The sequence below is a fragment of the Streptomyces sp. RKAG337 genome (assembly GCF_023701715.1).
Taxonomy (GTDB): domain Bacteria; phylum Actinomycetota; class Actinomycetes; order Streptomycetales; family Streptomycetaceae; genus Actinacidiphila.
On record NZ_JAJOZA010000001.1, the window covers coordinates 4991194 to 5047747 of the forward strand.

51 protein-coding genes (2 of these 51 running past the window's edge) are annotated in these 56554 nt (G+C 70.7%); 25 read left to right on the top strand and 26 right to left on the bottom strand.

All coding sequences use genetic code 11. The features are described 5' to 3' along the window. Positions 1–197, top strand: the 3' end of a protein-coding gene (locus LNW73_RS22055) for an adenosine deaminase (protein WP_250991073.1). The gene continues 796 nt to the left of window position 1, outside the view; the window shows 197 of its 993 coding nt (coding positions 797–993); its start codon lies off the left edge, out of view; its stop codon occupies positions 195–197. 69 nt (positions 198–266) lie between these two features. Here LNW73_RS22055 and LNW73_RS22060 read toward each other — a convergent pair whose 3' ends face one another. The 4 genes from LNW73_RS22060 to LNW73_RS22075 all read right to left on the bottom strand — a co-directional run bounded on the left by LNW73_RS22060 (position 267) and on the right by LNW73_RS22075 (position 4539). Next, a complete protein-coding gene (locus LNW73_RS22060; RefSeq protein WP_250975851.1) occupies positions 267–1070 on the bottom strand; it encodes an HAD family acid phosphatase in 804 nt (267 codons plus the stop codon). A gap of 168 nt (positions 1071–1238) precedes the next feature. After that, positions 1239–2579: an ABC transporter substrate-binding protein gene (locus LNW73_RS22065; protein ID WP_250991074.1), complete on the bottom strand. Its 1341-nt coding sequence runs from the start codon at positions 2577–2579 to the stop codon at positions 1239–1241. Positions 2580–2701: 122 nt separating this feature from the next. Then, positions 2702–3658: a carbohydrate ABC transporter permease gene (locus LNW73_RS22070; RefSeq protein WP_374117254.1), complete on the bottom strand. Its 957-nt coding sequence runs from the start codon at positions 3656–3658 to the stop codon at positions 2702–2704. Then, positions 3655–4539, bottom strand: a complete 885-nt coding sequence (locus LNW73_RS22075; RefSeq protein WP_250975849.1) for a carbohydrate ABC transporter permease — start codon at positions 4537–4539, stop codon at positions 3655–3657. The genes LNW73_RS22070 and LNW73_RS22075 overlap by 4 nt, the downstream gene beginning before the upstream one ends. A 335-nt stretch (positions 4540–4874) precedes the next feature. Between LNW73_RS22075 and LNW73_RS22080 the strand changes: the two genes are divergently transcribed. From LNW73_RS22080 to LNW73_RS22090, 3 genes are all read left to right on the top strand, one after another. Further along, positions 4875–5864 (top strand): LacI family DNA-binding transcriptional regulator, encoded by a 990-nt coding sequence (locus tag LNW73_RS22080; protein WP_250980157.1) that lies wholly within the window; start codon positions 4875–4877, stop codon positions 5862–5864. A 162-nt stretch (positions 5865–6026) separates the two neighbouring features. Continuing rightward, positions 6027–8153 carry a beta-galactosidase gene (locus LNW73_RS22085; protein WP_250991075.1) on the top strand — a complete coding sequence of 709 codons (2127 nt, stop codon included), beginning with the start codon at positions 6027–6029 and terminating at the stop codon, positions 8151–8153. Then, the gene (locus LNW73_RS22090; protein ID WP_250991076.1) at positions 8153–10090 is read left to right on the top strand and encodes a glycoside hydrolase family 5 protein; all 1938 of its coding nucleotides are present in this window, start codon (positions 8153–8155) and stop codon (positions 10088–10090) included. Before LNW73_RS22085 ends, LNW73_RS22090 begins: the two co-directional genes overlap by 1 nt. Positions 10091–10187: 97 nt before the next feature. Here the strand turns inward: LNW73_RS22090 and LNW73_RS22095 are convergent, their stop codons facing one another. Then, positions 10188–11513, bottom strand: coding sequence for a family 4 glycosyl hydrolase (locus LNW73_RS22095; RefSeq protein ID WP_250991077.1), 1326 nt, complete (start codon positions 11511–11513; stop codon positions 10188–10190). A 46-nt stretch (positions 11514–11559) separates the two neighbouring features. Between LNW73_RS22095 and LNW73_RS22100 the strand changes: the two genes are divergently transcribed. The 4 genes from LNW73_RS22100 to LNW73_RS22115 all read left to right on the top strand — a co-directional run bounded on the left by LNW73_RS22100 (position 11560) and on the right by LNW73_RS22115 (position 15772). Continuing rightward, positions 11560–12675, top strand: coding sequence for a carbohydrate kinase family protein (locus tag LNW73_RS22100; RefSeq protein WP_250991078.1), 1116 nt, complete (start codon positions 11560–11562; stop codon positions 12673–12675). A 193-nt stretch (positions 12676–12868) separates the two neighbouring features. Next, on the top strand, positions 12869–13915 hold the full coding sequence (locus LNW73_RS22105; RefSeq protein ID WP_250975844.1) for a PhoH family protein: 1047 nt from the start codon (positions 12869–12871) through the stop codon (positions 13913–13915). Positions 13916–13937: 22 nt separating this feature from the next. After that, complete coding sequence (ybeY, locus tag LNW73_RS22110; protein ID WP_138353185.1) at positions 13938–14435, top strand: rRNA maturation RNase YbeY; 498 nt, start codon at positions 13938–13940, stop codon at positions 14433–14435. A gap of 5 nt (positions 14436–14440) precedes the next feature. Continuing rightward, positions 14441–15772 carry a hemolysin family protein gene (locus LNW73_RS22115; protein ID WP_250975843.1) on the top strand — a complete coding sequence of 444 codons (1332 nt, stop codon included), beginning with the start codon at positions 14441–14443 and terminating at the stop codon, positions 15770–15772. Positions 15773–15785: 13 nt separating this feature from the next. Here LNW73_RS22115 and LNW73_RS22120 read toward each other — a convergent pair whose 3' ends face one another. The 3 genes from LNW73_RS22120 to LNW73_RS22130 are packed head-to-tail and all read right to left on the bottom strand — an operon-like array spanning position 15786 to position 20234. Beyond that, positions 15786–19160: an NACHT domain-containing protein gene (locus tag LNW73_RS22120; protein WP_250991079.1), complete on the bottom strand. Its 3375-nt coding sequence runs from the start codon at positions 19158–19160 to the stop codon at positions 15786–15788. Between the two features lie 19 nt (positions 19161–19179). Next, complete coding sequence (locus LNW73_RS22125) at positions 19180–19425, bottom strand: DUF397 domain-containing protein (protein WP_250991080.1); 246 nt, start codon at positions 19423–19425, stop codon at positions 19180–19182. Further along, positions 19422–20234: a helix-turn-helix domain-containing protein gene (locus LNW73_RS22130; protein WP_250991081.1), complete on the bottom strand. Its 813-nt coding sequence runs from the start codon at positions 20232–20234 to the stop codon at positions 19422–19424. The genes LNW73_RS22125 and LNW73_RS22130 overlap by 4 nt, the downstream gene beginning before the upstream one ends. A gap of 127 nt (positions 20235–20361) precedes the next feature. Here LNW73_RS22130 and LNW73_RS22135 point away from each other — a divergent pair, with 127 nt between their 5' ends. Further along, entirely contained in the window at positions 20362–20799 is a 438-nt protein-coding gene (locus LNW73_RS22135) for a hypothetical protein (RefSeq protein ID WP_250991082.1), read from the top strand. Positions 20800–21240: 441 nt separating this feature from the next. Here LNW73_RS22135 and LNW73_RS22140 read toward each other — a convergent pair whose 3' ends face one another. Beyond that, positions 21241–22473: an esterase/lipase family protein gene (locus LNW73_RS22140; RefSeq protein ID WP_250991083.1), complete on the bottom strand. Its 1233-nt coding sequence runs from the start codon at positions 22471–22473 to the stop codon at positions 21241–21243. A 285-nt stretch (positions 22474–22758) separates the two neighbouring features. Between LNW73_RS22140 and LNW73_RS22145 the strand changes: the two genes are divergently transcribed. Then, positions 22759–23112: a cytidine deaminase gene (locus LNW73_RS22145; RefSeq protein WP_250991084.1), complete on the top strand. Its 354-nt coding sequence runs from the start codon at positions 22759–22761 to the stop codon at positions 23110–23112. 26 nt (positions 23113–23138) lie between these two features. Here LNW73_RS22145 and LNW73_RS22150 read toward each other — a convergent pair whose 3' ends face one another. Both LNW73_RS22150 and LNW73_RS22155 read right to left on the bottom strand, forming a co-directional pair. Then, positions 23139–23477: a P-II family nitrogen regulator gene (locus LNW73_RS22150; RefSeq protein ID WP_250991085.1), complete on the bottom strand. Its 339-nt coding sequence runs from the start codon at positions 23475–23477 to the stop codon at positions 23139–23141. Then, a complete protein-coding gene (locus LNW73_RS22155) occupies positions 23474–24802 on the bottom strand; it encodes an ammonium transporter (RefSeq protein WP_250991086.1) in 1329 nt (442 codons plus the stop codon). The genes LNW73_RS22150 and LNW73_RS22155 overlap by 4 nt, the downstream gene beginning before the upstream one ends. A gap of 200 nt (positions 24803–25002) precedes the next feature. On the opposite strand from LNW73_RS22155, the gene era reads away from it, so the two are divergent. Beyond that, the gene (gene era / locus LNW73_RS22160) at positions 25003–25953 is read left to right on the top strand and encodes a GTPase Era (protein ID WP_138353195.1); all 951 of its coding nucleotides are present in this window, start codon (positions 25003–25005) and stop codon (positions 25951–25953) included. A gap of 42 nt (positions 25954–25995) precedes the next feature. On the opposite strand, the gene LNW73_RS22165 is transcribed toward era, so the two are convergent. Then, positions 25996–26262 (bottom strand): protealysin inhibitor emfourin, encoded by a 267-nt coding sequence (locus LNW73_RS22165; RefSeq protein WP_250991087.1) that lies wholly within the window; start codon positions 26260–26262, stop codon positions 25996–25998. 8 nt (positions 26263–26270) lie between these two features. After that, a complete protein-coding gene (locus LNW73_RS22170; RefSeq protein WP_250991088.1) occupies positions 26271–27389 on the bottom strand; it encodes a M4 family metallopeptidase in 1119 nt (372 codons plus the stop codon). A 305-nt stretch (positions 27390–27694) separates the two neighbouring features. Here LNW73_RS22170 and leuA point away from each other — a divergent pair, with 305 nt between their 5' ends. The 6 genes from leuA (at position 27695) to LNW73_RS22200 (ending at position 33265) form a co-directional block, all read left to right on the top strand. Further along, the gene (leuA, locus tag LNW73_RS22175; protein WP_374117253.1) at positions 27695–29464 is read left to right on the top strand and encodes a 2-isopropylmalate synthase; all 1770 of its coding nucleotides are present in this window, start codon (positions 27695–27697) and stop codon (positions 29462–29464) included. A gap of 393 nt (positions 29465–29857) precedes the next feature. Then, a complete protein-coding gene (locus LNW73_RS22180; protein ID WP_374118153.1) occupies positions 29858–30625 on the top strand; it encodes a TerB family tellurite resistance protein in 768 nt (255 codons plus the stop codon). A gap of 148 nt (positions 30626–30773) precedes the next feature. Continuing rightward, a complete protein-coding gene (locus tag LNW73_RS22185) occupies positions 30774–31121 on the top strand; it encodes a hypothetical protein (RefSeq protein ID WP_250991090.1) in 348 nt (115 codons plus the stop codon). 111 nt (positions 31122–31232) lie between these two features. Further along, entirely contained in the window at positions 31233–31979 is a 747-nt protein-coding gene (gene recO / locus LNW73_RS22190; protein WP_138353201.1) for a DNA repair protein RecO, read from the top strand. A 63-nt stretch (positions 31980–32042) separates the two neighbouring features. Then, a complete protein-coding gene (locus LNW73_RS22195; RefSeq protein WP_250991091.1) occupies positions 32043–32873 on the top strand; it encodes an isoprenyl transferase in 831 nt (276 codons plus the stop codon). 5 nt (positions 32874–32878) lie between these two features. Continuing rightward, positions 32879–33265, top strand: coding sequence for a hypothetical protein (locus LNW73_RS22200; protein ID WP_250991092.1), 387 nt, complete (start codon positions 32879–32881; stop codon positions 33263–33265). A 4-nt stretch (positions 33266–33269) separates the two neighbouring features. On the opposite strand, the gene LNW73_RS22205 is transcribed toward LNW73_RS22200, so the two are convergent. From LNW73_RS22205 to LNW73_RS22220, 4 genes are all read right to left on the bottom strand, one after another. Beyond that, positions 33270–33686: a Fur family transcriptional regulator gene (locus LNW73_RS22205; RefSeq protein ID WP_250991093.1), complete on the bottom strand. Its 417-nt coding sequence runs from the start codon at positions 33684–33686 to the stop codon at positions 33270–33272. A 74-nt stretch (positions 33687–33760) separates the two neighbouring features. Next, the gene (locus LNW73_RS22210; RefSeq protein WP_250975827.1) at positions 33761–34654 is read right to left on the bottom strand and encodes a metal ABC transporter permease; all 894 of its coding nucleotides are present in this window, start codon (positions 34652–34654) and stop codon (positions 33761–33763) included. Beyond that, a complete protein-coding gene (locus LNW73_RS22215; RefSeq protein ID WP_250993002.1) occupies positions 34654–35439 on the bottom strand; it encodes a metal ABC transporter ATP-binding protein in 786 nt (261 codons plus the stop codon). Before LNW73_RS22215 ends, LNW73_RS22210 begins: the two co-directional genes overlap by 1 nt. 50 nt (positions 35440–35489) lie before the next feature. After that, positions 35490–36455, bottom strand: coding sequence for a metal ABC transporter substrate-binding protein (locus LNW73_RS22220; RefSeq protein WP_250991094.1), 966 nt, complete (start codon positions 36453–36455; stop codon positions 35490–35492). Between the two features lie 141 nt (positions 36456–36596). On the opposite strand from LNW73_RS22220, the gene LNW73_RS22225 reads away from it, so the two are divergent. Further along, complete coding sequence (locus LNW73_RS22225; RefSeq protein WP_250975825.1) at positions 36597–37979, top strand: glycine--tRNA ligase; 1383 nt, start codon at positions 36597–36599, stop codon at positions 37977–37979. 85 nt (positions 37980–38064) lie between these two features. On the opposite strand, the gene LNW73_RS22230 is transcribed toward LNW73_RS22225, so the two are convergent. Then, positions 38065–38556, bottom strand: coding sequence for a hypothetical protein (locus LNW73_RS22230; protein WP_250991095.1), 492 nt, complete (start codon positions 38554–38556; stop codon positions 38065–38067). A gap of 169 nt (positions 38557–38725) precedes the next feature. Here LNW73_RS22230 and LNW73_RS22235 point away from each other — a divergent pair, with 169 nt between their 5' ends. Genes LNW73_RS22235 through LNW73_RS22245 form a run of 3 tightly spaced genes read left to right on the top strand, consistent with a single transcriptional unit; the run spans position 38726 to position 41438 of the window. Then, entirely contained in the window at positions 38726–39970 is a 1245-nt protein-coding gene (locus tag LNW73_RS22235; RefSeq protein ID WP_250991096.1) for a sensor histidine kinase, read from the top strand. Further along, entirely contained in the window at positions 39958–40602 is a 645-nt protein-coding gene (locus LNW73_RS22240; RefSeq protein WP_250991097.1) for a response regulator, read from the top strand. Before LNW73_RS22235 ends, LNW73_RS22240 begins: the two co-directional genes overlap by 13 nt. Beyond that, positions 40599–41438 (top strand): DUF4097 family beta strand repeat-containing protein, encoded by an 840-nt coding sequence (locus LNW73_RS22245; RefSeq protein WP_250991098.1) that lies wholly within the window; start codon positions 40599–40601, stop codon positions 41436–41438. The genes LNW73_RS22240 and LNW73_RS22245 overlap by 4 nt, the downstream gene beginning before the upstream one ends. On the opposite strand, the gene LNW73_RS22250 is transcribed toward LNW73_RS22245, so the two are convergent. The 3 genes from LNW73_RS22250 to LNW73_RS22260 form a co-directional block, all read right to left on the bottom strand. Continuing rightward, entirely contained in the window at positions 41408–42025 is a 618-nt protein-coding gene (locus LNW73_RS22250; protein WP_250991099.1) for a TetR family transcriptional regulator, read from the bottom strand. The two genes, LNW73_RS22245 and LNW73_RS22250, sit on opposite strands and share 31 nt — an antisense overlap. 330 nt (positions 42026–42355) lie before the next feature. After that, complete coding sequence (locus tag LNW73_RS22255) at positions 42356–43366, bottom strand: aldo/keto reductase (RefSeq protein ID WP_250991100.1); 1011 nt, start codon at positions 43364–43366, stop codon at positions 42356–42358. 78 nt (positions 43367–43444) lie between these two features. After that, positions 43445–44926, bottom strand: a complete 1482-nt coding sequence (locus LNW73_RS22260) for an MFS transporter (RefSeq protein WP_250993003.1) — start codon at positions 44924–44926, stop codon at positions 43445–43447. 110 nt (positions 44927–45036) lie between these two features. Between LNW73_RS22260 and LNW73_RS22265 the strand changes: the two genes are divergently transcribed. Beyond that, on the top strand, positions 45037–45948 hold the full coding sequence (locus LNW73_RS22265) for a helix-turn-helix transcriptional regulator (protein ID WP_250991101.1): 912 nt from the start codon (positions 45037–45039) through the stop codon (positions 45946–45948). Here LNW73_RS22265 and LNW73_RS22270 read toward each other — a convergent pair whose 3' ends face one another. Continuing rightward, complete coding sequence (locus LNW73_RS22270) at positions 45949–47373, bottom strand: MFS transporter (protein ID WP_250991102.1); 1425 nt, start codon at positions 47371–47373, stop codon at positions 45949–45951. Between the two features lie 105 nt (positions 47374–47478). Here LNW73_RS22270 and dusB point away from each other — a divergent pair, with 105 nt between their 5' ends. The 3 genes from dusB (at position 47479) to LNW73_RS22285 (ending at position 52777) form a co-directional block, all read left to right on the top strand. Next, entirely contained in the window at positions 47479–48621 is a 1143-nt protein-coding gene (dusB, locus tag LNW73_RS22275; protein ID WP_250991103.1) for a tRNA dihydrouridine synthase DusB, read from the top strand. Between the two features lie 449 nt (positions 48622–49070). Beyond that, the gene (ppdK, locus tag LNW73_RS22280; RefSeq protein ID WP_250975815.1) at positions 49071–51782 is read left to right on the top strand and encodes a pyruvate, phosphate dikinase; all 2712 of its coding nucleotides are present in this window, start codon (positions 49071–49073) and stop codon (positions 51780–51782) included. A gap of 182 nt (positions 51783–51964) precedes the next feature. Then, positions 51965–52777, top strand: a complete 813-nt coding sequence (locus LNW73_RS22285) for an HAD family hydrolase (protein WP_250991104.1) — start codon at positions 51965–51967, stop codon at positions 52775–52777. A 34-nt stretch (positions 52778–52811) separates the two neighbouring features. On the opposite strand, the gene LNW73_RS22290 is transcribed toward LNW73_RS22285, so the two are convergent. The 4 genes from LNW73_RS22290 to LNW73_RS22305 form a co-directional block, all read right to left on the bottom strand. After that, a complete protein-coding gene (locus LNW73_RS22290; protein WP_250991105.1) occupies positions 52812–53726 on the bottom strand; it encodes an oxidoreductase in 915 nt (304 codons plus the stop codon). A 235-nt stretch (positions 53727–53961) separates the two neighbouring features. Beyond that, the gene (locus LNW73_RS22295) at positions 53962–54603 is read right to left on the bottom strand and encodes a PhzF family phenazine biosynthesis protein (protein ID WP_250991106.1); all 642 of its coding nucleotides are present in this window, start codon (positions 54601–54603) and stop codon (positions 53962–53964) included. Between the two features lie 8 nt (positions 54604–54611). After that, complete coding sequence (locus tag LNW73_RS22300; RefSeq protein WP_250975811.1) at positions 54612–55844, bottom strand: type III PLP-dependent enzyme; 1233 nt, start codon at positions 55842–55844, stop codon at positions 54612–54614. Then, positions 55841–56554, bottom strand: partial view of an IucA/IucC family protein gene (locus LNW73_RS22305; RefSeq protein WP_250991107.1) — the final stretch only. It continues 1080 nt past the right edge of the window; the window shows 714 of its 1794 coding nt (coding positions 1081–1794); its start codon lies off the right edge, out of view — the gene reads right to left on this strand; the stop codon is at positions 55841–55843. Before LNW73_RS22305 ends, LNW73_RS22300 begins: the two co-directional genes overlap by 4 nt.

Here is a 56554-nt window from a genome sequence, read left to right on the forward strand (position 1 = left end):
CCGTCAACTCCGACGACCCCGCGTACTTCGGCGGATACGCCGGCGACAACTACGACGCGGTCCGTGCCGCGCTCGGCCTGGACGACGAGACGCTGCGCGGGCTGGCCCGCAACTCCTTCGAGGCGGCGTTCCTCGACGGTGACGAGGCCCTGCGGGCCCGCTACCTCGCCGAGGTCGAGGCGTATGTCTTCGACTGACGACGCCGACCCGGCCGGCGGCCCCTTGGAGCCGCGGCCGGGCCGGACGGTGCGCCTAACTCAGGGCGCCTACGGCAGGAAGTACATGGGGTTGGGGAGCTTGAAGGTCTTGTCCCCGTATCCGCCCTCGAGGTCGCTGTACTGGTCGCCGAAGTTGGCGACGATGTCGTAGCCGAGCGACTCGATGTGCTTGCGGGTGCCCGCCTTGTACTCGACCGTCGTGCAGGTCGCGCCGCACGGCAGGTACGCCGGCGGGCTCGTCTTGTTCTTCAGGAAGAAGTGCGCGGCGTCGGCGGCCGGCTTGTAGCCCGCGACGGCGAGGTTCGCGGTGGACGGGTCGCGCTGCGCCTCGGGGCGGCCGGTCAGGAAGAAGACCGTGATGCCGTGGTCCGACGCCCAGTTGACGAGGTCCGGCATGCCGAAGACCGGCGCCATGTTCTTGGTGCGGATGTACGTGTCGTTGGTGGCGGGCGTGTAGTTGAAGCCCACCTCCAGCTCGTAGTTGTACGTGAGCAGCGTCGTGTCGTCGACGTCGAGGACGATCGCGGGCTTGGCACCGTGCCCGTTCCCGTAGCCGCTCCCGTTTCCGTGACCCTCGTGCCGCAGGGTGTCCTTGAGGTAGTCCTTCGCCTTGCTCTCGATGCCCGCGACCTGCTGCGCGTAGCTGCTCTGCGGCGACGCGTCGTGCTCACCGGCGGCGTCCACGGTGTCGCCGTAGTACGCCTTGATCTCCGTGACGACGTTGGTGAGGTTGGGGATCTGCTTGTCGCTGCGCGGCACCGAGTTGCCGGCGGAGGCACCGCCGATTCCGTAGAGGGTGGCGCCGACCGCAAGGGTCGCGGCGGTGAGCGCCAGGGCTCGGGTCCGGGGCATGGCGGTGCTCCTTCACGTCATGTGCACGTCGGGTGATCCCGTGAACCTAGACCCATGATCATGGCTGGTCAAGGATGGTCTACGCGCGAGGATCCGGCGGCTGCAGCACAGCACCGGTCGGGGCGTCCCGCGCGACGCCCCGACCGGTGCTGTCCGTGAGACGGGCCGTCACTTCATCGTGAAGCCCTGCTCCTTGCCGAACGTCGTGATCCGGTCCTGCCAGGCGGACAGCGCGGCGGGGAGGTCGCCGCCGGGCTTGAGGGCCTGGCCGACCGAGTCCTTGTAGACGCTGTTCGCGTAGACCTGGAACGGCAGGTACTGCCAGCCGGGGCGGACCGCCTGGGACATCTGCGCGAAGATCTCGTTCGGCTTGGACCCGGGGAAGTACGGAACGGTCGCGCTCCGGAACGCGGGGTCGTCGAGCAGCACCTTGGTGGCGGGGAACAGGCCCACGTCCTTGTTGAGCGAGGTGACGGCCTCCGGGTCGGAGTCCAGCCACTGCGCGAAGGCCACGGACGCCGCCTTGTTGGCGCTCTGCGCGGTGACCGCGACCGAGGAGCCGCCGTTCTCGGCACTCGCCGGGGTGCCCGCGGTGGTCTGCGGCATCGGGGCGACGTCCCACTGGCCCTTGCTCTGCGGCATGTTCTGCTCCATGACGGCGGGGGCCCAGGCGCCGGTCATCCAGATCGCGTACTTGCCCGCGGCCATCGACTTCCACCAGGCGTCGTTCCAGCTCGGGGTGGTGTCGAGCAGCTTGTCCTTGAGCAGCGCGCCGTAGGTGCCCGCCCACTTCTGTGCCCCCGGGTCGCCCTTGAGGTCGGCCGCCACCCCGGTGGTCCCGGTGACCTTGTACGGGAAGCCGCCGGACTGCCAGATCATGCTGTTGCCGGTCCCCGCGTCCCCGGGGTCGGTGTAGGTGATGTACTTGTCGGGGTCGGCCGCGTGGATCTTCTTGGCGAGGGCGTTGAACTCGTCCCAGGTCCTGGGCGGCGTCGCGCCGAGCCCGGCCAGGACGTCCTTGCGGTAGAACATCGCCATCGGCCCGGTGTCCTGCGGTATGCCGTACATCCCGCCCGCGACGTTCACCTGGGACCACGCGGACGGCGCGAACTTGTCCTTGAGCCCGGTCGCGCCGTAGCCGGCGAGGTCGACGAGCTGCTTGGTGATGGCGAACTGCGGCAGCGCGAAGTACTCGATCTGGGCGACGTCCGGGGCACCCTTGCCGGCCTTGAGCGCTGCCTGCAGCTTGGTGTACTGCGCCTCGGACTGACCGACGTTGACGACCTTGACGTGGATCTTCGGGTACTTCTTCTCGAAGAGCGCCACCGTCTTGTCGATGTTCGGGACCCAGGTCCAGAACGTGATGTCCGCGGGCTTGCCGAGGGCCTCCCGCACCGCGGCCGGATCGGCCTGGGAACTGCCGCCGGTGCCGGTCCCCGAACCGCCGCAGGCGGTGAGTCCGAGGGCGAGCACCGCGGCCGTGGCGGCGGTGAGCAGCGATCTGTTCATCTGTGGGCACTCCTGGGAAGGGCGTACACGAGGGTGGGAACGCGGAAGGGTGATGCCGTTGCCGCTTGATGCGGTTACTGCCTGGCGCCGTTGCTGGCTGACGCCGTTACTGCTGGACGTCGTTACTGCTTGACGCCGCCGGCGGCGAGACCGGACTGCCAGAACCGCTGGAGGAACAGGAACGCCACGATCAGCGGGACGATGGCCAGCAGGCTGCCGGTGAGCAGCAGCGGATACATCGGCTGGGTACCGCCGGAACCCCCGTTCGCCAGGGAGTTCCACTGGTTGAGGCCGACGGTCAGCGGGAACCACTTCGGGTCGTTGAGCAGGATCAGGGGCAGGAAGTAGTTGTTCCAGGTCGACACCAGCGCGAAGAGCAGCACCGTGACGAATCCGGGGGCGAGCAGCCGCAGCGAGATGGTGAAGAAGATGCGGGTCTCGCCCGCCCCGTCGATGCGCGCGGCCTCCAGCATCGCGTCGGGGACCGCGTCCGCCGCGTACACCCGCATCAGATAGAGGCCGAACGGGCTGACGAGCGAGGGCAGGATCACCGCCCAGGGGGTGTTGACGATGCCGGCGTCGCTGAACAGCAGATAGGTCGGGACGGCCAGTGCGGTGCCCGGGATGGAGATCGCACCGATCACCAGGGCGAAGAGCAGCCGGCGGCCGGCGAATTCGAACTTGGCGAGTGCGTAGCCGCCCATGGTCGCGAAGATCGCGGCGCCGCCCGCGCCGACCACCGAGTAGAGCACCGTGTTGCCGAACCAGCGCAGGTAGATGCCGTCGTTGTAGGTGAAGACGTCGTGGATGTTGCCGAACAGGTGGAAGCCGTTCGAGAACCAGAGCCCGGACGAGGAGAACAGGCCCTCGCTGTTCTTGGTCGAGCTGAGGAACAGCCAGACCAGGGGCAGCAGGGTGTATCCGAGCATCAGCGCCATCAGGACGGTGAGCACGGTGCTCCCGCGCCGCCGGCGGCGCGGCCGGCGGGTGAGGGGGCGCACCGGTTTGCGGGGCGGGGCGGGTGGCGGCGCGCTCTGCGGTGCCGCCGCCTGTGTGGTGCCGGGAGCCGAGGTCGTCACAGCATCCGCTCCCTTCGTGCGGTCAGCGTCTGGACGAGGTAGGCGACCACGACGGTGACCAGGCCGAGGACCACCGCGATGGCGGCCGAGTAGTTGAACTGCCGTCCGCTGAACGCGAGGTTGTAGGCGTACAGGTTGGGCGTGTAGTTGGTGGTGACGACGGCCGGGGCCAGGGTCTGCAGGATGCTCGGCTCGTTGAACAGCTGGAACGTGCCGATCACCGAGAACGTGGTGGCCATCAGCAGCGCGGGCCGGAGCGCGGGGAGCTTGATGCTCCAGGCCTTGCGGAAGGCGCCGGCGCCGTCCATCTCCGCGGCCTCGTACAGTTCCTCGGGGATGGAGCGCAGCGCCGCGTACAGGATCAGCATGTTGTAGCCGACGAACTCCCAGGTCACGATGTTGCCGATGGAGCCGAGCATCCATGGCGCGGACAGCAGGTCGGGCAGCCGGGTGCCCAGCGCGTCGCCGAGCTCGCCGGCCAGCCCGAACCGGTCCCCGTACATGTAGCCCCACATCAGCGCCGCGACCACGCCGGGCACGGCGTAGGGGACGAAGATGCCGATGCGGAACAGGGCCGGGAAGAGCAGCCGTCCGCTGTCGATCGCGAGGGCGGCGAGCAGGGCGAGGACCAGCATCAGCGGCACCTGGACGACGAAGAACGCCGACACCCGCAGCAGCCCCGCGGTGAACAGCTGGTCACTGAGGGCCTTCGTGTAGTTGTCGAGGCCGGTGAAGACCGTGCCGTCGACCATGCGCTCCTGGTAGAGGCTCAGCCGGATCGCGTAGAGGAGCGGCGCGGCCACGGCGATCACGAACACGGTCAGGAACGGGAGGAAGAACGCGTATCCGGTGACGTTGCGCCGCAGGGCGCCGCGCTTCACCGTGGGCCCCGGCGGCAGCACGGGGCCAGATCGACTCTCACGGGAGGTCCTTCGGGAGGGCTGCAGCTGATGTTTGCGCCAACATGACCGGCACGTTTCGGAAGTGTGCCGGTGACCAAATAACGTGTCAAGGGTTCTGTCGCACTCGCGTTTATGCGGCATATAAGGTGTTGGAGTGGATTTATCACCTGGCTTTCCCGGGCTGAGTACAGCCCATTGACGGCGACTCCGTGTTTACGCAAACATGATGCGCATCCGGCGCCCCTCCAGGGCATCTCCAGTGAGAGGATCAGGGCATGGCGAATCCACGGGCGGCACGCAGCCGTCCGCCGTCCATGGCCGATGTCGCCGCGATGGCCGGAGTGTCGAGCCAGACCGTGTCGCGGGTGGCGAACAGCCGCAGCAACGTCGACGAGGCCACCCGGGAGCGGGTGCTCTCCGCCATGCGGATGCTCGGCTACCGCCCCAACACCGCGGCCCGCGCGCTGGCCACCGGCCGGTTCCGGATGCTCGGTGTGATCAGCTTCGGCCTCAACGCCTACGGCAACGCCCGCACGCTGGAGGCCATCGTGGCGGCCGCCCAGGACGCCGACTACTCGGTCAACGTGGTCAGCGTCCGGGCGCAGACCGAGAGCGCGGTCCGGGCGGCCTTCGAGCGGCTGACCCTGCAGGCGGTCGACGGCATCATCCTGAACGAGGCCCAGATCCTGGACACCCCGACCCTCCGGCTGCCGTCCGGGCTGCCCGTCGTGGTCGTGGACGGGGAGGAGGGCCGCCGTCAGCCCGGCGTCGACACCAACCAGGCGGAGGGCGCGCGGCTGGCCACCCGGCATCTGCTCGACCTCGGCCACCGCAGCGTGTGGCACCTGGCCGGGCCGCAGGACTCCTTCGCCGCCCGCCGCCGCGCCGAGGCCTGGCACGGCACGCTGAAGGCGGCAGGAGCCGCCACGCCACCGGTGCTGTACGGCGACTGGAGCGCCGACAGCGGATACGCCGCCGGGCGCGAACTCGCCGCGAAACCCGAGGTGACGGCGGTGTTCGCCGCCAACGACCAGATGGCGCTCGGCGTCGTCAGGGCGCTCTCCGAGGCCGGCCGGAAGGTGCCGGACGAGGTGAGCATCGTCGGATTCGACGACCTCGCGGAAGCGTCCTGCTTCCTGCCCCCGCTCACCACCGTCCACCAGGACTTCGAAGAGGTCGGCAGGCAGTGCGTCAGCCGCCTGCTCGACCAGATCCACACCGGCGAGGCGGGCACTGGAGGCGTCAGCTCCGTGGCGCCGCGCCTGGTGATCCGGGCCAGCACCGCCGGACCGCCTGCCTCCTGACGGTTCGTCAATAGCGCGCCTGGGCAGTCTTCGCCCGGCCGGTCAGTACCTCACCCCTCCGACGACGCCGTCGGTCCCTTCGTCCTATCCGTCCTCTCCCGCAACGCCGAAGGAGAACTGGCGCGAGCCGTCGGGCCTGCCCCGCCGCGCCACAACACACCGATGACAGACACCACACCCCCCTCCCTCGACGTGCCCGATGCCGACGTGCCCGACCCTGCCGCGACCGACGCCGCCGCCAGGACCGCCCGCCTTCGCGGCCGGCTCGGCGGCCTCGGTTTCGGAGCCGACTACAACCCCGAGCAGTGGCCCGAGAGCACCCGCGCCCAGGACCTGAAGCTGATGTCCGAGGCCGGGGTCACCATGGTCAACCTCGGGATCTTCGGCTGGGCCCGGGTCGAACCGGAGCGCGACGCCTACGACTTCTCCTACTTCGACCGCGTCATGGACGATCTGGCGGGCCACGGCATCACCGTCGACCTGGCGACCATGACCGCGTCACCCGCGCCGTGGCTGGTCACCCAGCACCCGGAGATCCTGCCCGTGACCGCCGACGGCACCGTGCTGGCCCCGGGCGGGCGCCAGCACTTCTGCCCGTCGAGCCCGGTCTTCCGCGACCGGGCCGGCCGGCTGGTCGAAGCGCTCGCGACGCACTACCGCGACCACCCGGCGCTGGGCCTGTGGCATGTCGGCAACGAGTACGGAATCCATGTCGCCGAGTGCTTCTGCCCGGCCTCGGAGAACGACTTCCGGAGCTGGCTCGTCGGCCGCTACGGCGACATCGAGGCGCTCAACGACGCCTGGTCGACCGACTTCTGGTCCCAGCGCTACGCCTCGTTCGACCAGATCCTGCCCCCGCGCACGGCGCCCACCTACCCCAACCCCTCGCAGCAGCTGGACTTCAAGCGCTTCAGCAGCGACGCCCTGCGCGCCTGCTTCGAGCTGGAGGCGCGCATCCTGCGCCGCGTGACCCCCGACATCCCGGTCACGACGAACTTCCTGGCGGGGCACAAGACCGTCGACATGTACGACTGGGCGCCCGCCATGGACGTCCTCGCCTTCGACAGCTACCCGGACCCGAACTGGGACCGGGCGCATGTCGGTGCCGCGCTGTCCTACGACGGAATCCGGGGCGCGGGCGGCGGCGACCCCTGGCTGCTGACCGAGCAGGCGCCGTCCTCCGTCAACTGGCGGCAGCGCAACGCGCCCAAGCTGCCCGGCCAGATGCGGCTGTGGAGCTGGCAGGCGGTCGCGCAGGGCGCGGACGCGGTCATGTACTTCCAGTGGCGGCAGTCCCGGGGCGGTGCGGAGAAGTTCCACTCGGGGATGATTCCGCACGCCGGTCCCGACAGCCGGGTCTTCCGGGAGGTGGCGGCGCTCGGGCAGGAACTGGCGGCGGTGCCCGAGATCGCGGGCACCCGGCTGCGCAACGAGGTCGCGGTGCTCTTCGACTGGAACAGCTGGTGGGCCGTCGAGCTCGACTCGCACCCGTCGAACGGCATTCAGCACCTGGACCGCACCCTCGACCACTACGGACCGCTCTTCGACCTCGGGGTCGGCGTCGACGTGGTCCACCCCTCGGCCGAGCTGTCCGGGTACCGCCTGGTGGTCGTCCCCGGGCTCTACCTCCTCTCGGCGGAGCACGCCGAACGGCTGACCCGCTTCGTCGCGGACGGCGGCTCACTGGTCGTCTCGTTCTTCAGCGGCATCGTCGACGAGCACGACCGGGTCCACCTGGGCGGCTACCCGGCGCCGCTGCGCGACGTACTCGGCCTGTACGTCGAGGAGTTCTGGCCCGCCGACGAGGGCGCGACCTTCCCCCTGCGGGAGGCGGCCGACAGTGAGGCCCCCGGCGGCGGACGGAGCAGCGCCGACCTGTGGCGCGAGGACGTGGTCCTGACCGGGGCCGCCCCCGAGCTGCTCTTCGCCGGCCCCGGCTGGGACGGCCGCCCGGCGGCGACGGTCCACGGGTACGGAGCCGGAACGGCCCGCTACATCGCCACCCGCCCGGACGAGGCGACGATGCGCGCCGTCCTGGAGCGCGCCCTCGCCGACGCGGGGGTCACCCCGGTGCTGCCGGGGCTGCCGGCCGGGGTGCAGGCCTCGGTGCGCGCCGGGGACGGATACGACATCCTCTTCCTGCTCAATCACACCGACGGCACCCACGTCGTGGAACTTCCCGGCGAACGCCGGGATCTGCTGCACCAGGACCGTGACCCCCAGCGCCGGATCACCCTCGAACCGTTCGGCGTCGCGGTCCTCGGCAACCCAGCTGAAGGCAGGCATTGATGCACAGAATCCTGGCTCGTTCCACCCTGGTCCTGGCCACGGTGGCCGGGCTCCTGGCAGGCCCCGCGATACCGGCCTCCCAGGCCGCGCCGGACCTCCCCGACGCGACCGCCCAGCCCACCGGGGCTCAACTCACCGCCGCCCAACTCGCCGGCTCCTGGACCGGACCGCTGTCCGCCCGGGGCCGCTACATCGTCGACGCGAACGGCGACCGGTTCAAGCTCAAGTCCGCCAACTGGGGTGGTGCGCAGGGCAGCTGGACCGGAAGCGGTGACATCGACGACCCGGCCAACCACCACGCGGGCGAGGACTCGTACAACATGCCCGTCGGGCTGGACCGGGCGAGTCTGCCCGCCCTGCTGGGCAGCTACCACCAGCTCGGGATCAACAGCATCCGGCTGCCGTTCTCCAACGAGATGATCCACAACACGACGCCCGTTCCGGACGCCGCCGTCGCCGCCAACCCGCAGCTGCGCGGGAAGACACCGCTGCAGGTGTACGACGCCGTCATCACGGCCCTGACCGGTGACGGCTTCGCGGTCGTCCTGAACAACCACACCAACACCTCACGCTTCTGCTGCGGCCTGGACGGCAACGAGCGCTGGAACACCTCCCAGTCGACCGCCCAGTGGGAGGACGACTGGGTCTTCATGGCCCGCCGCTACAAGGACAACAAGCGCGTCGTGGGCGCCGACCTCTACAACGAGGTGCGGCGCACCATCCTCGACGACCCCAACTGGGGGAGCGGTGACGGCCATGACTGGTTCAGCGCCGCGCAGGAGGCCGGCGACCGGATCCTCACCGAGGCCGACCCGGACCTGCTGATCATCGTCGAGGGCATCAACTGGACCGGCATCCCGGCCGACGGCCTCCCGCACGGCCGCCCCACCCTGGAACCGGCCCGCACCCTCTCCCACACCCTCCTGCGGTCCGGGAAGCTCGTGTACTCCGCGCACTTCTACGGATACACCGGCCCGAACCACACCGGCGCCTACGGCACCGGCGAGACGCACGACCCGCGCTACCAGGACATGACCCGCGACCAGCTGTTCGCGGTCCTGCAGCAGCAGGCGTTCTTCATCACCACCGAGGGGCAGCACTTCACGGCGCCGCTGTGGGTGAGCGAGTTCGGCACCGGCACCGAGGAGAACGACCCCAAGGCGCGCGCCTGGTTCGCCAACTTCACCGACTTCCTCGCGGCCAACGACACCGACTTCTCCTACTGGCCGGTGGTCGGCTGGAGCGGGAACGGCCAGGGCGACGCCTACGCGCTCGTGCGCTATGACGCGGCCGGGCACCGCACGGGCATCCTCGACGGCCCCGACTGGCGGTCCGCCGCGTGGAACCACCTGATCACCGCCCCCTCCAGGACCGGACAGGTGGCGGTACCGGCCCGCTGGAACATGCTCGACCTGGACAACGCCGACGCCGTCCGGTCCCTGCGGATGCGCGGCGGGCCCGACTGGGACTCCGGAGCGCGCAAGGCCACCTGCCCCGACGGGCAGCGGCTGATCGGCCTTGCGCACACCGGGAACCGCGGTCTGTGCACCGACTCCGGCGCCGGTGACCTGCGGTCGGCGGCCCCCGAGTACACCGTCGTCCGCGACGAGAGCTACGTCAGGAGCGGTGACTGGGCGGGCGGCTACACCAAGCTGGAATGCCCGGCGGGACAGTTCCTCGACGGCTACAGCGTCCGCGGCGCCGCCGTCTCCGCGGCCCTCTGCGTCCCGGCCCGTGCCGCGCTGGGCACCGCCGGCCGTACGGTCTGGTTCGACCGGGGCGACAACCGCCCGGCCGGTGGTCCCGGCGGCGAGTTCGCGTCCGGGAACTACAAGGGGCAGTGCGCCACCGACGAGTACGCGGCCGGTATCGCCTACACCGGCCGCGTCGGCTCCCGCCGGACCCCGGACGCCCTGCTCTGCCGCAAGCTGGCCTGACCCACGGGCCGGCACGCACAGCACTGCGGCCTGACGCACCGGCCGGCCCGACCCACGGGCCGGCCGGAGCACGTCGCACCGAGTACCGCCGCCCGGGTTACCGCGGCAGCGCGGCGTCCAGGATGCGGCCCGCGACCGCCACCGAGTCCACCAGCGGATGCAGTGCCAGCGCCCGCAGGGCCGCCGCCCGGGAGCCCGAGGCGGCGGCCTCGATCGCCGACCGCTCGACGGCCTTGAGGGTGAGCATCAGTCCTGCCTGGTGCTCGGTGGGCGCCGCCACCGGCAGTGGCCGGGCACCGAAGGCGCCCACCTCGCAGGGCACTTCGATGATCGCCTCCGCATCGAGCGCGGGGACGGTCGTCCCGTTCGGCACGTTGAGGATCAACGTGGTCCGCTCGTCGCGCGCGATGGCCCGCATCAGAGCCAGCGCGACCCGGTCGTAGCCGCCGCCGTCCAGGTCGTGGGGATCGCGCTGCCAGCCGCCGGTGGCGGCGCGGTTCTCCGCCATGTACGTCTCCTCGCGCTCCAGCCGGGTCCGGTCCCAGAGCGTGTACGCGTCGGCCGGCCGGCCCGCGGCGGAGGAGAAGAACGCGCCCTGCTGCCGGTCCAGGAACTCCCCGCGGGTCGCCTCGGCCGAGCGCACCGCGGCCAGCGCCTCCCGCTCGAAGTAGTAGTAGTGCAGATACTCGTTGGGCAGCGCTCCCAGCGCGGCCAGCCACGGCGCGCCGAAGAGCTTGCCCTCCTCGAACGATTCCAGCGCCTTCGGATCGGCGAGCAGACCCGGCAGCAGGTCCGGGCCGCCGTCCGACATCCCGCGCAGCCACCCCAGGTGGTTGAGGCCCACGTAGTCGTAGCGGAACGCGGGGGAGTCCGGGTCGGCGCCCGCGGCGCGCGCGGCACGGCGTACGAGCCCGACCGGGGAGTCACAGATGCCGATCACCCGCTCGCCCAGCACCCGTGCCATGGCCTCGGTGACCATGCCGGCCGGGTTGGTGAAGTTGATGACCCAGGCGTCAGGGGCGAGCGCCTTCACCCGTTCCGCGATGGCGACCGCGACCGGCAGCGTCCGCAGCCCGTACAGCACCCCGCCCGCACCGACGGTCTCCTGCCCGAGCACGCCCTCCGCGAGCGGCACCCGCTCGTCGCACACCCGGCCGGCCGTGCCGCCGACCCGGATGGCGGAGAAGACGAAGTCGGCGCCGCGCAGCGCGTCGTCCAGGTCCTGGGCGATCCGGACCGCCGGAGCGCCCGGCACCCCGGCCGCCTGGGCGGCCAGCACGGACGCGACGACCCGCAGCCGCACCGGATCCGTGTCGTGCAGCACCAGCTCACGGCAGGCGCCGGGGGCGCCCGTGTCCGCGAGCAGCGCCCGGTACACCAGGGGCACGCGGAAACCGCCGCCACCGAGAATCACGAGTCTCATGCGTCTGTGACCTCCACTGTCAGTCTCATCGGGCAGAGTGTTGTTCATGGACGACCAGCCCGTATTTGATCCGCTGGCCGGGGTCCGCTCTCCCGGCGACCCGGCATCCGATGTGTATCTGACCGGGACCGTCTTCCTGGACATCATCTTCACCGGTCTGGACAGCGCGCCGGTGCGGGGCACGGAGTCGTGGGCGCGCGGTATGGGCTCCAGCCCCGGCGGCATCGCCAACATGGCCACCGCCCTGGCCCGGCTCGGTCTGCGCACCAAGCTCGCCGCGGCCTTCGGCGACGACATGTACGGCGACTACTGCTGGGACAGCCTGGCGGTGGGGGAGGGCATCGATCTCACGCTGTCCCGCCGGATCCCCGGCTGGCACTCGCCGGTCACGGTCTCCATGGCCTACGAGGGCGAGCGCACGATGGTCTCGCACGGCCACGAGGCGCCGCCGCCCGAGGAACCCGCCCCCGAGTGCCCGCCCGCGGCCCTCGCCTGCGTGGCCTCCCTGGAGCCCGGCGGCCCCGGCCAGGAGTGGATCGGGCACGCGGCCCGGCACGGCAGCCGGATCTTCGCCGACGTGGGCTGGGACGACTCCGGCCGCTGGGACCCGGCCGACCTCGCGGACCTGGAGCACTGCGCGGCCTTCCTGCCGAACGCCACCGAGGCCATGCACTACACCCGCACCGAGTGCCCGCGCGCCGCCGCCCGCAAGCTCGCCGAGCGGGTGCCGCTGGCCGTCGTCACGCTCGGCGCCGAGGGCGCGTACGCAGTGGACTCCGCGACCGGCGAGACCGCCGAGGTCCCGGCCCTGCTGATCGAGGCGCTGGACCCGACGGGCGCGGGCGATGTCTTCGTCGCCGCCTTCGTCACCGGCTCCCTCGCCGGCTGGCCGCTCACCGACCGGCTCGCCTTCGCCTGCCTGTCGGCGTCCCTGTCCGTCCAGGAATTCGGCGGCTCGCTGTCGGCCCCCGGCTGGATCGAGATCGCCGCCTGGTGGCAGCACGCCAGGTCCTTCGACGACCAGGACCAGGACGTGATGCGCCGGTACGCGTTCCTCGACGCGCTGCTGCCGTCCGGCACTCGGCCCGGCCCGTTGCCCCGGGCCGTACCCACCATCGGCTTCCGCCGCCCGGCGGGACCCGCGGGGAAGGGCAGGCGCTGAGCCTCGGACGGACCCCACCCGCGTAAACCCCACCCGTCACGGAACCAGTCATTGCGGTGGTCGTGGAACCGGTCGCGAAACCCGGCGTAAAACCCCTCGGGCCAGAAGGGTCACCGACGTACCCTTGGTGTTCCAAGGCCCTCACCGGGCATGTCGTCATCAGAAGGTGGGTTTCCCAGGCTCCGGCCGGCCCATGACTCAGACACCGACACAGCACCAGCCGCAGGCACGCGCCCACTTCGTCGTTCCGGCCAAGCACCCCATGGTGACGGTCCTGGGATCGGGAGACGCCCTCCTCCGTGTGATCGAAACGGCCTTCCCGGCCGTCGACATCCACGTCCGGGGAAACGAGATCAGCGCGACCGGGAAATCCAAGGACGTCGCCCTCATCCAGCGGCTCTTCGACGAGATGTTGCTGGTGCTCCGCACCGGCCAGCCGATGACGGAAGACGGAGTGGAGAGGTCCATCGCGATGCTGCGCACCAACGGCAACGCGGCCGACCCGGAGGGGGAGACCCCGGCACAGGTGCTCACGCAGAGCATCCTGTCCAACCGCGGCCGCACCATCCGCCCCATGACGCTCAACCAGAAGCGTTACGTCGACGCCATCGACAAGAACACCATCGTCTTCGGCATCGGCCCCGCGGGCACCGGCAAGACCTATCTGGCCATGGCCAAGGCCATCCAGGCCCTGCAGGCCAAGCAGGTCAGCCGGATCATCCTCACCCGCCCGGCCGTCGAGGCCGGTGAGCGCCTCGGCTTCCTGCCGGGCACGCTCTTCGAGAAGATCGACCCGTATCTGCGCCCGCTGGTCGACGCACTGCACGACATGATCGACCCCGACACCATCCCGCGCCTGATGGCCGCCGGGACGATCGAGGTCGCCCCGCTGGCGTACATGCGCGGCCGCACCCTGAACGACGCGTTCATCATCCTCGACGAGGCGCAGAACACCAGCGCCGAGCAGATGAAGATGTTCCTGACCCGGCTCGGCTTCGAATCGAAGATGGTCATCACGGGCGACGTCACCCAGGTCGACCTGCCGAACGGCACGAAGAGCGGTCTGCGACAGGTGCAGGACATTCTGGAGGGCGTCGAGGACGTCCACTTCTCGCGCCTGACGAGCACCGACGTCGTGCGTCATAAGCTGGTGGGGCGCATCGTCGATGCGTACGAGCGTTTCGACGACGGGAACGCCGGGCGAAGTGCCGCAAACGGCGGCAAAGCCCGTACCCCCTAACCGAGAGTAGTCGCACCGCACCATGGCGATCGACGTCAACAACGAGTCAGGCTGGGAGATGGACGAGCAGGCGGTCCTCGACATCGCCCGCTACGCCCTCCAGCGCATGCGGATCCACCCGCTCGCCGAACTGTCGGTGATCGTCGTGGACGCGGCCGCCATGGAGCAGCTGCACATCCAGTGGATGGACCTCCCCGGTCCGACCGACGTCATGTCCTTCCCGATGGACGAGCTGCGCCCCGGGAAGGACGACGAGGAGCCCCCGCAGGGCCTCCTCGGCGACATCGTGCTCTGCCCCGAAGTGGCGAAGAAGCAGGGCGAGGAAGCGGAGACGCAGCACTCCATGGACGAGGAGCTCCAGCTCCTCACCGTCCACGGAGTGCTGCACCTGCTCGGATACGACCACGAGGAAGCCGACCAGAAGGCCGAGATGTTCGGCCTCCAGAAGGCCATCCTCGACGGCTGGCGCACCGAGCGCGGCATCGAGGGCCCCTCCCCGGCCCCGACCACCACCCACTGACGGCGATGGTCCTCTCCGCCGTACTGCTCGTCGTCGTCGCCTGGCTCGCCGCCTGCGCCGAAGCCGGTATCGCCCGCACCTCGCGCTTCCGCGCCGAGGAGTCCGTCCGCACCGGCCGGCGCGGCGCCGACAAGCTCATGGCCGTCGCCTCCGACCCCACCCGCTACCTCAACGTGGCGCTGCTCGTCCGGGTCGGCTGCGAGATGGCCGCGGCCGTCATGGTGACGGTCGTCTGCGACCGGCACTTCGACCAGACGTGGCAGGTCCTCGGCGTCGCCATCGGCATCATGGTGCTCGTCAGCTACGTCGCGGTCGGCGTCTCCCCGCGCACCATCGGCCGCCAGCACCCGCTCAACACGGCCACGGCGGCCTCCTACGTCCTGCTGCCGCTCGCCCGCATCATGGGCCCCATCCCCGGCCTGCTCATCCTCCTCGGCAACGCCCTCACCCCCGGCAAGGGCTTCAAGCGCGGCCCGTTCGCTAGTGAGGCCGAACTGCGCGCGATGGTCGACCTCGCCGAGTCCGAGTCCCTCATCGAGGACGACGAGCGCCGCATGGTGCACTCCGTCTTCGAACTCGGCGACACCATCGTCCGCGAGGTCATGGTGCCCCGCACCGACCTGGTGATGATCGAGCGCTTCAAGACCATCCGCCAGGCCATGACGCTCGCGCTGCGCAGCGGCTTCTCCCGCATCCCGGTCACCGGCGAGAGCGAGGACGACATCGTCGGCGTCGTCTACCTCAAGGACCTCGCCCGCCGGGTGCACATCAACCGCGACGCCGAGAACGACCTCGTCTCCTCCGTCATGCGGCCCGCCACCTTCGTCCCCGACACCAAGAACGCGGGCGACCTGCTGCGCGAGATGCAGCAGGAGCGCAACCACGTCGCCGTCGCCATCGACGAATACGGCGGCACGGCCGGCATCGTCACCATCGAGGACATCCTCGAGGAGATCGTCGGTGAGATCACCGACGAGTACGACCGCGAGGTCCCGCCCGTCGAGGACCTCGGCGGCGGCTCCTACCGCGTCACCGCCCGCCTCGACATCGGCGACCTCGGCGACCTCTACGGCGTCGAACTCGACGACGACGACGTCGAAACCGTCGGCGGCCTCCTCGCCAAGTCCCTCGGCCGCGTCCCGATCCCCGGCGCCTCCGCCTTCGTCGAACTCCCCCAGGACGGCGCCTACACCCCGGCCCAGCCCACCGCCCTCCGCCTCACCGCAGAAACCCAGGCCGGCCGCCGCAACCGCATCGGCACGGTGCTGGTCGAGCCGATCGGCGCTACAGCGGGGTCGAACGGCGGCCCGGCGGCCGCGGTGAACGGCAGCGAATAGCGCTGCGGCGCGGCTACTCGGACGTGATCGGGACGACGGTCCCGTCCTTGAGCACGCGCACGCGGGCGCGGCGGCTGACCACATAGAGGGCCCGGTGCAGGCCGTGATACGTCTCGTTCGCCCCGTTACCCTGATCGACGAAGTGCGGAAGGCTCCCGAACAGGTCGACCAGCGACAGGAGTCCGACGACGGTGTCCGAGTCGTCGCCGACCTCGGAGATCGCGCTCATGAGCCGGCTGGTCGCGGGGTCGCGGATGGTGTCCGGCTGGGAGCGGAGAGCGCGGATCCCCGCCAAGGCCCCGGGCACGCGCGAACGGGGCAGCTCCCACGGCGCGTAAACCGCCAGCGGGTCGTACCCCGGGTCGTTGAGCCATCGGAGATAGCGGTCGGAGGCCGCCTCCGGGTCGAACTCCGTATTCCAGCGGGCTTTGGACGACAACTGGAGCTCGTCCTCGGGCACCGCCCTGGCGAGCCGGCGGGAGAATGCGGGATCGTGGTAGGCCGTCAGGGTCCTTACCACGCGATCGATGATGGACCGGCTCCAGAAGCCGCCCGGGAGCGGGAACGAGGCCATGACGGTTGTCAGGTCGTGCTCAAGGATCGCCTCCTGGACCAGGGGGAGATGATCCGGTGCTCCCCACGCTGCCAGCGTGATCGCCGCGGAAACCGCGACGTACCGGTCGGAATGGGAGATCAGCGAAACGAGATCTTCCGGGTTCCCCGGCAGATGTTCCAGACACTCCATGCTGAGCCAGCGGACCTGCCAGGAGCGGGAGTCATCGCGGGCCAGGATCAGCAGATCGTCCCGCGCGTCCCGGCCGTGTCCCCTCGTGACGAAGTCCGTCAGGTTGCCCATGATGAGGGCTGCGTCCGACTCGGAAAACGAACCAGTGAGGACAGTATCGAGGAGCGACCGGAAGCCCGGTTCTCCGACGATCTCCAAGTAGGTTCCGGCCAGGGTCGCACCGGAGCCCAGATTCCATCCGCCCCTCCGCTCCGCGTGGCGCAGGATGAGGTCGGGCACGGCGGGATCATCGAGTTGCACCAAGGCGCGTCCCACAGCCTGGACCAGAGAGCTGTACCTCGATCCGACCTCCTGGTCCAGGAGCAGAAGGAGCGTGTCGGCAGGGCCACCGGTGGCACCCAGCGCCTCCACGACCGTCCGTAGGCCCTGGGCTCTCCTGGGGCCGGTCGCGGACGTGTCCGGACGGGCGACCTGGACCGCCAGCTCCTTCAGGAGCGCGGGTACCGCGCCGGCGACCCGCAGTCTCCCCACCGCCCACACGATCTGCTGCCGCAGTTCCACGGACAGGTCCGGCCGCAGTACGAGCAGCCCGAGCAGCCTGTCGCCGACCCCTCGGCCACCGAGCGTACCCAGCGTGGTGACCAGGGACATCCGCGTCGCTTCGGAGTTCCGGTCATCAGCGATGTAGTTGATGATCTCGGGTAGTTGGCGTCCCGATCCGAGCAGTGCCACCAGTACCTGTGCGGCCCGTTCCCGCTCGTTCCAGTACGGGGTGGTCTCGCACAACCGCCAGAGAGAGCGCACGATCTGCTGCCGCAGCCGGGTGTCGGTGATGCGGGGGCTGCCGGTCAGGCAGCTCGCCGCCATGAGCAGGTCCGTGTGGAACAGATCGTCGTCCGGCAGATCGAGGACGTCGCCCTCCCGGCCGGATCCGTCGACCGGCAGCTGCAGCAGTCCGAGCAGCAGGGGAGTGGCGTCCGGCAGCGATCCCGCGAGCAGCAGGATGACCTCCTCCCACCACGGGTCGTAGCGCTTCGCCGTCGCCAGTTCGATCCCTTCGGGACCGCGCTCCCACAGAGCGGTGGCGGCGAAGTGCTCCTGGAGCGTCAGATGCAGAAACCCGTACCAGCCGTGCGCCTGAGCCTTGAGCAGGCCGTACTGGGCGGCGATCTCGTCGAGGATGGCGCGGTTGTCGCCCGGCGGGAGATCGATCGTCGGCAGATAGTCCGCGATGAGCGTCAGCAGATCGTCCTCGGCGAAATAGCGCTGACCCAGCCGGTGGTAGTGCCAGGCGATCTGCTTGAGAAGGTCCTGCTTGTTGTCCGTGGTGAAGCGGCTGTACCGGGAGATCTGCCGGTGGGCGTCCCACTCACGCAACATCACCTCCACACATCGGCGGTACAACGCCGCCCGCCGCTCAGGAAGTTCGAGATCCCGCTCGTAGACGATGGCGATCAGGCTGAGCAGCAGGGGGTTCGCGGCCAGCGTCTGCAGCCGGGAATTCCCGGACAGCGCGTGCATCAGCGCGCCGGTACGCCCGTCCTTCGCGCCGAACCAGTTCGCGATGAACGTCTTGATCTGCGGCCACTCGAAGTCGAGCGCCTCCATCACCTGAAACGGCTGCAGCCCACCGCGCCAGCCGTGCCGCCGGCAGGTGACGGCGATGGGCGCCCTCGGAAACCGGGCCGCCAGCCGGTTCACCTCCCGCACGACGTTGTTGTACGCCGCCGTCGCCTCCTCGGTGGATCCGCCGCCCAGCACCTCATCCAGGCCGTCGAGCAGAAGGGCGGCCGTCCCGTCGGTGAGCTTCGCCTCCAGATGGGCCCGCGAGCCCGCGAACCCGTACCGGTCGGCCCAGAACTCGGCGAGGTAGTCGAGCAGGTCGGTGTGTTCGCTCGCCATGAAGTGGTTCAGCTCGACGTACGCGGGCAGATCGGGTGTCCCGGCCGTCCCGCGTCGCGAGGCCATGACGAACGCCAGATGCCGCAGCATCGTGGTCTTGCCGGCGCCGGGATCCCCCACAACGACGATGCGCTGATGCCGTTGCAGCGCCTCCATGGGCGCGAGAGTGACGGGAGCGGTCCGAACCGGCCTGCGGGCCGCCCCGGCGGAGTCGTCGAAGACGCCCTGAACGACCTCGGGCAGCAAATCCGGGAAGAGGGCCTTCACCTCAGCCTCGTTCAGGAACCTCATGTGCTCCTGCTCCTGCACCCGGACCTGGACGTACAGCTTCTTCAGGTCCAGCGGCCGTGACAGGTCGAGGATGCGCAGCATCGACAGCTCGTGCGCCAGCTTCTCGCAGTACTCGGCCGCACCGAGCTCCAGATCACGATGGACCGTCGCCTCCAACTGCGCGGCCCTCTCCCGCTCCCGCTCAGCCTCCGCCTCGGCCCGCCGGCGCTCCCGCTCGGCCGTCTCCTGCTCGTGGTTCCACGTCCGGCGCTTCACCTCCAGATCGACATCGAGCTGGTGCTGCACCTTCTGCGCTTCCAGCTCGGCCGCCCACGTGGCCTTGTCCCGCTCCAGCGCCCGCGTACGGCGTATCTGATAGAGCAGCCCGGCCCCCGCGATGAGCGCCGCCGTGATGGCGCCGAACATCGTGAAGAGCGTCGTGTAGTTCGCGGCAGCCGACTGGAGTAACACGAGACCCCCGAGGCTCAGGTCAGCTGGGCTGAGAGGCGGCGAAGGCGACGAAGGCGGCCCAGGAGTAGGCGGGAACGGCGAGGGCCGGTCCCTGCGGGTCCTTGGAGTCGCGGATGTGCACGGTGGTGGGGTGGATAGCCACCTCGACGCACTCGCCACCCTCGCCGCCACTGTGGGTGGACTTGCGCCAGTCGTAAGCGACTTCGACGCACTCGCCGCCGCTGGAGCCGCTGTAGCTGGACTTGAACCACATCAGGTCGCTCATAGCTGTGACGCCAACTCCTTGATCAGGGCCACGGATTCCTCAAGTCCCAGGGCCTGAGTTCGGATCATCGCATACCGCTGGGAGAAGCGGGCCACCTCATCGGCGGGCGCAAGGATCTGACTGTTGCCCTGTACTTCGAGGTAGACCAACTGCTTGTGTCCCGGGGTTTCGATCAGAGTCATGGGGCCGTCCAGCCCGGCGTGATTTCCACGAGCCAGTGGCATCACCTGGATGGTGACGTTGCGCATGCTTGCGCAACTAAGCAGGTGCTCGCACTGGGCGTACATCATGTCGCGCTCGCCCACCTGGCGCCGCAGGACGGACTCCTCGATGACGAAGCTGAGCAACGCGGTGGGCTTGCGGACGAACAGTCCCTTGCGCGCTCCGCGTGCGTCTACCAGCCGGTTGATCTCCTCTTCATCCAGCGGCGGGAACTCGCTGCTGATCACAGCCTCGGCGTACTCCTCGATCTGCAGCAATCCGTGGAGCACGTGGGTGCTGTACGAGGAGATGCTCATCGCCTCCGCTTCCAGCTTGGCGAAGTCCTTGAAGTAGGCCGGGTACCGGTCGTGAGCCAAGTGCTCAGTAGCGATCGCCAGAAGTCCACCCGCCTCCAGCGCCTCATCAGCCGCCGCGATGAACTCAGGCGACGGGATGCGCTCGCACGTCTCGACGGCGCTGACGTACGAGTCGGAGACATGAACCAGCTCGCCCAGCTGGGCCTGCGTGAGGCCGCGCGACTTGCGGAACGTACGCAATAGCTCGGCGAAGTACCGTGCGGTCCCCGAGGATCCAGCGCTCTGACCCATTCTCGCCACCCCACACCCGTCAGCTCGATTCCACACGTCTCCACGGGAGTTCGACCCGAACCCCCACCCGGCCTCTGTCGAGGCTCCGGTCCTGTTCAGGCTAGCTGTGCGTGCCGACAGTGGACGTATGAATACAGAAAGTAACCGAGCGAACGTCCTGCACCCCTGGCTGCCGGTCTCCGGGCACCGGCTCCGCAAGGCGGGCGTCTTCTTCGACGCCGTCCGGGTCACGGAAGGGGTCGGCGAGGAACTGGCGAGGCGGCTCGAAGCTCTCACGAACGGTGAGCCGGGGCCGGTGATCGGGGAGTCGGCGGGGTGCCGGTGGATGTACTTCCTCGTTGCGCCCGGGAGTTCAGCAGGGCGCAGCTGGCCACCGGGTACCACCCGTCTGGGGTCGGGCGGCCGTGACGCCTACGTCGGCATCCCCGCCCTCACCGGCCTCACCTGGCCCCTGAACTGGCGCTGCGCGCCCCGGCAGGACCGCCGGCTCGTCGACCCCGACCTCCTGCACGGAACGCTCTGCGCTCAACTCGGCTGGGAACCGCGCCCGTTGGAGTGCGGCTGAGGTTGCGGCTGGGGCTGGGGCTGGGGCTGGGGCTGAGGCTGGGGGTTGTCGGGGATGGGCCCTGCAGGGCCGGAGGCTTTCCCGGTGCCGGCCACATCGCGGCAGCTGTCGCCCCCCGCCAGCCATCCGGCGGCCTGCGGTGCCGCGTATGGTGCGCGGGGTTGGCGGCGGCGGTACGGCGGCTCGCCCAATACTGCGTCGGCGGCGGTCGATCGCGCCGGCGTGCCCCCTCCCTCGCCCTGCCGGCCGTTCTACGCGCGCCAGGCCGAGAGATGCACCCGGAGTGCGGCTGGCCACCTAGGCCGCTCAGCGTGGCCGCCCCACCGCTATTCCGCAGACGGTTGCCGGCGGAGGCTGAAAGGACGCCCGCCCTGAACGGGACGAGGCCCGCCCTCCCGGGCGGGCCTCCCCTACTCCTACCCCACCCCTCCCCCCGGAGGGCTACTTGTTGAGTTCCAGCTGGTCGATGATCCAGCCGCCCAGCTCTTCCGTCATGAGGGTGTGTTCCTCGTTCTGGGAGGCGCACAGGAACGCGTCGAGTTCGCTTTCCTGGGACGGGATCGCGCTGATGTCGGCGTAGAGGTCCTCGTGGGTGTCGATGTCACGGATGGCGACCGCGCTGACGGCCGGGACGAAGGCGATCGAGCGGTAGTGGGCGGTGGCGGGCTGGCCGGCGCCGTTGAGTTCGTCGGCGGCGATGCCGAAGGATTCGAGGGTTCCGCCGGGGGCGCCGTCGAGTTCGGGCAGGCTCGGGGTGCGGACCTCCTTGGCGGGCTGGAGGAGCGCCTTGAGGTAGGCGACGAGCTGGTTCTCGGTGTCGTCCTGGAGGTAGAGGTCGGTGTTGTTGAAGAGGCCGCCGGTGATCTCCAGCGCAAGCTCTCCGGCCGGGACACCGTTGGGTTCGCCGGTGCCGGAGCCGTTGGCGACGCCGATCTTGCGGATCCCGTTCGGGTTGAGGGGGCCGGTCGGCCACCAGCCGTACTCCCGCAGCTTCGCGAGGAAGATCCTGCGGTTCTCGTGCTCGACCGCCGGCGCGGCGATGCTCTCCTTGTGCCGCCACATGAGTTCGGTGGCGGCCTCGCTGTTGATCATGTTCTTCATGCCGTCGCTGATCGGCGCGAGGAAGTGCGCCAGCCCCTGGAGGCTCAGCGGGATCCAGGCGCCCCGGTGCGGGCTGTCGTAGGAGATGTAGGTGCCGACCTCGTGGTTGCTGCCCTCGTGCTCCATCTTGGCGAGGGCGTACCGGGTGACGAGCCCGCCCATGCTGAACCCGCCGACCGCCATGAGGTCGCTCTTGTCCGCGCGCTGGTCCTTCGCGCGGTTGATACAGGAGATCGCGACCTCCGCGTTCTTCAGGATCGACGCGGACCGCTCGGCGTAGCCGAGGATGATCAAGTCATAGCCGCGGGAGCCCAGTTCGCGGACGAACGGGTACTCGCCGTGTTCCAGCCCTTCCCAGAACAGGAAGAGATTGCTCGGTCCCATCGAGAAGCCGTCGCTCAGGATGACGGGCTTCACCAGTTCGGTGTGGCCCTCGGCGTAGAACACCCAGGCGGTGCCGCCCTCGAACTCCCAGGTCTCGTCGACCACGGGCCCGACGTGCGGGTCGCCTGTCGCGCGTGCGGTGGTGGCTCCCAGCGAGCCGAACGGTTGAACAGCAGGTCCGGTGGTCATAGGTCGGTCCCCTCCTATGTGCCCATGGGCCCGTGGGCCCTTCGTGCTGCGGTGGCCGCCGGCGGTGTCCTCGGCGGCCACCGGGAACGTATCGCCGGGAGCGGAAGAAGTAATCCGAACATGACCGAACATCAGCAATAAGGCTAAAAGACGCTTATAGCGTGATCAGGTGGCCCATTAGGCCGTCTTGCGTTACCGGTCTGCGCACCGAGTTGGACCGCCGCCTCGGACACCTTGGACCACCGCCTCGGACACCGCCCTCGCGGGCGCTTTATGCTCGCCGGTATGAGCGATGCGACCCCGCTGGGGCCCGAGGACCTGAAGATCATCACCCTGGCGCGGTCCGCCCGCGCCCGCAACGGCGTGCCCGAGGGCGCGGCCGTACGCGACGAGACCGGCCGTACGTACGTCGCCGGCACCGTCGCGCTGGACTCGCTGAAGCTCAGCGCCCTGCAGACCGCCGTCGCCATGGCGGTCGCCAGCGGCGCGCAGTCCCTGGAGGCGGCGGCCGTCGTCACCGCCGCCGAGGCCCCGGCCGACGCCGACCGGGCCGCCGTCCGCGACCTCGGCGGCCCGGAGACCCCGGTGTACCTGGCGGGCCCCGACGGGACGCTGCGCGTCACTGTCCAGGCCGGCTGAGAGAAGCCCTCAAGCCGAGCGAACGCTCAGAGCGCGTCAGGTCCGCGCTCGCCCGTGCGGACCCGTACCGCCGTCTCCACCGGCACCGACCAGACCTTGCCGTCGCCGATCTTGCCGGTGCGGGCGGCGTTCACGACCGCCTCGATGACGGCCTCGGCGTCGGCGTCCTCCACCAGAACCTCGAGCCGGACCTTCGGCACCAGGTCGACGCGGTACTCGGCGCCCCGGTAGACCTCGGTGTGGCCGCGCTGGCGCCCGTAGCCGCTGGCCTCGGTGACGGTGAGGCCGTGGACGCCGAGCTCCAGGAGCGCCGTCTTCACCTCGTCCAGCTTGAACGGCTTGATGACGCCGGTGACCATCTTCATTCGGCGGAGCTCCTGTTCTTGGCGTGGGCAAGGGCCTGGGCGAGAGCCGAGGCGTGCACGTGCGGGGCGCCCTGCGAGACGACGCCGTGATCGTATGCGGACTCCGCGTGCACGGTCAGGTCGAGGCCGGTGAGTTCGTCCTCCGCGGAGACCCGGAAGCCCATCAGCCGGTCGATGACCTTCCCGATCCCGTACGTGACGGTGAACGCGTACCCCCCGACGGCCGCCACCGCGACGGCCTGCTTGCCGAGCTGGCCGAGACCGCCGCCGTAGAACAGCCCCTCGGGGCCGCCGGTCATGGTGGCGGTCGCGAGGAAGCCGATGAGCAGGGTCCCGACGATGCCGCCGATGAGGTGCACCCCGACCACGTCGAGGGAGTCGTCGTAGCCGAGCCGGAACTTCCAGCTGACCGCGAACGAGCAGAGCACCCCGGCGGCCAGGCCCACGACCAGCGCCCCCATCAGGTCCACCGAGCCGCAGGCCGGGGTGATCGCGACCAGACCGGCCACCGCGCCGGACGCGGCGCCCAGCGTCGTGGCGTGGCCGTCGCGGCGCTTCTCCACGATCAGCCAGCCGAGCAGGCCCGCGCAGCCCGCGACCTGGGTGTTGAGGAACGCGGCCGCGGCCAGCCCGTTCGCGCCGAGCGCCGAGCCCGCGTTGAAGCCGAACCAGCCGAACCAGAGCAGCCCCGCGCCGAGCACCACCAGCGGGATGTTGTGCGGGCGCATGGCCTCCTTGCGGAAGCCGAGCCGCGGGCCGAGGACCAGCGCCAGCGCCAGTCCCGAAGCGCCGGAGCAGACCTCGACGACGGTGCCGCCCGCGAAGTCCAGAGCGCCCAGTTTCGCCACGATCCAGCCACCGGTGCCGAAGACCCAGTGGGCCACCGGGACGTATACGAGAAGCGTCCAGACGAGAACGAAGGCCACCCAGGCGCCGAACTTCGCGCGGTCGGCGATGGCGCCGCTGATCAGTGCGGCGGTGACGACGGCGAAGGTCAGCTGGAACGTGGCGAACAGCAGCGTCGGGACATGGCCCGTGACGCTCGTCGGGCCGATGTCGTGCATGCCCAGATGGTCCAGGCCGCCGATCAGCCCGAGGCCGCCGGCGTCCGGTCCGAAGGCGAGCGAATAGCCCGCGACCAGCCAGACCACCGTCACCAGCGCGATCGACACGAAGCTCATCATGAGCATGTTGAGGACGCTCTTCGTGCGGACCATGCCGCCGTAGAAGAGGGCCAGGCCCGGTGTCATCAACAGGACGAGCGCGGTGGCGGCGAGCAGCCAGGCGGTGTCTCCGGAGTCGATTCCGGCCGACAGGTACGGCACGAGGACTTCCCTTCCCGGGGCGGCGGGGGGTGGTGCACGGCGGTGGATGGACACGAGCCTCACGGTCGGCGGTTTCCGGATGTGGGCAGACGTGTTTCCGCCGTGTTTCGTGTTGCGGAGGAGTTTCCGGCCGCTCACATCCGGCCGCCGCCCGGGTTCACGGGTGCCGGTGTGACCCGGGCTCGCCGCGATCGGGGAGAATGGGCCGCATGAGCGCCAGTCCCCAGTCCTCCGAGGCCGTCCACCGGTCCGGCTTCGCATGCTTCGTCGGCCGCCCCAACGCGGGCAAGTCGACCCTCACGAACGCTCTCGTCGGCATCAAGGTCGCCATCACCTCAAGCCGGCCGCAGACCACCCGGCACACGGTGCGCGGCATCGTGCACCGCCCTGACGCGCAGTTGATCCTCGTCGACACCCCTGGTCTGCACAAGCCGCGCACGTTGCTGGGCGAGCGGCTCAACGACGTGGTCCGCTCGACCTGGGCCGAGGTCGACGTGATCGGTTTCTGTGTCCCGGCCGACCAGAAGCTCGGCCCCGGTGACAAGTACATCGCCAAGGAGCTCGCGGGGGTCCGCAAGACCCCCAAGATCGCGATCGTCACCAAGACGGACCTGGTCGACGACAAGGTGCTGCGCGAGCAGCTGCTCGCGATCGCGGAGCTCGGCCGCGAGCTGGGCATCGAGTGGGCGGAGATCATCCCCGTCTCGGCCGTCGCGGACGTCCAGGTCGGGCTGCTCGCCGACCTGATCATCCCGCTGCTCCCGGAGGGCCCGCAGCTCTACGCGGACGGCGACCTCACCGACGAGCCCGAGCAGATCATGGTCGCGGAACTGATCCGCGAGGCCGCGCTCGAAGGCGTACGGGACGAGCTGCCGCACTCCATCGCGGTCGTCGTCGAGGAGATGATCCCGCGCGAGGACCGGCCGAAGGACAAGCCGCTGCTCGACATCCACGCCAACATTTACATCGAGCGGTCCAGCCAGAAGGGCATCATCATCGGCCCCAAGGGCGCCCGCCTCAAGGACGTCGGCACCAAGTCGCGCAAGCACATCGAGGCGCTGCTCGGCACGCCGGTCTTCCTTGATCTGCATGTGAAGATCGCCAAGGACTGGCAGCGCGACCCGAAGCAACTGCGCAAGCTGGGGTTCTGACGGGTGCGGCCTCAAGCGCCGTCCAGCGCCTGAGGCCGCCCGTCACGCGCCTTCCTTCAGCACCGTCTGGATCAGATCGCGCTGCGCGTCGGTCAGATGCGGGTCCGCGCAGTGGACGGTGCGGCCGTCGACGGTGATCTCGTAGTGGAAACCGTCCGGCACCCCGTGCGCGGGCGCGGAACCGCCCTGCTCGACGGTCGCACGCGCCACCCCGTGCAGATGCGCGGCATCGGGCCGGCCGGTGGTGTCCAGCACGGCCCGACGCTCGATTCCGGCGAAGCCGCCGGACCGGATCACTTCTATGCGCACGCTGCTCCTCAGCCCTGCTGGCCCGACGCACCTTCCGGCTGTCCGGCCTGACGCGGGAGGTCCGCGCCATTGCCCGCCGACGTCGGGACGCCGACCTGCGACCACGCCTTCAGTACGGCCTGGTGCGCCTCGCCCTCCCCGTACCGCTCCTGTGCGGCCGAGACGGTCAGCCGGGCGAACTCGGCGAACGACGCCTGCGGGGAGATCCGCCCGCCCGTGAGCACGTCGTACCAGATCTGCCCGGCCTGCTCCCATGCATACCCGCCGAGGGACTCGGCCACCAGATAGAAGGCGTGGTTCGGGATGCCGGAGTTGAGGTGCACGCCGCCGTTGTCGCGGCCGGTCGTCACGAAGCCGTCCATGCTGCCCGGCTGCGGGTCCTTGCCGAGCTTCGGGTCGTCGTAGGCCGTGCCCGGTGCCTTCATCGAGCGCAGCGCGTCACCGTGGATGGTGGGGCCGAGCAGTCCGGCGCCGATCAGCCAGTCCGCGGTGTCGGCGGTCTGCTGCAGCGCGTACTGCTTGATGAGCGAGCCGAACACATCGGACATCGACTCGTTGAGCGCGCCCGGCTGACCGAAGTACGTCAGGTTCGCCGTGTACTGGGTCACGCCGTGCGTCAGCTCGTGGCCGATCACGTCCACGGGCAGGGTGAAGTCGAGGAAGATGTCGCCGTCACCGTCCCCGAACACCATCTGCTCGCCGTTCCAGAAGGCGTTGTTGTACCCCCGGCTGTAGTGCACGGTCGCGTTCAGCGGCAGACCCTGGCCGTCGATCGAATGCCGCTGGTACGCCTTCAGATACAGCTCGAAGGTGGCGCCGAGACCCGCGTACGCGCGGTTGACGGTCTGGTCCTTGCTGTCCTTGTCGCCCTCGCCGCGGGACTTGCGGCCCGGGAGCGCCGTCTGGTGCTTGGCGTCGTAGATCGTCCGCTTCGGCTGGTCGGAGTCGACCGCACCGGCGACGGATGGCGCGCCGATGACCGTCGTCATCCGGCGATGGGTGCGCTCGAAGGCGTCCCGCTCCAGCGTGGCGCGGGCGAGATCGGAGAGCGCGCGGTCCTCGGACGTGGCCATCTTGTCGAGGACATGCGGAGGAATGATCGTGCAGAAAGTGGGTGTCGCGTCCATGGCCGCAATGTGGCACGCGGCGACGGGGCTGTCACTGCTTGCGACGATGATTACTGAAAAGGGACGGAAGATCATGGTTTTACTGGACAAAACCACTCGTCTTGCATACTGAGAGGGAGCGCGCTTCGGGTGCGATTTCCGAGCGGGCTCGGCTATGGTCGTCCACATCATGCGTTTCGGGCTGCTTCTCCTTAGCTGCCGCGGCGAGGGCCTGTAGTCGTAGGCCGACCCCCTCCCCGCGGAGTTCTGGCGTGCGCATCGCCGTCGGCCGTACTGGAGCCGGACCCATGAGGAGCCCACCGCAGATGTCCCAGAACCCCGTGAATTCCGTAGGCCGCCCCACGCCCATCACGGCGGCGAGCGTGCGCCAGCGCCCCACTGCGATGCCGATCCACAAGTACGCGCCCTACGACGCCGTCGACATCGCCGACCGCAGCTGGCCGAACGCGCGGATCACCAAGGCGCCGCGCTGGCTGTCCACGGACCTGCGGGACGGCAACCAGGCCCTGATCGACCCGATGTCCCCGGCGCGCAAGCGGGCGATGTTCGATCTGCTGGTGAAGATGGGCTACAAGGAGATCGAGGTCGGTTTCCCGTCGTCCGGCGAGACCGACTTCGCCTTCGTGCGCTCCATCATCGAAGAGGGCGCGATCCCCGAGGACGTGACGATCTCCGTCCTGACGCAGGCCCGCGAGGAGCTGATCGAGCGGACCGTCGAGTCGCTGGTCGGCGCCCGCCAGGCCACCGTGCACCTGTACAACGCGACCGCGCCGGTCTTCCGCCGGGTGGTCTTCCGCGGCACCAAGGAGCAGGTCAAGGCCATCGCCGTGGACGGCACGCGGCTGGTCATGGAGTACGCGGAGAAGATCCTGGGCTCCGACACGGTCTTCGGCTACCAGTACAGCCCGGAGATCTTCACCGACACCGAGCTGGACTTCGCCCTGGAGGTCTGCGAGGGCGTCATGGACGTCTGGCAGCCGGAGGCCGGCCGCGAGATCATCCTGAACCTGCCGGCGACCGTCGAGCGCTCCGCCGCCAGCACGCACGCCGACCGTTTCGAGTGGATGTCGCGCAACCTGTCGCGCCGCGAGAACGTGTGCCTGTCGGTGCACCCGCACAACGACCGGGGCACCGCGGTGGCCGCCGCCGAGCTGGCGATCATGGCGGGTGCGGACCGGATCGAGGGCTGCCTGTTCGGGCAGGGCGAGCGCACCGGCAACGTCGACCTGGTCACCCTGGGCATGAACCTGTTCAGCCAGGGCGTGGACCCGGAGATCGACTTCTCGCAGATCGACGAGATCCGCCGCACCACCGAGTACTGCAACCAGATGGAGGTCCACCCGCGCCACCCGTACGCGGGCGACCTGGTCTACACGTCCTTCTCCGGCTCCCACCAGGACGCCATCAAGAAGGGCTTCGAGGCGATGGAGGCCGACGCGGCCGCCGCCGGCAAGACCGTCGACGAGATCCCGTGGGCCGTCCCGTACCTGCCGATCGACCCGAAGGACGTCGGCCGCTCCTACGAGGCCGTCATCCGGGTCAACTCGCAGTCCGGCAAGGGCGGTATCGCGTACGTCCTGAAGAACGACCACAAGCTGGACCTGCCGCGCCGGATGCAGATCGAGTTCTCCAAGATCATTCAAACCAGGACCGACGACGTGGGCGGCGAGATCACGCCGGCCGAGATCTGGGCGTCCTTCCGCGACGAGTACCTGCCGACGACGGAGAACGCCTGGGGCCGCATCGAACTGCGCTCCGCCCAGGCCGAGACCACGACCGACGGCGGCGACGCGCTGACCGTGGAGGCCGTCGTGGACGGTGTCGCGACGGTGCTGACCGGTCGCGGCAACGGTCCGATCTCCGCGTTCTTCGACGCGCTGTCCTCGGTCGGCATCGACGCGCGGCTGCTGGACTACACCGAGCACACGCTGAGCGAGGGCGCGAGCGCCCGGGCGGCGTCGTACATCGAGTGCGCGATCGACGGCAAGGTGCTGTGGGGCATCGGCATCGACCCCAACACCACGCGCGCCTCCCTGAAGGCGGTCGTCTCGGCCGTCAACCGGGCGGCCCGCTGAGTGACGCCTTCGGGTGAGTACATCCGTTCCTGAGCCCTTCCGGATCCGTTCCTGAGTCCGGCCGGCTCGCGGACGAACTCCGGCGGCAACGGCTGCGGCGGCCTTCACCGGCCCGCCGCGGCCGTTGGCGCGTCCGGGGACCCGGGCGGAACGGGCCCCGGAAGGTGTCCGGTCCGTCCGGAAACCCCTGTCCTGCGCCCATCGGGCGCCGGGTGCCGGCCAACAGCGAGATCGCGTCAATCCTCTTCCCGGGCCGACCCGCTGTGACCTGCTACGACGCGGTGCGGAGCCGGCCGATCCGGAAATCCCCCCTTACGCGGTACTGACTGCGCGTCACTGGTGTGGCTAACATCACGGCAGCAGTAACGGCACCGTTGCCGAGGCGTTACGCACATGTGCGTGCCGGATCGGTGCGTACCGGGACGAAACGCCGGAGGGTGCAACGTGGTTCAGCTGCGAGGGCTGTGCTTCTGGGGTGTGCGCACCGCATGGCACACCGAGGACGACGGCGAGTTCTTCTGCCCCGACTGCGGTGGCGACCGTGCCTATCACCGGCGCAGCGGCACGCGGCGCCTCACCGTGCTCAACGTTCCCCTGCTGACGCGGGGGCCGGCCGGTGTCGTCATCGAATGCAGCGGCTGCCACGGGCACTTCGGTGCCGAGACGCTCGACCACCCCACGACGGCCCGGTTCTCCGCGATGCTGCGCGACGCCGTCCACACCGTCGCACTCGCCGTGCTGACGGCGGGCGGGGCCGCCGGCCGGCCGGCCCGGGAAGAGGCCGTCCGCGCGGTGCGCGCCGCCGGCTTCACCGACTGCACGGAGGACCAGCTCCTCGGACTGCTGGCGGCGATCGTCGCCGACGCGGGACGGTTCCCCGGCGCCGCCGACGCCCTCGGCCCCGACTCCTTCGCCGACGCCCTCGACGGCTGCGGCAGTTGGCTCTCCATCGAGCTCCACGAGGCCCTGGAGCCGCTCTCCGCGCACCTCGTGCCCCAGGGGCGCGAACGGATCCTGCTGCAGGGCGCGCGGATCGCCCTCGCCGACGGTCCCTACCTTCCCGCCGAGCGGGAGGCGCTGGTCGCGGTCGGCCGCTGTCTGTCGCTGCCCGCGGGGGACACCGACCGGCTGCTTGCCGAGGCCGCGGGCGCGCCGTCCTGACACGTCCCCCCGATGCCGGACGGCGCGTCTCCGGGCGCGGCCGTCCGGGTGACAGCGAATCGTTTCCGCAGGCCGGTGAGGTGCAACGCCGGCGCATCGGCGGAAGGGCTCAGGCGTCCAGTACGCCTTCTCACAGGAGCCTGTCCCCATGCGCATTCGTCATTCGGTCGCCGCGTCCCTCGGTGCCCTCGCCCTCGTCCTGACCCTGTCCGCCCCGGCGGACGCGGCCACCGGGACCTTCGTCTACACGTACTCCGGCCTGGACGGCAGTGCGCAGACGGCCACGCTGGAGAACCCGCCGAGCCACGAGTGCATCACCCTCCCGGAGGTCGCCGACCCGTCGTCGAGCTCGCCCGCGCACACCCCGCTGAACCGCACCGACGCCACCGCCGTCGTCTTCACCGACCCGGGCTGCGAGGGCGACGCCTTCCGGCTGCGGCCCATCGGCGGCCACGGCTCCGAGCGGCTGAAGCTGCGCTCGGTGCTGTTCGTCTGACCGTCCCGCCGTGCCCCGGTACGAGCTGCTCGGAGCCCGGACCGGGGCACAGCTGTAGCTCCACGGGCCGGCGGGCCCGGCGGCCCCCTCCCGTACGGGACAATGGGCCGTATGAGTCTGTTCCGCGACGACGGCATCGTGCTGCGCACCCAGAAGCTGGGTGAGGCGGACCGGATCATCACGCTGCTCACCCGCCGGCACGGGCGGGTGCGGGCGGTGGCCAGGGGAGTCCGCCGCACGAAATCGAAGTTCGGGGCGCGGCTGGAGCCGTTCAGCCACGTCGACGTGCAGCTGTTCGCGCGGGGCGGGGAACTGGTCGGGCGCGGACTGCCGTTGTGCACCCAGGGTGAGACGATCGCTCCGTACGGTAGTGCCATCGCGGCCGACTACGACCGCTACACCGCCGGCACGGCGATGCTGGAGACGGCGGAACGGTTCACCGACCACGAGGGCGAACCGGCCGTCCAGCAGTACCTGCTCCTCGTCGGCGCGCTGCGCACCCTGGCCGCCGGTGAGCACCAGCCGCGGCTGATCCTCGACGCCTTCCTGCTGCGCTCGCTGGCCGTGAACGGCTACGCGCCGAGCTTCGACAACTGTGCCAAATGCGGTATGGACGGGCCGAATCGGTTCTTTTCGGTAGGAGCGGGAGGAGTCGTCTGCGCCGAGTGCCGTGTGCCGGGAAGCGTCGTACCCTCACGGGAGTCCCTGGAACTGCTGGGCGCGCTGCTGGGCGGTGACTGGGAGACGGCGGACGCCTGCGAGCCGCACTTCTGCCGGGAGGGCAGTGGGCTGGTCGCGGCGTATCTGCAGTGGCACCTGGAGCGTGGGCTGCGGTCGCTGAAGTTCGTCGAGAAGTAGCGCGCGGCAGCGCGCGGTGGACCTGGCAGTACGCAGTACCGAGATGTAGGAGAGGCAACGCGCATGGCACGTCGCGGGATTCTGGGCCGTTCCCGACCGGAGTACCGGACTCCGGACCCACACCCGTCGGGCGCGGTGCCCCCGAAGATCCCCGGGGAGCTGGTGCCGCAGCACGTCGCCATCGTCATGGACGGCAACGGCCGCTGGGCGAAGGAGCGCGGCCTCCCGCGCACCGAGGGCCACAAGGTCGGCGAGTCCGTCGTCCTCGACGTCCTCAAGGGCAGCATCGAGCTGGGCGTCAAGAACCTCTCCCTGTACGCCTTCTCCACCGAGAACTGGAAGCGCTCGCCCGACGAGGTGCGCTTCCTCATGAACTTCAACCGGGACGTCATCCGCCGCCGCCGCGACGAGATGGACGAGCTCGGCATCCGCATCCGCTGGGTGGGCCGGATGCCCAAGCTGTGGAAGTCCGTCGTCCAGGAGCTCCAGGTCGCCCAGGAGCAGACGAAGGACAACGACGCCATGACGCTCTACTTCTGCGTCAACTACGGCGGCCGCGCCGAGGTCGCGGACGCGGCCGCCGCCATGGCCGCGGACGTGAAGGCCGGCAAGCTCGACCCCTCGAAGGTCAACGAGAAGACCTTCGCGAAGTACCTGTACTACCCGGACATGCCGGACGTGGACCTCTTCATCCGCCCCTCCGGCGAGCAGCGCACCTCCAACTTCCTGCTCTGGCAGACCGCCTACGCCGAGATGGTCTTCCAGGACGTCCTGTGGCCCGACTTCGACCGCCGCGACCTCTGGCGCGCCTGCCACGAATACGCCTCCCGTGACCGCCGCTTCGGCGGCGCCCTCCCGAACGACCTCATCCCGGACGCGGACAAGCGCGCCTGAAGCGCGTGAGCGCGGATGCTGATGAGCGGGTGCTCGCCGTGGCACGCGGGCTGGGGGCGCTGGGGCTGCTGGTGGTGGCCGCGGCTCTGATCGTGGCCGCTGGGGCGGGGACGACCGAGGCGGCGGATCCGGGGGCGTTCCCGGGGATCAGGGCGAACCACGCGTGGTCCGTGCTGGTGCTGCTGGTTCTCGGGCTCGCCGCGCTGCTGTGCGCCGGCCTGGTCGCCCGCCGGACCGGACGGGTGGCGCGCGTCGTGCTGGCCGTCGCGGTCGCGGGTCTGGTGCTGCTGGGCGGGCGGGTGGCCTGGGAGGTGGCGCCGATGCTGGGGTGCGGCGGGGCCGACGGGCTGGCGCGGCAGGCCGACGGCTCGTACGCCTGTTACGACCGCTGAGCCGTCAGGCCTTATCCGCGGTCGCGCACTCGGCGCAGGTGCCGAAGATCTCCACGGTGTGGGCGACGTTGACGAAGCCGTGGTCGGTGGCGATGGCCTCGGCCCACTTCTCGACGGCCGGGCCCTCGACCTCGACGGCCTTGCCGCACATGCGGCAGACGAGGTGGTGGTGGTGGCCGTCGGAGCAGCGGCGGTAGACGGACTCGCCGTCGTCCGTGCGCAGCACGTCGACCTCGCCGGCGTCGGCGAGGGACTGCAGCGTGCGGTAGACGGTGGTGAGGCCGACGGAGTCGCCGCGGTGCTTGAGGAGGTCGTGGAGGTCCTGGGCGCTGCGGAATTCCTCGACCTCGTCGAGCGCGGCGGCGACGGCAGCGCGCTGCCGGGTCGATCGGCCCTGCACGGGGGGCTTGGTGGTCGTCACCGACGCCTCCTTCTCGGTCGTAACCGTCACCGTCCAGATGTCCGGTCGGTCGTCATTGTGTCAGGCCACCGGGCCTAAACCCGAACGTCGTCCTGGGGGACGCGCGCGGCGGGTACCTCCAGGGTGCACCGTTCCGCGGTGGCAGCGGAACCTCGGGCCCGTTTTCTTGCCAGCGGACCGGCGAGCAGCGCCAGGGCGATGAAGATGGCGATGGCCAGCAGAACGATCGTCGGTCCGGACGGTACGTCCACGTAGAACGACGTGACGGCGCCGGAGAGCGAGACCGTGACGCCGATGAGGACGGCCAGCGCGAACGTCATCGCGAAGCTGCGGGACAGCTGCTGGGCGGCGGCGACCGGGACGACCATGAGGGCGCTGACGAGCAGCAGGCCGACGACGCGCATCGCGACGGTGACGGTGACGGCGGCGGTGACCGCCACCAGCAGGTTCAGCAGCCGGACCGGCAGACCCGTGACGCGGGCGAACTCCTCGTCCTGGCAGATCGCGAAGAGCTGCCGGCGCAGTCCGACTGTGACGAGCACCACAAACGCGGCGAGCACGCAGATGGTCGTGACGTCCTGCGGCGAGACGGTGTTGAGCGAGCCGAAGAGGTACGTGACGAGGTTCGCGTTGGAACCCGTGTCGGACATGCTCATCAGCATCACGCCGCCGGCCATGCCGCCGTAGAAGAGCATCGCGAGCGCGATGTCACCGTGCGTCTTGCCGTACCAGCGGATCAGCTCGATGGCGACGGAGCCGACGACGGCCACGGCGGTGGCCATCCAGATCGGGCTGGCGTTGAGCAGGAAGCCCAGGCCGACGCCGGTCATCGCGACATGGCCGATGCCGTCGCCCATCAGCGCCTGACGGCGCTGGACGAGGTAGATGCCGATGGCGGGGGCGGTGATGCCGACCAGGACGGCCGCGATCAGGGCCCGCTGCATGAAGGCGTAGTCGAGGATGTCCATCAGCTCAGCAGCCCCGTCCTGATCGGTTCGGCGTCGTGTGCGGCGTGCGGGTGCACATGGTCGTGGCCGGGCAGCGCGTGCTGGCCGGCGGCGCGCGGCGGCGGTCCGTCGTGGACGACGCAGCCGTCGCGCAGCACCACCGCGCGGTCGATCAGCGGCTCCAGCGGCCCGAGCTCGTGCAGGACGAGCAGCACGGTGGCGCCGCCCGCGACCTGCTCGCGCAGGGTGCCGGCCAGGATCTCCTGGCTGGCGACGTCGACCCCCGCCATCGGCTCGTCCATGATCAGCAGTTCGGGCTCCACGGCCAGCGCGCGGGCGATGAGCACCCGCTGGTGCTGGCCGCCGGACAGCGCGTTGACGGAGTCCCTGGCGCGGTCGGCCATGCCGACCAGCTCCAGCGCCCGGTCGACCGCCGCGCGGTCGGCCCGGCCGAGCGGCCGCAGCCGGGTACGGGCCAGCCGGCCGGCGGAGACCACCTCGCGGACGGTCGCGGGCACTCCGCTCGCGGCGGTGGTGCGCTGCGGGACGTAGCCGATCCTGGCCCAGTCGCGGAAGCGCTTGAGCGGGGTGCCGAACAGCTCGAGGCGGCCCTCGCTGAGCGGCACCTGGCCGACGACGGCGCGGACCGCCGTCGACTTGCCGGAGCCGTTGGCGCCGAGCAGCGCCACGACCTCGCCGCGGCCGACCGCCAGGTCCACCCCGCGCAGTACGGGCCGGGATCCGAGCGAGGCCGTCGCCCCGCGCAGGGATATGACCGGGACCGTCCGTCCGTCCGTCTCCGTCATGCCCGCCTCCGTCACCAGGTGCTCCGTCCTCTGCTCCGTCATCGCGTCCTTCACTTGCTGCCGAGCGCCGTCTGCAGGGCCTTGAGGTTGCTCTGCTGGACCTCGAAGTAGTCGGTGCCCTTGGACTTGTCGGTGATGCCCTCGAGGGGGTCCAGTACATCGGTCCTGAGCTTCAGGTCGCCGGCCAGGGTCTTGGCGGTGGCGTTGCTGGCGAGCGTCTCGAAGAAGACCGTCGTGACGTGGTGCTTCGCGGAGAGCTGCTGCAGGGCCTTGATGCGGGCGCCGCTGGGCTCGGCCTCGGGGTCGATGCCGCCGATGGCCTCCTCGACCAGGCCGTAGCGCTCGGCGAGGTAGCCGAAGGCCGCGTGGGTGGTGATGAAGGTGTCGGAGGCGCGGTTCTTGAGACCGTCCTTGAACCGGTTGTTCAGCGCGTCCAACTTCTTGACCAGTACGTCCGTGTTCTTCTGGTACGTGGCGGCGTTGTCCGGGTCGGCCTTGGCGAGCGTGGTGTTGACGCCCTTGGCGACCTCGGCGTACTTCACCGGGTCGAGCCAGACGTGCGGGTCGGCGCCGGCCTCGCCCTCGCCGGAGTGGTTGTCGCCGGTGGTGTGCGCATGGCCGTCGACCTCGGTGCCGTGCTCCTCCAGCGTGGTCAGCGACGCGGCGTCGGCGGTGTTCTTGACGCCGGACTGCTTGACGGCTTCGTCGACGGCGGGCTGCAGGCCCTTGAGGTTGACGATCACGTCGGCCTTGCCGAGGGCGGCGGTCTGCCGCGGGGTGAGCTCCAGATCGTGCGGCTCGACGCCCGGCTTGGTGAGCGCCGTCACGGCGACATGATCGCCGCCGATCTCCTTCGCCAGGAATTCCATGGGGTAGAAGGACGCCGTGACCTTCAGTTTCCCGCTGCTCCCCGCGCCGTCCGCAGCGTCCGAAGCCGAGCAGGCACTCAGTGTGAGCAGGCCCAGGGCGGCGGTTCCGGCGACGGCGGCGGGTATCAGACGGTGGCGTTTGTTCATGACACTCATTTTCATCTGAAGTGGAAACGATTGTCAATTGCCTTCGATCCCTGGAGTTCCGCCGGAACCGATTTGATATGGGGACCGGGCCCGCCGGTAACCTGGGGCAACTGACCGCTTCGTCGTACTGAAGAGAGCACCGTGGCCGCCGACAAGATCGACACCATCGTCAGCCTGAGCAAGCGCCGAGGCTTCGTATTCCCGTGCAGCGAGATCTACGGCGGCTCGAAGGCCGCCTGGGACTACGGGCCACTCGGCGTCGAACTCAAGGAGAACATCAAGCGCCAGTGGTGGCGCTCCATGGTCACCTCGCGCGACGACGTTGTCGGACTCGACTCGTCGGTCATCCTGGCGCGCGAGGTCTGGGAGGCGTCCGGCCACGTCGCGACGTTCTCGGACCCGCTGACCGAGTGCACCTCCTGTCACAAGCGCTACCGCGCGGACCACCTGGAGGAGGCGTACGAGTCCAAGCACGGCCGTCCGCCGGCCAACGGTCTCGCCGACATCAACTGCCCGAACTGCGGCAACAAGGGCGCGTTCACCGAGCCCAAGCAGTTCTCCGGCATGCTGCAGACGCACCTCGGCCCGACCCAGGACGCGGGCTCCGTCGCGTACCTGCGGCCGGAGACCGCCCAGGGCATCTTCACCAACTTCGCCCAGGTGCAGACGACCTCGCGCAAGAAGCCGCCGTTCGGTATCGCCCAGACCGGCAAGAGCTTCCGCAACGAGATCACGCCCGGCAACTTCATCTTCAGGACCCGCGAGTTCGAGCAGATGGAGATGGAGTTCTTCGTCAAGCCGGGCGAGGACGAGCAGTGGCACGAGTACTGGATGGAGCAGCGCTGGAACTGGTACACCGGCCTGGGCCTCAACCCGGACAACATGCGCTGGTTCGAGCACGCCAAGGAGAAGCTGTCCCACTACTCGAAGCGCACCACTGACATCGAGTACCGCTTCAACTTCGGTGGCAACGAGTTCTCCGAGCTGGAGGGTGTGGCCAACCGCACCGACTTCGACCTCAAGGCGCACTCCGAGGCCTCCGGCCAGGACCTCTCGTACTTCGACCAGGAAGCCGGCGAGCGCTGGTTCCCGTACGTCATCGAGCCGGCGGCGGGCGTGAACCGCGCCATGCTCGCCTTCATGCTCGACGCGTACAACGAGGACGAGGCGCCCAACGCCAAGGGCGTCATGGAGAAGCGCACGGTCATGCGCCTCGACCCGCGCCTGGCGCCGGTCAAGGTCGCCGTCCTGCCGCTGTCCCGCAACCCGCAGCTGTCGCCGAAGGCCAAGGGCCTGGCGACCGACCTGCGGAAGAACTGGAACATCGAGTTCGACGACGCGGGTGCCATCGGCCGCCGCTACCGTCGGCAGGACGAGATCGGTACGCCGTTCTGCGTCACCGTCGACTTCGACACCCTCGACGACAACGCGGTGACGGTGCGCGAGCGCGACACCATGAAGCAGGAGCGCGTGTCGCTGGACCAGATCCAGTCGTACCTGGGTGGCCGACTGCTCGGCTGCTGATCTGTTGCCGTAGGCGCCGGTGGGGCTTGATACATCAAGCCCCACCGGCGTTTGCGTGTGCGGACGCATGAACTGAGCCTCAGGGTCAGCCGGGGCAGTTCGCGCGTGCGGACGCCCGTACGGCGAGTACCGCGCACAGGGCCGCGAGCGGTAGCTCAAGGCAGGCCGCCATCAGGAGCGCGGACGCGATGTCCGCTCCAGGGGCGGCTGTTGTGACGTCGAACCAGGCGTCGACCACCAGCAGCATCGCGGTGGCGGCGGCCACGATGCCGCGGCGGTGGTCGCGGCGGCGCAGGAGGAGGCCGGTGCCGATGAGGCCGACGGCCTCCAGGGCGTCCAGGCCCACCCAGGCGGTCGACCAGTGGGACGCCTGCGCGGTGGCCGGGAGCGAGGTCGCGAGGACGAACAGCCAGGGGATCAGGGCCAGTCCGAGCGCGATCAGGACGTAGCCGAGCGGTCGGGGGCGGCGCGGCTCCGGCTCCGGGACGGCGTACAACTCGATGATCTCGGCGCCGGCGCCGCCGTACTCGGTGGCGGTCGGACGGATCCGGGTGGCCGGCATCTCCAGGACGGACATGGTGGGGGAACTCCTTCCGGACCCGGCGGTCGGGTACGGAACCAGCCTCGTCGCCGGACCCGCGCGGGTCAGTAACGCCCGGGACCGACCTGTGGTGGTGCTGGCTATACCCCGAGAGCGGACCCCTACGGGATGCACACCGCCCCACCTGGGGCTCTACGGTGAGCGCATGGCATCAACAGGGCCGCTGCGGCGTGCACTCCAGCAGGCCGCCGGATACGCCCCGTGGTCGGCCTGGGCATGGCGGAACACGGCGTTCGTCACGGCGGGCGTGCCGCTGGCCGGGGTGAGCGCCCTGCTGATCTTCGACCTCGTGACGGACTGGCGGTCGGTGATCCTGCTGCCCGCGCTGCCCCTGGTCTGTGGCCCGCTGACGATGCTCCAGCGCAGCCGGTTCTGGTCGCTGCTGGGCCTGAACGTCCCCCGGGTGCCGCGGGCGAGCCCCTGGTACACCCCGCGCGGCGGCTGGCAGTGGCTGCGCTCGGAGGCGACCTGGCGGCAGTTGGGCTACCACCTGCTGGCCGCCCCGCTGGCGGCGGCCGGAGCGGTGCTCGTCGTCTGCACCTGGGTCGCGGGGATCTTCGGTGCGCTGGTCTTCTCCTGGGTGTGGGCGCTGCCCGTCGAGGACCGGCTGCCCGGCTGGACCGAGCGGTACACGCTCGTCACCGCCGCCGGGGTCGTCCTGCTGCTCCTGGCGCCCTTCCTGGCCGCCGCCGTCACCCGGCTCGACACCTCGGCCGCGGCCGCGCTGCTGGGGCCCAACCGGGCCAGGGAACTGCGGCGCCGCGTCGAGGACCTGGCCGAGAGCCGGGCGGGAGTGGTGGACGCCGCGGACGCCGAACGCCGCCGGATCGAACGCGATCTGCACGACGGCGCGCAGCAGCGGCTGGTGTCCCTCGCGATGAACCTCGGCCTGGCCCGCGCCACCCTCAAGGACCTGCCGCCCGAGGCGCGCAAGGTGATCGACGAGGCGCACCGCGAGGCGAAGGAAGCCATCGAGGAGCTCAGCAACCTGGTGCGCGGCCTGCATCCGGCCGTCCTGGACGACCGGGGTCTGGACGCGGCACTGTCGGGTGTCGCCGCGCGGGCGCCGCTGCCCGTCCATCTGAAGGTGGACATGGAGCGGCGGGCGTCGCCCACCGTGGAGGCCGTCGCGTACTTCGTGGTCTCCGAGGCGCTCGCCAACGTCGCCAAGCACGCCCGCGCGGAGCGGGTGGACGTCGAGGTGCGGTGGCGCGGGGACGACCTGCGGGTGACCGTCACCGACGACGGGATCGGCGGCGCCGACGTGGCGGGCGGTACCGGCCTGGCCGGGCTCGCGCAGCGCGTCGGCTCCGTCGACGGATCGATCAGAATAAGCAGCCCCGCCGGGGGCCCGACCATCATCACTGTGGAGTTGCCGTGCGGGCTGTAATCGCCGAGGACTCGGTCCTGTTGCGCATCGGACTGGTCAAGGTCCTGGAGACCGCGGGCTTCGAGGTCGCCGCCGAAGTGGGCGACGCCGAGGCCCTGCTGGCGGCCGTCGACGAGCACCGGCCGCAACTGGCCCTGGTGGACGTCAGGATGCCGCCCGGCTTCACCGACGAGGGCGTACGGGCCGCCCTGATGATCCGCCGGCAGTGGCCGGACACCGCGGTGCTGCTGCTCTCCCAGTTCGTCGAGGAGCGGTACGCGGCCGATCTGCTGTCGTCCCACGGCGGCGGCATCGGCTATCTGCTCAAGCAACGGGTCGCGGACGTCGAGGAGTTCATCGACGCGCTGCGCCGCGTCGCGAACGGCGGCACCGCGCTCGACCCGCAGGTCGTCGCGCAGCTTCTGCTGCGCCGCAACTCCGACCCGCTGGAGCGGCTGACGCCGCGCGAGCGCGAAGTGCTCTCGCTGATGGCGGAGGGGCGCTCGAACGCGGGTATCGCCGAGCAACTCGTGGTCAGCGAGAGCGCGGTCGCCAAGCACATCAACAACATCTTCGCGAAACTCGATCTGCCGGTGGCGGACGGGGATCACCGGCGGGTGCTCGCGGTGCTGCGGTTCCTGGAGGGGGCGTGAGCCCGGGGGGCGGTGCGGGTGGTGATCGCCGCCGGCACCGGGGGGTCTGGCTGGTGGTCGCGGCGATCAGCGCGCTGTTCATCGTGTCGCCGATGGCCGTGGAGACCTGGGCGTACTTCGGCGGGCACCGCCCCGGGCCCACCCAGTCGCTCGAAGTCCCGCCCGGGGGAGGCCGGGTCCAGCGGTTGCAGGTGGACGCGGGCAACGCGTCGGTGACGGTGCGGCCCGGTCCGGCGGGCCAGGTGCGGGTCCGGCAGACGCTGACCTGGTCGACGACGAAGCCGCAGGTCAGGAAGGTGTGGGACGGCGGTGTGCTGAAGGTGCAGGCGGAGTGCCCCGGCTGGTGGTCGCTGACCGGCCTGGACTGTTCGGTGAAGCTGGAGTTCGACGTCCCGCCGGAGATCGAGATCCAGGTCGTGGGCACCTCGGGATCCACGGACGTGCGCGGCACGACCGGCCGCCTGGACCTGACGAGCACCTCGGGGTCCACGACCCTGACCGACGTCGGCGGCACCGTCTGGGCCCGCACCGGATCAGGTGCCCTCGAGGGCACCGGGCTCTCCTCCCGGACGGCGGACGTGGGGGCGAACTCCGGTTCGCTGGACCTGGCGTTCACCTCGGCCCCGGACAAGGTGACGGCGAAGGTGGGCTCCGGCGCCGTCACGATCGGTGTCCCGCCGGGGTCCCACTACCAGGTGGTCGGGCGCAGCGGGAGCGGGTCGCGGGAGTACGCGGCGGGTCTGGAGGAGAGCACGTCGCCGCGGATCATCGACGCGACGGCGGGGTCGGGGTCGGTGGATGTCGACTATGTGGGCGGGGTACCGGGGGCGTCCTGAGGGCGAAGCCCGTTCAGCAGGAGGTCGCAGACCGCGTCGAAGGCGGTGTCGATGCCGGGCTGCGACCACTCGGCCGCGTACACCGGGTCGTGGAAGCGGCCGGTGGCGTCCCAGATGGCGCGGGCGATGGTGGCGGGGTCGGTGGACTCGGGGAGCGAGAATTCGCTGCGTGCGAGGCCGTCGCTGACGATGGTGGAGAGTTGGCCCACGAGGTCCTCGACGTGCTGGGCGACCACCGCGCTGGCCTCGCCCGCGAGCGCCATGTACGTCGCGAACAGCTCCGGGTCACCGCCGGCCTTGCGGCGCTTCGCCGCGAACAGCTCGGTCAGCCACCGGCGCAGCCGTTCGGGCGCGGGGTGCGGGCCGGCCGCGATGGCGGCGAGCGTGGAGTGCGACTGGTCCAGCCAGCGCTGGGTGACGGCCTCGCGGAGCGCGGCCTTGCTGGCGAAGTGCCGGTAGACGGTGCCGTGACTGACACCCAGGACCCGCGCGACGTCCACGACGGTGGCCTTGGCGGGGCCGTAGCGGCGGAGCACGTCCTCGGTGGCTTCGAGGATGCGGTCGGTGGTGAGGGTCACGGGCGGCATGGGGGCCTCTCGGTGCGTTGTCGTACGTCCCCAGTGTGGGGGGTCGGGGGCCGGGCCCTCCGGGGGAGGGGTTCGAAATCGACTATTTACGGTCCCCCAACCTTCGGCCGGGGGTGCCCCCAGCGGCCCACAAATAGCTCGGCAGCATTTCGAACCCCTCCCCCTGCGGCCCCGTCCCCCTCACGTCACAGCAGGTTCGTCCTGGCCGGCGCCCGAAGTCCGCCGCAGGCGCGACGGTGCGGCGTACGCACGTACCCGTACTCCCGCCGCCCGCCGCAGGCGGGACGGCGCTGTGGGGGTCGATGTACCCGCACCCCCTCCGGGGGAGGGTTACTTCTCGCTGTCCAGGTGGGCCATCTGTGCCTGCGGGTAGCGGGCGCCCGCTGCCGCGCCCGCGGGGACGGCGGACTCGATGGCCGCGAGGTCGGCCGCGTCGAAGGTGATGTCGAGGGCGCCGAGCGCCTCCGTGAGGCGGTCGCGGCGGCGGGCGCCGACGAGCGGCACGATGTCGGGGCCCTGCGCGAGCACCCAGCCGATCGCGGCCTGCGCGACGGTGACGCCCTTGGCCCCGGCGATCTTGCGGAGCGCCTCGACGAGGTCGAGGTTGCGGTCCAGGTTGTCGCCGGAGAAGCGCGGGCTCATGCCGCGGAAGTCGCCGGTGGCGCTGCTCCGGGCGGAGCGCTCGCGGGTCCAGTGGCCGCTGAGGAGTCCTCGGGAGAGGACGCCGTAGGCGGTGACGCCGATGCCCAGTTCACGGGCGGTGGGCAGGATCTCGGCCTCGATGCCGCGGGAGAAGAGCGAGTACTCGATCTGCAGATCCGAGATCGGGGCGGTGGCCGCGGCCCGGCGCAGGGCGTCCGCGCCGACCTCGGAGAGGCCGATGTGCCGGACGTGGCCGGCCTGGACCTGCTCGGCGATGGCGCCGACGGTCTCCTCGATCGGCACGTCGGGGTCGACGCGGGCGATCCGGTAGATGTCGATGTGGTCGGTGCCGAGGCGGTTGAGGGAGTAGGCGAGGAAGTTCTTCACGGCGGCGGGGCGGCCGTCGTAGCCGGACCAGCCGCCGTCGATGTCGCGCAGCGCGCCGAACTTGACGCTGATGACGGCCTGGTCGCGGCCCTGGGAGCTGCTGCGCAGGGCGTCGCGGATGAGGAGTTCGTTGTGGCCCATGCCGTAGAAGTCACCGGTGTCGATGAGGGTGATGCCGGCGTCGAGTGCGGCGTGGAGGGTGGCGGTCGACTCGGCGTCGTCACTGCCGCCGTAGAGGGCCGACATGCCCATGGCGCCGAGGCCGAGGGCGGAGACGGAGGGGCCGGTGGTTCCGAGGGTGCGCTTCAGCACGGGGTGCTCCTTGGACGGTGGAGGGGGTGTCTGAAGCATGGCATATGGAGTGACAGATTTCAATATTTGTCATTCAGTTCAGGAGACATGGCGGGGGAGCCGCAGGCTGAGCAGGATCGTCAGGGCGATCGCGCCGAGCTGGACCAGCAGGGTGATGACCAGGGCGTTCCGCATGCCGGCCGCGGGGATCAGGGCGAGGAAGAGGGTGCCGAGGGTCGCGACGCCGAGGGCGAGGGCGGACTGCTGGGTGGTGACCATGACGCCGCTGCCGACACCCGCCCGCTCGGCGGGCACCTCCGCGAGAACGATGCGGAAGAGCACCGGGAGCTGCAGGCCCTGGCCGAAGCCGGCCACCGCCATGCCCGGGGCGAGAGCGAGGACGTTCAGGTGCTGCCAGTCGTGCAGGGCGGCGGCGACCAGGAGGAGGACGCCGAGCGCCTGGATCAGGCCGCCGACCGTGACCACCCGGCTGCCGTACCGCGCGACCAGGCGCGGGCCCATCAGGGAGGCGGCGAAGAAGGTGGCGGCCAGCGGGGCCATCGCGGCACCGGCCGCGACCGGTCCGAAGGCCAGGCCCTGCTGCAGGGCCACCGCCATCACGAGCATGAAGCCGCCGAAGCCGATGGAGAACGGCACGACGAGCGGCAGTCCGCGCCGGATGCCGGGCAGTTCGAACAGGCTCGGCGGCACCAGCGGGGTGCGGCCCTGCCGGTCCGCGCGGCGCTCGACGGCGTAGAACGCGTAGGCCGCGAACGGGAAGGCGGCGAGCGAGATCCAGGTCCACAGCGGCCAGCCGGAGGCGCGGCCCTCGGTCAGCGGCGCCAGCAGCGTCACCAGGGAGACGGCCAGCAGGACGGTGCCCGGGACATCGATCGGGGCGGGGCGCTCGGAGCGGGTCTCGGGGATGGTGCGGGCCGCCAGGACCAGGCCGATCAGGGTGACCGGCACGTTCACCAGGAACACCGCGCGCCATCCGGTGCCGGCGATGTCGGCGGCCACCAGGACGCCGCCGAGGATCTGTCCGGCGACCATCGACAGGCCGGCCGTGGCGCCGTAGAGGCTGAGCGCGCGGGCGCGCCGCGTTCCGGCGGTGGAGGACTGGATGGTGGCGAGCACCTGGGGGAGCATCAGCGCGGCCGCGGCGCCCTGCGCCACCCGGGCGCCGACCAGCGTCCAGGCGTCCGGCGCGAGGCCGCAGGCCAGCGAGGTCAGGCCGAAGGCGGCCATCCCGGCGAGGAAGAGCCGGCGGCGGCCGAACATGTCGCCGAGCCGCCCGCCGAGCACCAGGAGCACGGCGTACGCGGTGCCGTAGCCGGCCACCACCAGCTCCAGCAGGGCCGGTCCGGCGGCGAGGTCGCGGTCGATGGTCGGCAGCGCGACGTTGACGATGAAGAAGTCGATCAGCGGCAGGGCCGCGCCGAGCAGCACGGTGAACAGGCCGAGTGCGGTCAGCACGGGACCGGCCGGGGCGGCGGGGCCCGCGGGTGCCGGGGGAGTGCCGATGCGCGTCACCCGGGGCAGGACCAGGGCACGGGAGGGGAGGACGGGAGTACGTTCCATTGGGGTCACGTGAGCAACCATGCGCCCGTTTTCAGGGTGGTACCAGAGAGCGTTTATCCAGGTATAAGAACCACCACGCAACTGGCTCCGCGATCCGGCATGCTGGAAGCATGCCTACGACGACGCCCCCCGCGCAGCACGAGTCGGACGCCGACATCAAGCGGCGCGAGCTCGCCTCGTTCCTGCGCAGCCGCCGTGAGCGCATCGCTCCCGAGCAGGTCGGACTGCCGGCGGGGCGGCGGCGCCGCACGCCCGGGCTGCGCCGCGAGGAGGTCGCGGGCCTCGCCGCGGTCGGCGTCACCTGGTACACGTGGCTGGAGCAGGCCCGGGACATCCAGGTGTCCGCGCAGGTCGCCGACGCCATCGCCCGCGCCCTGATGCTCGACCCGAACGAGCGCGTGCACCTGTTCACCCTCGCCGGGGTCGCCGACCCGAGCCCCTTCGCCGACTGCCCCGGCATGTCGGACCAGATCCGCCTGATGCTGGAGCAGCTGGAACCGCTGCCCGCGTTCGTCGCCAACAGCCGGCACGACGTGATCGCGTACAACCGCACCTACGGGCGGCTGGTCGACGATCTGGACGCGCGGCCCTTCGAGGACCGCAACATCATGTGGCTCGCCTTCACCGACCCGGCCTGGCGCGAGGCGCTGATCGACCGGGAAGAGGTGATCCGGCTGATGGCCGCCAAATTCCGGTCCGCGATGGCCGAGCACCTCGCGGAGCCGGCCTGGAAGTCGCTCCTAAAGCGTCTCCAGCAGGCGTCACCGGAGTTCTGCGAGGCGTGGGACCGCCATGAGGTGCTGCAGCCGGACAACCGCTCCAAGCGCTATCTGAACCCTCAGGTCGGGCTGCTCACCTTCGACTTCACCCATCTGTGGCTCGGCCCGCGCTCCGGGCCGCGGCTCGTGACGTACACCCCGGCGGACGAGGTGACGCGTACCCGGCTGCAGCGGCTGTACGAGCTGTGCGGCCCTGCCGCGGGCGGCCCGCGGCCCGTTCTCGCGTCGGCGGGCCGGTCGTAGTCAGGAGTTCGTGACCGCTTCGGTTCCGACCGTCCGGGGCGCCGGCTCCCGGAAGCGTTCCGCGGCCCGTTCCGCGGTTCCGGCGGCCCAGCGGCCGGTGGTCAGCGTGCCGAGGAGCAGGACGACGGCGCCGCAGCCGGCGATGATCCACCAGGCGGTGGTGTGCAGCCCGGCGGCGATGGCGGCGCCGATCACGGCGACCCCCAGCGACTGCCCGACCTGGCGGCTGGTGGAGGCGACGGCGGCGGCCACCCCGGCCTGCGAGCGCGGCATCCCGGACACGGCGGTGTTGGTGATCGGCGCGTTGACCAGCCCGAACCCGATGCCGAAGAGGACGTACGAGGTGAACAGCAGCGTGTTGGAGGACTCGGCGTCCAGTGCCGCGAACATCACGCCGCTGATCGTCATCGCCGTACCCGCGAGCACCAGCGACAGCCGTGGCCCCCGGTTGCCGACCAGCCGCCCGGACAGCGGGGCGAAGACCAGGCACATGACGGCCATCGGCAGCATGTAGAGCCCGGCGTCGAGGGCGGAGAGGCCGCGGGTGTTCTGCAGGTACAGGGTGTTGAGGAAGAGGAAGCCGCCCAGCGCCGCGAAGGCGCTCACCGCTATGACCGTCGCGCCGCTGAAGGGCGCACTGCGGAAGAAGCCGAGCTCGATCAGCGGGTCCACGCGGCGCCGTTCGTAGCTCAGCAGCCCGGCGAGCGAGCCGATGGCGACCGCCAGGCAGCCGAGGATCAGCGGCGACGTCCAGCCCGCGTCCGGCGCCTCGATGATCGCGTACGTCAGGGAGCCGAGCAGGGCGATGACGAACAGCTGGCCGACCGGGTCCACCCGGCGCGCCTTGGGGGCGCGCGACTCGGGCACGTAGCGGGCGGTCAGGGCCAGGGCGAGCAGTCCGACCGGGAGGTTGATCCAGAAGATGGAACGCCAGCCGACGGTCTGCACGAGCAGTCCGCCGAGCACCGGGCCCGCCGCCATGCTGACGCCGACGACGCCGCCCCACACCCCGATCGCGCGGGCGCGCTCCCGGGGGTCGGTGAAGGTGTTGGTGATGATCGACATCGCGACCGGGTTGAGCATCGAGCCGCCGACCGCCTGCACCATCCGGAAGACGACCAGCCAGTTGAGGCTGGGCGCCAGGCTGCAGAGCACCGAGCCCGCGGTGAAGAGCACCAGACCGGTCTGGAAGACCCGGCGGCGGCCGATCCGGTCGGCCGTCGAGCCGGCGAGCATCAGCAGCGAGGCCAGCACCAGCGTGTACGCGTCGATCGTCCACTGCAGACCGGAGACCGAGGCGTGCAGCTCCTTCTGCATGGAGGGCAGCGCCACATTGAGGATCGTGTTGTCGAGGCTGACCATGAGCAGGCTCATGCAGCAGATCGCCAGCACGAGCATGCGGCGCCGGGAGCTCAGTTCCGGCACGTCGGGCCTCCTGGGATCAGCCGTTCCTCGCCCTCGTGGCCAAGGGCACACATATACGTGAACGGTACATCGAAATCCCCGTCCGGCGTACGCGACAATGGGGCCATGACCGCTGACGCCACCATGCCACTTCAGATCGGCCCGCACACCGTGTGGCCGCCGGTGGTGCTCGCCCCCATGGCCGGGATCACCAACGCGCCCTTCCGCACGCTGTGCCGTGAGTTCTCCGGCGGCAAGGGGCTGTTCGTCAGCGAGATGATCACCACCCGGGCACTCGTCGAGCGGGATTCCAAGACGCTGCGGCTGATCCGCTTCGACGCGACCGAGAAGCCGCGCTCCATCCAGCTCTACGGCGTCGACCCGGTGACCGTCGGCAAGGCCGTCCGCATGATCGCGGACGAGGGCCTGGCCGACCACATCGACCTCAACTTCGGCTGCCCGGTCCCCAAGGTGACCCGCAAGGGCGGCGGCTCGGCCCTCCCGTACAAGCGGAACCTGCTGCGCTCCATCCTGCGTGAGGCGGTCGCGAACGCGGGGGACCTGCCGGTCACCATCAAGATGCGCAAGGGCATCGACGACGACCACCTGACGTATCTCGACGCGGGCCGGATCGCGGTCGAGGAGGGCGTCACCGCCGTCGCCCTGCACGGCCGCACCGCCGCACAGCACTACGGCGGCACCGCCGACTGGGACGCCATCGCCCGCCTCAAGGAGCACGTCCCGGAGATCCCGGTACTCGGCAACGGCGACATCTGGCGCGCCGACGACGCGCTGCGCATGATGCGCGAGACCGGCGCCGACGGCGTCGTGGTCGGCCGCGGCTGCCTCGGCCGACCGTGGATCTTCGGCGACCTGGTCAGCGCGATGGAGGGCGGGGACGCGCAGGCCCGGCCGACGTTCAAGGAGGTCGCCGTCGTCATGCGGCGGCACGCGGAGCTGCTCGGCGAGTGGATCGGCGACGAGGAGCGCGGAGTGATCGACTTCCGCAAGCACGTCGCCTGGTACACGAAGGGCTTCTCGGTCGGCTCCCAGCTGCGCCGCAGCCTCGCCGTCTCCTCCTCCCTCGCCGAGCTGGACGAGCACCTGGCCGCCGTGGACCTCGACCAGCCCTGGCCCGAGAGCGCCGACGGCCCGCGCGGCCGCACCGCGGGCAACAACCGCGTCGTGCTCCCGGACGGCTGGCTGAACGACCCGTACGACTGCGCCGCCGTCAGCCCGGAAGCCGAGCTGGACACGTCGGGCGGCTGACGTCCTCGCGCGGCGCCCCTCGGCGGACGGATGTCCCCGGACGTCCGAAAGGTGAGATGGAGCGTCCAGCGGGGCTCTCGCGAGCGCGTGATTCACGCCACGTTTGATGGGGGTTGCGCTCAGATGAGCGCGAAGCCATGACTGCACCTCTCCAAGGGATGGCACTCAGTGCCATCCCGGCCCGTCCACTTGATCAACGATTTCTCACGCTGAGTGAACTCCGATCGGTGAACGCACCACGCTGCGCGGTCGTCGGTTCGACAAGTGAACGGAATCGGGCGCGCACCGCCGCGGCGCGTTACTTTCGATCTAGTGGCAGACGGGTGGTTACGGCCGTCTGATGTGGTGATGGACGTGCTGCAAAGCCTTGGGAATGGGTACGCTCCCCGCCGTCAGGGCATCCCTCCCCCAGACCCTGTCCGGGGGGACCTCACGAGGAGTCGAGTCCCGTGTCGGAACAGGTATCGCAGAAGTTCGTCTACGACTTCACTGAGGGCAACAAGGAACTCAAAGACCTGCTCGGCGGAAAAGGTGCGAACCTCGCCGAGATGACCAACCTCGGTCTGCCCGTCCCTCCGGGCTTCATCATCACGACCGAGGCGTGCAAGGTCTACCTGGACTCCGGCCACGAACCGGCGGAGCTCCGCGACGAGGTGAGTGCGCACCTCGACGCCCTCGAGCAGAAGATGGGCAAGAAGCTCGGCCAGCCGGACAACCCGCTGCTGGTGTCCGTGCGGTCCGGGGCCAAGTTCTCCATGCCCGGCATGATGGACACCGTCCTCAACATCGGCATGTCCGACGCCTCGGTGGCCGGGCTCGCCGCCCAGGCCGGGGACGAGCGCTTCGCGTGGGACTCCTACCGCCGGCTGCTGCAGATGTTCGGCAAGACCGTCATGGGCGTGGACGGCGAGCTCTTCGAGGAGGCCCTCGAGGAGATCAAGCGCGCCAAGGGCGCCGAGAGCGACCTCGGTCTCGACGCGGCCGACCTCCAGCAACTCGTGGAGGAGTTCAAGGGCATCGTGCTCAAGGAGGCGGGCCGCGAGTTCCCGCAGGAGCCTCGTGAGCAGATGGACCTCGCCGTGCGCGCGGTCTTCGACTCGTGGAACACCGACCGCGCCAAGCTCTACCGCCGCCAGGAGCGCATCCCCGGCGACCTCGGCACGGCCGTCAACATCTGCTCCATGGTCTTCGGCAACCTCGGCCCCGACTCGGGCACCGGCGTCGCCTTCACCCGCGACCCGGCCACCGGCCACCAGGGCGTCTACGGCGACTACCTGCAGAACGCGCAGGGCGAGGACGTCGTCGCGGGCATCCGCAACACCGTGCCGCTCGCCGATCTCGAAGGCCTCGACAAGGCGTCGTACGACCAGCTCATGCAGATCATGACGACGCTCGAAACGCACTACAAGGACCTGTGCGACATCGAGTTCACCATCGAGCGCGGCCACCTGTGGATGCTGCAGACCCGCGTCGGCAAGCGCACCGCGGCGGCCGCCTTCCGGATCGCCACCCAGCTCGTCGACCAGGGTCTGATCGACGAGGCCGAGGCGCTGCAGCGGGTCAACGGAGCGCAGCTCGCGCAGCTGATGTTCCCGCGCTTCGAGGAGGACTCGAAGGTCACGCGGCTCGGCTGGGGCATCGCCGCCTCGCCCGGCGCGGCCGTCGGCAAGGCCGTCTTCGACTCGTACACCGCCGTCAAGTGGTCGCGGTCCGGCGAGAAGGTCATCCTGATCCGCCGGGAGACCAACCCGGACGACCTCAACGGCATGATCGCCGCCGAGGGGATCCTGACCTCGCGCGGCGGCAAGACCTCGCACGCCGCCGTCGTCGCCCGCGGCATGGGCAAGACCTGTGTGTGCGGCGCCGAGGAGCTGGAGGTCGACACCAAGCGGCGCCGGATGACCGCGCCCGGCGGGATCGTCATCGAAGAGGGCGACGTCGTCTCCATCGACGGCTCCTCCGGCAAGGTCTACCTCGGTGAGGTGCCGGTCGTCCCGTCCCCGGTCGTCGAGTACTTCGAGGGCCGGATGCACGCGGGTGCCGACGACGCCGACGAGCTGGTCCAGGCCGTCCACCGGATCATGGCCTACGCCGACCGGGTCCGCCGGCTGCGGGTGCGGGCCAACGCCGACAACGCCGAGGACGCCAACCGCGCCCGGCGCTTCGGCGCCCAGGGCATCGGCCTGTGCCGCACCGAGCACATGTTCCTCGGCGAGCGGCGCGAGCTGGTCGAGCGGCTGATCCTCGCCGACACCGACAGCGAGCGCGACGAGGCACTGGGTGCCTTGCTGCCGCTGCAGAAGGCCGACTTCATCGAGCTCTTCGAGGCGATGGACGGCCTGCCGGTGACGGTGCGCCTCCTCGACCCGCCGCTGCACGAATTCCTGCCCGACATCACCGAGTTGTCGGTGCGGGTGGCGCTCGCGGAGTCCCGCAAGGACGCCAACGAGAACGATCTGCGCCTGCTGCAGGCCGTCCACAAGCTCCACGAGCAGAACCCGATGCTGGGTCTGCGCGGCGTCCGGCTCGGCCTCGTCATCCCCGGTCTGTTCTCCATGCAGGTACGGGCGATCGCCGAGGCGGCCGCGCACCGCAAGGACATGAAGGGCGATCCGCGTCCGGAGATCATGATTCCGCTCGTGGGCACCGTCCAGGAGCTGGAGATCGTCCGCGAGGAGGCCGAGAAGGTCATCGCCGAGGTGGAGGCCGCCACCGGCATAAACCTCAAGCTGACGCTCGGCACGATGATCGAACTGCCGCGTGCCGCGCTGACCGCCGGCCAGATCGCCGAGGCCGCGGAGTTCTTCTCCTTCGGCACGAACGACCTGACCCAGACGGTGTGGGGCTTCTCCCGCGACGACGTGGAGGCCTCGTTCTTCACCGCGTACCTGGAGAAGGGCATCTTCGGCGTCTCCCCGTTCGAGACCATCGACCGGGACGGCGTCGGCGCCCTCATCCGCTCCGCCTGCGAAGCCGGCCGCGCGGCGCGCCCCGGCCTGAAGCTCGGCGTCTGCGGTGAGCACGGCGGCGACCCCGAGTCCGTCCACTTCTTCCACGAGGTCGGACTCGACTACGTCTCCTGCTCCCCGTTCCGGATCCCGGTGGCCCGCCTCGAAGCGGGCCGCGCGGCGGCGGACCCGTCCGGCAACGACAGCCGGTGACCGGCCTGCTTCCGGTCACCCCGTAGAACCATCTCCACCCTCACCGGGGGCGGCGTCTCGTGCGGAGACGCCGCCCCCACCCTTTTCCGCCCCCCTCCCCACCCCCCGTCGTTTCACCGCAGGCCGCCCTGCCTCCACCTCCCGTCTCCACCCTTTTCCGGCGTATCTGCCATGATCCGAACATGACTGCTTCTCCCTCCCGAACCCCTCCCCGGCTGGTGGCCACCGACCTCGACGGCACGCTGCTGCGCAGCGACGGAACGGTCTCGGAGCGGACCCGGCGGGCGCTGCGGTCGGTGGCGGCCGCGGGTGCCGAGGTCGTCTTCGTGACGGCGCGGCCGCCGCGTTACGTGGACGGCATCGCCGAGGGCGCCGGGCACGAGGGGACCGCGATCTGCTGCAACGGCGCGATCGTCTACGACGTCCCCGGCCGGCAGTTCCTCGACGCGCGGCTGATGCCGACGGCCGTCGCGCGCAAGGCGGCGGAGGCGCTCGTCGCGGTGCTGCCCGGCTCGACGCTCGCCCTGGAGACCGGCCACCGCCTGATCAGCGAGCGGGACTTCGGGAAGAAGGACTTCCAGGAGGTGATCGTGGAGACCGCCGCCGAGCTGTGGGAGTCGGACGAGGACATCGTCAAGCTGCTCGTGCACTCCTCGCGGCACCACGCGGACCTGATGATGACCGCGGCGCACGACGCCGCGCTCACCGGCGTCGAGGTCACGCACTCCGGCGGCTCCGGCATGCTGGAGGTCAGCTCGCCCGGCGTCACCAAGGCCGGCACGCTCGCCCTGTGGTGCGCGGCCCGCGGGATCGGCGCCTCCGAGGTGGTCACCTTCGGCGACATGCCGAACGACCTGTCCACCCTGACCTGGGCAGGAGCCGGCTACGCGATGAGCAACGCGCACCCGGACGTCCTGGCCGCGGCGCCGCTGCGGGCCGCTTCGAACGACGAGGACGGGGTGGCGCGGGTGCTGGAGGAGCTCTACGGCGCGTAGCACCCGCGCGGCGCCGGCCCGTTGGTGCGCCGGGTCAGAACTTGTACGTCACGCCCGTCAGCTGCTCGGACGCCGTCCACAGCATCTCGCCCGCCCGGTCGTCCTTCGTCCAGGAGGCGCGCCAGGAGCGGCTGGGCGCGCCGCGCCAGCCCAGGAACCGGGGGCCGATGAACGAGTCCGGGGCCACGTCCGGTGCGGTGGCCGCGTACAGCGTGGGCAGCGCGCCCGCCGCGGCCGACTGGCCGATGATCCGGTTGCCGACGACGGCGACGCGTTCGGCGGACTTGCGGCCCTCCATCTTCGCGCCCGCCGTCTGGAGATTCGTTTCGGCGTAGCCGGGGTGCGCGGCGGCGGCCACCAGGTCCGCGCCCGTCGTCTCCAACTGCCGCGCCAGCTCGTGGACGAACAGCAGATTGGCGCTCTTGGAGCGGCCGTACGCGATCCAGCGGCGGTAGCGGCGCTCGCTGTTCAGGTCCCCGAGATCCACGTTGGCGATCGCGTGCATCCCGCTGGAGACGCTGACGACCCGGGCCCCGGGGGTCGCGAGCAGCCTCGGCAGCAGCAGGCCCGTCAGGGCGAAGTGACCGAGGTGGTTGACGCCGAACTGGGTCTCGAACCCGTCGGCGGTCTGCGTGTACGGCAGGGCCATCACGCCCGCGTTGTTCACCAGCAGATCCAGCCGGTCGCCCGCGAACTCCTCCGCGAAGGCCCGCACCGACCTTAGGTCCCCCAGGTCCAGCCGCTGGAACACCGCCCGCGCCTCCGGCACCTCGGCCACCAACCGGTCCGCCGCCGCCTGCCCGCGCTCCTCGCTGCGGCACGCCAGGACGACCAGCGCGCCACGCCGCGCCAGCTCCCTCGCGGCGCAGTACCCGATGCCGCTGTTGGCCCCGGTCACCACGGCGGTGCGTCCGGTCTGGTCGGGGATGTCGTTCGCAGTCCAGCCCATGTGACCGGTTCTCCTCGTGTCGCTGGCCGAAATCCGGATCCCCCGGCGGTCAGCTTAGAGAGCGGGCCGCGGATGCACGAGCCGTGTGCGTCACGGGTCCCGGCCGGCAGGTACTCCCGTGGCGTTCCGGCCGGTCAGCGCCCCGCCGCGGGGACCGTCCCGCGCAAGAAGCCGACGAGGAGTTCGGTGACGGCGGAAGGCCGATCCAGGCTGGGCAGATGGCCCGGCCCCTCGTTCAGCGCACGTGCGCCACCCGGCCGCCCACGTCGACCGTGCCGTCCGGGCCCGGGCGGGTCAGGATCTGGGAGGCGGTGCCCTGGCGGATGTCGAGGGGGCGGGCGAGTTGGGCGGTGAGGACGACCGCGGAGGCGCCGGTCGCCTCGTCCTCGGTGATGGCGTCGCCGCGGCGGGGGAAGCCGCGGGCGCGGATGCGGCCCGCCGCTTCATCGGCCCAGGCCCAGGCGTAGAGCCAGCCCTCGCCGGGCGGCGGGGAGGGCAGGGCGTCGACCTCGGCGACCGTCGCGTACTGCTCGGTGCGGCGGCCGGGGGCCCAGGCGGCGCGGCCGCGGATCCAGGTGAAGTCGCCCTCCGTCCAGGCGGGGACGTCGCCGGCCGGCGGGCGCAGGAGGGACGACTTCAGGTGCCAGGCGGTGCCGACGAGGGGGTGGCCGGCGAAGGGGAGCTCCACGCTGGGGGTGAAGATCCGCACTTCGCCGCGTTCGGCGTCGTCGATGAACACCGTCTCGCTGTACCCGAGTTCGGCGGCGATCGCCTGGCGGGCGGCCGGGTCGGAGGAGCCGGCGGTCACCACGCCCAGCAGGTTGCCGCCCCGGCCGTCGGGGCCGATGAACACCCGGAGCACTTCATGATCGGTCATGGGCCGATTCAAGCACTGCCCAGGAAGTGGAAGCCCGGCCGGGGATGCATCAGGAAGTCGTGGTGGGAGATGTTCCACGCGTACGCCCCGGCCAGCGCGAACACCACCCGGTCGCCGGCCCGCAGGCCGGGCGCCGGGACCCGGCGGGCGAGGACGTCCTTCGGGGTGCAGAGCTGGCCGGTGAGGGTGACGTGGTCCTGTTCGGCGGCGGGGCGCGGCCACGGGTGGGGCCAGTGGTCGACGGGCAGGACCGCGCAGGGCTGGTCGTGGCCCTTGGTCGCCGGGGTGCGCAGATGGTGGGTGCCGCCGCGCAGCACGGCGAACTCCTCGCCGTGGCTGGGCTTCACGTCCAGCGCCTCGGTGGCGTACCAGCCGCAGTAGGCGCTGAGGGCGCGGCCCGGCTCGATGCGCAGCAGCAGACCGGGGTGGGCGGCGGTGAGGCGCGCGAGCCCCTCGCCGTAGGCGGTCCAGTCGAAGCGCGCGCCGGGATCGGCGTAGTCCACGGTCATGCCGCCGCCCACGTTCACCTCGGGCAGCGCGATGCCGTGCCGGGCGGCCAGGCCCACCGCGAACGCGACCACCTCGGCGGCCACGGCGAGCTGCGCCGCCGCGTCGAGGCCGCTGGCGAGGTGCGCGTGGATGCCGCGCAGCTCCAGCTGGGGGTGGCTGCCGTCGGTGAGCAGCCGTACGGCACCGTCGGCCTGTGCGGGATCGAGGCCGAACGGTGTCGGGCGGCCGCCCATCGCCAGCGAGCTGCCCTCCAGCGCCGCGCCCGGCACCGGCAGGTTGAAGCGCAGCAGGACGGGAACGGTCCGGCCGGGGGCCAGTTCCGCGGCGAGGTGGCCGAGCATCCGCAGCTCGTACTCGCTCTCCACGTGGAAGCGTTCCACGCCCAGCTCCAGCGCCGCCGCGATCTCGGCCGGGGTCTTGCCGGGCCCGCCGAAGGCCAGCGGGCGGTCCGGGACGGCCTTGCGGACGTGGGCCAGTTCGCCGCCGGAGGAGACCTCGAAACCGTCGACGTACGGGGCGAGCGCGGTCAGGATCTCCGGCTCGGGGTTGGCCTTGGCGGCGTAGTAGAGCTCGACGCGCTCGGGGAGCGCGGCCCGTACGGCCGCGGCGTGGGCGCGCAGCTCCGCCAGGTCGTAGAGGTAGGCGGGCAGGTCGTCGGCGGCGAGGTACGCGGCCCGTTCGCGGACCGCGTCGGTCAGCAGCGCCGCGCCGGCGGAGGGGTTCGGGGTCATCGGGTGCTCCAGGGCTCGGTCCGGTCGCTGTCGTCGCCGGTTCCGCAGCCCGCCGTGCCCGGGGCCGAAGCCCCGGAGAGCACGTCCTCGGCCAGCGGTGAGGGCAGCCGTACATAGCCGGCCTCGCGGTCGGCCTTGCGCTCCCAGCGGGTCAGGAGGTTGGCCTTGGCGGGCAGCGGGACCCCGGCGAGCAGGGCGCTGAGCCGGGGCGGGCAGCCGTGGGCGTCCGCGTACTCGCGCAGCACGGAGTGCACCCGCGCCCACAGGGCCGTCTCGGAGTGCGGGTGCAGATCGGCGAGGGCCGCGAGCAGTTCGGCGACGTGGTTGACGAGCAGGCAGTAGATGACGCGGTCCCAGCCGCGTTCCGCGTCGTACGTCATGGGGGCCGCGACGTCGGCGGGCAGCGCGGCGAGGGTGGCGGCGTGGTACTCGGGGACGAGCTTGGTGCCCTCCAGATCGCGGAAGAGGACCTGGACGGGGAGGCCGTCGCCGTCCACCCCGATCAGCACGTTCTGCAGATGCGGTTCCAGCACGACGCCGTGGTCGAAGTAGGCGGCGAGCACCGGCGGGAGCAGCAGTCGCAGATACGCAGTCCACCAGTCGAGGGCGGCCTGCGGGCCCGCCCCGTCGAGGAGCCGGGAGATGTGCGCGGAGCCGGTGGGGTACTCGTCGGCGACGGCGGCGGCCAGCAGCGGGGTGACGCCGGGGCG

What these genes read in the sequence shown, in the direction of transcription:
- LNW73_RS22090 (WP_250991076.1), top strand. Translation starts at nt 8,153, where the DNA reads ATGCACAGAATCCTGGCTCGTTCCACCCTGGTCCTGGCCACGGTGGCC.
- LNW73_RS22125 (WP_250991080.1), bottom strand. Translation starts at nt 19,425, where the DNA reads ATGAGCGACCTGATGTGGTTCAAGTCCAGCTACAGCGGCTCCAGCGGC.
- LNW73_RS22185 (WP_250991090.1), top strand. Translation starts at nt 30,774, where the DNA reads ATGCGCATTCGTCATTCGGTCGCCGCGTCCCTCGGTGCCCTCGCCCTC.
- LNW73_RS22220 (WP_250991094.1), bottom strand. Translation starts at nt 36,455, where the DNA reads ATGAACAAACGCCACCGTCTGATACCCGCCGCCGTCGCCGGAACCGCC.
- LNW73_RS22285 (WP_250991104.1), top strand. Translation starts at nt 51,965, where the DNA reads ATGACTGCTTCTCCCTCCCGAACCCCTCCCCGGCTGGTGGCCACCGAC.
- LNW73_RS22250 (WP_250991099.1), bottom strand. Translation starts at nt 42,025, where the DNA reads ATGCCGCCCGTGACCCTCACCACCGACCGCATCCTCGAAGCCACCGAG.
- LNW73_RS22230 (WP_250991095.1), bottom strand. Translation starts at nt 38,556, where the DNA reads ATGTCCGTCCTGGAGATGCCGGCCACCCGGATCCGTCCGACCGCCACC.
- LNW73_RS22105 (WP_250975844.1), top strand. Translation starts at nt 12,869, where the DNA reads ATGACTCAGACACCGACACAGCACCAGCCGCAGGCACGCGCCCACTTC.
- LNW73_RS22300 (WP_250975811.1), bottom strand. Translation starts at nt 55,844, where the DNA reads ATGACCCCGAACCCCTCCGCCGGCGCGGCGCTGCTGACCGACGCGGTC.
- LNW73_RS22100 (WP_250991078.1), top strand. Translation starts at nt 11,560, where the DNA reads ATGGACGACCAGCCCGTATTTGATCCGCTGGCCGGGGTCCGCTCTCCC.
- LNW73_RS22215 (WP_250993002.1), bottom strand. Translation starts at nt 35,439, where the DNA reads ATGACGGAGACGGACGGACGGACGGTCCCGGTCATATCCCTGCGCGGG.
- dusB (WP_250991103.1), top strand. Translation starts at nt 47,479, where the DNA reads ATGACCGCTGACGCCACCATGCCACTTCAGATCGGCCCGCACACCGTG.
- LNW73_RS22195 (WP_250991091.1), top strand. Translation starts at nt 32,043, where the DNA reads ATGGCACGTCGCGGGATTCTGGGCCGTTCCCGACCGGAGTACCGGACT.
- LNW73_RS22290 (WP_250991105.1), bottom strand. Translation starts at nt 53,726, where the DNA reads ATGGGCTGGACTGCGAACGACATCCCCGACCAGACCGGACGCACCGCC.
- LNW73_RS22095 (WP_250991077.1), bottom strand. Translation starts at nt 11,513, where the DNA reads ATGAGACTCGTGATTCTCGGTGGCGGCGGTTTCCGCGTGCCCCTGGTG.
- LNW73_RS22210 (WP_250975827.1), bottom strand. Translation starts at nt 34,654, where the DNA reads ATGGACATCCTCGACTACGCCTTCATGCAGCGGGCCCTGATCGCGGCC.
- recO (WP_138353201.1), top strand. Translation starts at nt 31,233, where the DNA reads ATGAGTCTGTTCCGCGACGACGGCATCGTGCTGCGCACCCAGAAGCTG.
- leuA (WP_374117253.1), top strand. Translation starts at nt 27,695, where the DNA reads ATGTCCCAGAACCCCGTGAATTCCGTAGGCCGCCCCACGCCCATCACG.
- era (WP_138353195.1), top strand. Translation starts at nt 25,003, where the DNA reads ATGGGCCGCATGAGCGCCAGTCCCCAGTCCTCCGAGGCCGTCCACCGG.
- LNW73_RS22170 (WP_250991088.1), bottom strand. Translation starts at nt 27,389, where the DNA reads ATGGACGCGACACCCACTTTCTGCACGATCATTCCTCCGCATGTCCTC.
- LNW73_RS22115 (WP_250975843.1), top strand. Translation starts at nt 14,441, where the DNA reads ATGGTCCTCTCCGCCGTACTGCTCGTCGTCGTCGCCTGGCTCGCCGCC.
- LNW73_RS22130 (WP_250991081.1), bottom strand. Translation starts at nt 20,234, where the DNA reads ATGGGTCAGAGCGCTGGATCCTCGGGGACCGCACGGTACTTCGCCGAG.
- LNW73_RS22060 (WP_250975851.1), bottom strand. Translation starts at nt 1,070, where the DNA reads ATGCCCCGGACCCGAGCCCTGGCGCTCACCGCCGCGACCCTTGCGGTC.
- LNW73_RS22265 (WP_250991101.1), top strand. Translation starts at nt 45,037, where the DNA reads ATGCCTACGACGACGCCCCCCGCGCAGCACGAGTCGGACGCCGACATC.
- LNW73_RS22180 (WP_374118153.1), top strand. Translation starts at nt 29,858, where the DNA reads ATGTGCGTGCCGGATCGGTGCGTACCGGGACGAAACGCCGGAGGGTGC.
- LNW73_RS22145 (WP_250991084.1), top strand. Translation starts at nt 22,759, where the DNA reads ATGAGCGATGCGACCCCGCTGGGGCCCGAGGACCTGAAGATCATCACC.
- LNW73_RS22065 (WP_250991074.1), bottom strand. Translation starts at nt 2,579, where the DNA reads ATGAACAGATCGCTGCTCACCGCCGCCACGGCCGCGGTGCTCGCCCTC.
- LNW73_RS22135 (WP_250991082.1), top strand. Translation starts at nt 20,362, where the DNA reads ATGAATACAGAAAGTAACCGAGCGAACGTCCTGCACCCCTGGCTGCCG.
- LNW73_RS22295 (WP_250991106.1), bottom strand. Translation starts at nt 54,603, where the DNA reads ATGACCGATCATGAAGTGCTCCGGGTGTTCATCGGCCCCGACGGCCGG.
- ybeY (WP_138353185.1), top strand. Translation starts at nt 13,938, where the DNA reads ATGGCGATCGACGTCAACAACGAGTCAGGCTGGGAGATGGACGAGCAG.
- LNW73_RS22085 (WP_250991075.1), top strand. Translation starts at nt 6,027, where the DNA reads ATGACAGACACCACACCCCCCTCCCTCGACGTGCCCGATGCCGACGTG.
- LNW73_RS22235 (WP_250991096.1), top strand. Translation starts at nt 38,726, where the DNA reads ATGGCATCAACAGGGCCGCTGCGGCGTGCACTCCAGCAGGCCGCCGGA.
- LNW73_RS22080 (WP_250980157.1), top strand. Translation starts at nt 4,875, where the DNA reads ATGGCCGATGTCGCCGCGATGGCCGGAGTGTCGAGCCAGACCGTGTCG.
- LNW73_RS22150 (WP_250991085.1), bottom strand. Translation starts at nt 23,477, where the DNA reads ATGAAGATGGTCACCGGCGTCATCAAGCCGTTCAAGCTGGACGAGGTG.
- LNW73_RS22140 (WP_250991083.1), bottom strand. Translation starts at nt 22,473, where the DNA reads ATGACCACCGGACCTGCTGTTCAACCGTTCGGCTCGCTGGGAGCCACC.
- LNW73_RS22260 (WP_250993003.1), bottom strand. Translation starts at nt 44,926, where the DNA reads ATGGAACGTACTCCCGTCCTCCCCTCCCGTGCCCTGGTCCTGCCCCGG.